Annotated in this window: 53 protein-coding genes, 1 rRNA gene and 1 pseudogene (1 of these 55 cut by a window edge); 31 read left to right on the forward strand and 24 right to left on the reverse strand. The window is 66.5% G+C overall.

Translation table 11 applies throughout. From position 1 onward, the window contains the following. Positions 1–6: 6 nt before the first annotated feature. Positions 7–119, forward strand: a 5S ribosomal RNA gene (gene rrf, locus LE190_RS20465). Between the two features lie 130 nt (positions 120–249). On the opposite strand, the gene LE190_RS20470 is transcribed toward rrf, so the two are convergent. The 8 genes from LE190_RS20470 to LE190_RS20505 form a co-directional block, all read right to left on the reverse strand. Further along, on the reverse strand, positions 250–591 hold the full coding sequence (locus LE190_RS20470; RefSeq protein ID WP_225240441.1) for a DUF1840 domain-containing protein: 342 nt from the start codon (positions 589–591) through the stop codon (positions 250–252). Positions 592–663: 72 nt separating this feature from the next. Beyond that, on the reverse strand, positions 664–2,223 hold the full coding sequence (locus LE190_RS20475; RefSeq protein ID WP_225240442.1) for a hypothetical protein: 1,560 nt from the start codon (positions 2,221–2,223) through the stop codon (positions 664–666). After that, on the reverse strand, positions 2,220–2,957 hold the full coding sequence (locus LE190_RS20480) for an ABC transporter ATP-binding protein (protein WP_225240443.1): 738 nt from the start codon (positions 2,955–2,957) through the stop codon (positions 2,220–2,222). Before LE190_RS20480 ends, LE190_RS20475 begins: the two co-directional genes overlap by 4 nt. After that, entirely contained in the window at positions 2,954–3,451 is a 498-nt protein-coding gene (locus LE190_RS20485; RefSeq protein WP_225240444.1) for a hypothetical protein, read from the reverse strand. The genes LE190_RS20480 and LE190_RS20485 overlap by 4 nt, the downstream gene beginning before the upstream one ends. A 65-nt stretch (positions 3,452–3,516) precedes the next feature. Then, positions 3,517–5,049: a YifB family Mg chelatase-like AAA ATPase gene (locus LE190_RS20490; RefSeq protein WP_225240445.1), complete on the reverse strand. Its 1,533-nt coding sequence runs from the start codon at positions 5,047–5,049 to the stop codon at positions 3,517–3,519. A 156-nt stretch (positions 5,050–5,205) separates the two neighbouring features. Next, positions 5,206–5,520, reverse strand: a complete 315-nt coding sequence (locus tag LE190_RS22050) for an antibiotic biosynthesis monooxygenase family protein (RefSeq protein WP_225240446.1) — start codon at positions 5,518–5,520, stop codon at positions 5,206–5,208. 93 nt (positions 5,521–5,613) lie between these two features. Continuing rightward, positions 5,614–6,147 carry a GNAT family N-acetyltransferase gene (locus tag LE190_RS20500; protein ID WP_225240447.1) on the reverse strand — a complete coding sequence of 178 codons (534 nt, stop codon included), beginning with the start codon at positions 6,145–6,147 and terminating at the stop codon, positions 5,614–5,616. A gap of 117 nt (positions 6,148–6,264) precedes the next feature. Further along, entirely contained in the window at positions 6,265–6,867 is a 603-nt protein-coding gene (locus LE190_RS20505; RefSeq protein ID WP_225240448.1) for an adenine phosphoribosyltransferase, read from the reverse strand. A gap of 188 nt (positions 6,868–7,055) precedes the next feature. On the opposite strand from LE190_RS20505, the gene LE190_RS20510 reads away from it, so the two are divergent. Beyond that, positions 7,056–7,988 carry an ABC transporter ATP-binding protein gene (locus tag LE190_RS20510; protein ID WP_225240449.1) on the forward strand — a complete coding sequence of 311 codons (933 nt, stop codon included), beginning with the start codon at positions 7,056–7,058 and terminating at the stop codon, positions 7,986–7,988. Between the two features lie 9 nt (positions 7,989–7,997). Continuing rightward, a complete protein-coding gene (locus tag LE190_RS20515; RefSeq protein WP_225240450.1) occupies positions 7,998–11,579 on the forward strand; it encodes a M1 family aminopeptidase in 3,582 nt (1,193 codons plus the stop codon). A gap of 34 nt (positions 11,580–11,613) precedes the next feature. Here LE190_RS20515 and LE190_RS20520 read toward each other — a convergent pair whose 3' ends face one another. From LE190_RS20520 to LE190_RS20530, 3 genes and pseudogenes are all read right to left on the reverse strand, one after another. Beyond that, entirely contained in the window at positions 11,614–11,994 is a 381-nt protein-coding gene (locus LE190_RS20520) for a SirB2 family protein (RefSeq protein ID WP_225240451.1), read from the reverse strand. A 37-nt stretch (positions 11,995–12,031) separates the two neighbouring features. Then, complete coding sequence (locus LE190_RS20525; protein WP_225240452.1) at positions 12,032–14,515, reverse strand: adenosylcobalamin-dependent ribonucleoside-diphosphate reductase; 2,484 nt, start codon at positions 14,513–14,515, stop codon at positions 12,032–12,034. Between the two features lie 123 nt (positions 14,516–14,638). Further along, positions 14,639–14,872: pseudogene (locus LE190_RS20530) on the reverse strand (accessory factor UbiK family protein); the annotation flags it as partial. Positions 14,873–15,133: 261 nt separating this feature from the next. Here LE190_RS20530 and LE190_RS20535 point away from each other — a divergent pair. Genes LE190_RS20535 through amt form a run of 3 tightly spaced genes read left to right on the forward strand, consistent with a single transcriptional unit; the run spans position 15,134 to position 17,645 of the window. Beyond that, on the forward strand, positions 15,134–15,874 hold the full coding sequence (locus LE190_RS20535; RefSeq protein ID WP_225240454.1) for a TorF family putative porin: 741 nt from the start codon (positions 15,134–15,136) through the stop codon (positions 15,872–15,874). 21 nt (positions 15,875–15,895) lie between these two features. Further along, the gene (gene glnK, locus LE190_RS20540; protein WP_225240455.1) at positions 15,896–16,234 is read left to right on the forward strand and encodes a P-II family nitrogen regulator; all 339 of its coding nucleotides are present in this window, start codon (positions 15,896–15,898) and stop codon (positions 16,232–16,234) included. A 10-nt stretch (positions 16,235–16,244) separates the two neighbouring features. Beyond that, complete coding sequence (amt, locus tag LE190_RS20545) at positions 16,245–17,645, forward strand: ammonium transporter (protein WP_225240456.1); 1,401 nt, start codon at positions 16,245–16,247, stop codon at positions 17,643–17,645. On the opposite strand, the gene LE190_RS20550 is transcribed toward amt, so the two are convergent. Further along, on the reverse strand, positions 17,611–18,537 hold the full coding sequence (locus LE190_RS20550; RefSeq protein ID WP_225240457.1) for a LysR family transcriptional regulator: 927 nt from the start codon (positions 18,535–18,537) through the stop codon (positions 17,611–17,613). The two genes, amt and LE190_RS20550, sit on opposite strands and share 35 nt — an antisense overlap. A 94-nt stretch (positions 18,538–18,631) precedes the next feature. Between LE190_RS20550 and LE190_RS20555 the strand changes: the two genes are divergently transcribed. The 10 genes from LE190_RS20555 to LE190_RS20600 all read left to right on the forward strand — a co-directional run bounded on the left by LE190_RS20555 (position 18,632) and on the right by LE190_RS20600 (position 28,464). After that, positions 18,632–19,633, forward strand: a complete 1,002-nt coding sequence (locus tag LE190_RS20555; protein ID WP_225240458.1) for a sodium-dependent bicarbonate transport family permease — start codon at positions 18,632–18,634, stop codon at positions 19,631–19,633. A gap of 97 nt (positions 19,634–19,730) precedes the next feature. After that, positions 19,731–21,032 carry a glutamate--cysteine ligase gene (gene gshA / locus LE190_RS20560; protein ID WP_224946305.1) on the forward strand — a complete coding sequence of 434 codons (1,302 nt, stop codon included), beginning with the start codon at positions 19,731–19,733 and terminating at the stop codon, positions 21,030–21,032. Positions 21,033–21,127: 95 nt separating this feature from the next. Beyond that, on the forward strand, positions 21,128–22,078 hold the full coding sequence (gene gshB, locus LE190_RS20565; RefSeq protein WP_225240459.1) for a glutathione synthase: 951 nt from the start codon (positions 21,128–21,130) through the stop codon (positions 22,076–22,078). 1 nt (position 22,079) lies between these two features. After that, positions 22,080–22,487, forward strand: coding sequence for a PTS sugar transporter subunit IIA (locus LE190_RS20570; protein WP_225240460.1), 408 nt, complete (start codon positions 22,080–22,082; stop codon positions 22,485–22,487). A gap of 59 nt (positions 22,488–22,546) precedes the next feature. After that, positions 22,547–22,816 (forward strand): HPr family phosphocarrier protein, encoded by a 270-nt coding sequence (locus tag LE190_RS20575; protein WP_224946302.1) that lies wholly within the window; start codon positions 22,547–22,549, stop codon positions 22,814–22,816. A gap of 41 nt (positions 22,817–22,857) precedes the next feature. After that, a complete protein-coding gene (ptsP, locus tag LE190_RS20580; RefSeq protein WP_225240461.1) occupies positions 22,858–24,630 on the forward strand; it encodes a phosphoenolpyruvate--protein phosphotransferase in 1,773 nt (590 codons plus the stop codon). A 25-nt stretch (positions 24,631–24,655) separates the two neighbouring features. Further along, entirely contained in the window at positions 24,656–25,825 is a 1,170-nt protein-coding gene (gene metX, locus LE190_RS20585; RefSeq protein ID WP_225240462.1) for a homoserine O-succinyltransferase MetX, read from the forward strand. Continuing rightward, entirely contained in the window at positions 25,822–26,445 is a 624-nt protein-coding gene (gene metW, locus LE190_RS20590; RefSeq protein WP_225240463.1) for a methionine biosynthesis protein MetW, read from the forward strand. Before metX ends, metW begins: the two co-directional genes overlap by 4 nt. Positions 26,446–26,586: 141 nt before the next feature. Continuing rightward, entirely contained in the window at positions 26,587–27,486 is a 900-nt protein-coding gene (locus tag LE190_RS20595; RefSeq protein WP_225240464.1) for a M48 family metallopeptidase, read from the forward strand. A gap of 3 nt (positions 27,487–27,489) precedes the next feature. Further along, positions 27,490–28,464, forward strand: coding sequence for a pseudouridine synthase (locus LE190_RS20600; protein ID WP_225240465.1), 975 nt, complete (start codon positions 27,490–27,492; stop codon positions 28,462–28,464). Positions 28,465–28,467: 3 nt separating this feature from the next. Here LE190_RS20600 and LE190_RS20605 read toward each other — a convergent pair whose 3' ends face one another. Beyond that, positions 28,468–29,238: an exodeoxyribonuclease III gene (locus LE190_RS20605; protein ID WP_225240466.1), complete on the reverse strand. Its 771-nt coding sequence runs from the start codon at positions 29,236–29,238 to the stop codon at positions 28,468–28,470. 158 nt (positions 29,239–29,396) lie between these two features. Here LE190_RS20605 and pyrE point away from each other — a divergent pair, with 158 nt between their 5' ends. After that, positions 29,397–30,056, forward strand: a complete 660-nt coding sequence (gene pyrE, locus LE190_RS20610) for an orotate phosphoribosyltransferase (RefSeq protein ID WP_225240467.1) — start codon at positions 29,397–29,399, stop codon at positions 30,054–30,056. 214 nt (positions 30,057–30,270) lie between these two features. Here pyrE and gatB read toward each other — a convergent pair whose 3' ends face one another. From gatB to gatC, 3 genes are all read right to left on the reverse strand, one after another. Further along, positions 30,271–31,731, reverse strand: a complete 1,461-nt coding sequence (gatB, locus tag LE190_RS20615) for an Asp-tRNA(Asn)/Glu-tRNA(Gln) amidotransferase subunit GatB (RefSeq protein WP_225240468.1) — start codon at positions 31,729–31,731, stop codon at positions 30,271–30,273. Positions 31,732–31,832: 101 nt separating this feature from the next. Next, the gene (gene gatA / locus LE190_RS20620) at positions 31,833–33,308 is read right to left on the reverse strand and encodes an Asp-tRNA(Asn)/Glu-tRNA(Gln) amidotransferase subunit GatA (RefSeq protein ID WP_225240469.1); all 1,476 of its coding nucleotides are present in this window, start codon (positions 33,306–33,308) and stop codon (positions 31,833–31,835) included. Positions 33,309–33,350: 42 nt separating this feature from the next. Continuing rightward, entirely contained in the window at positions 33,351–33,650 is a 300-nt protein-coding gene (gatC, locus tag LE190_RS20625; protein WP_224946291.1) for an Asp-tRNA(Asn)/Glu-tRNA(Gln) amidotransferase subunit GatC, read from the reverse strand. A gap of 311 nt (positions 33,651–33,961) precedes the next feature. Between gatC and LE190_RS20630 the strand changes: the two genes are divergently transcribed. The 6 genes from LE190_RS20630 to LE190_RS20655 all read left to right on the forward strand — a co-directional run bounded on the left by LE190_RS20630 (position 33,962) and on the right by LE190_RS20655 (position 40,994). After that, the gene (locus LE190_RS20630; RefSeq protein ID WP_027865858.1) at positions 33,962–35,005 is read left to right on the forward strand and encodes a rod shape-determining protein; all 1,044 of its coding nucleotides are present in this window, start codon (positions 33,962–33,964) and stop codon (positions 35,003–35,005) included. A gap of 120 nt (positions 35,006–35,125) precedes the next feature. Further along, positions 35,126–36,316, forward strand: a complete 1,191-nt coding sequence (gene mreC / locus LE190_RS20635) for a rod shape-determining protein MreC (RefSeq protein WP_225240470.1) — start codon at positions 35,126–35,128, stop codon at positions 36,314–36,316. Continuing rightward, entirely contained in the window at positions 36,306–36,824 is a 519-nt protein-coding gene (gene mreD, locus LE190_RS20640) for a rod shape-determining protein MreD (protein ID WP_224946289.1), read from the forward strand. The genes mreC and mreD overlap by 11 nt, the downstream gene beginning before the upstream one ends. Before the next feature lie 16 nt (positions 36,825–36,840). Continuing rightward, on the forward strand, positions 36,841–38,847 hold the full coding sequence (gene mrdA / locus LE190_RS20645) for a penicillin-binding protein 2 (protein ID WP_225240471.1): 2,007 nt from the start codon (positions 36,841–36,843) through the stop codon (positions 38,845–38,847). Between the two features lie 3 nt (positions 38,848–38,850). Continuing rightward, positions 38,851–39,966, forward strand: coding sequence for a rod shape-determining protein RodA (gene rodA, locus LE190_RS20650; RefSeq protein WP_225240472.1), 1,116 nt, complete (start codon positions 38,851–38,853; stop codon positions 39,964–39,966). 17 nt (positions 39,967–39,983) lie between these two features. Continuing rightward, positions 39,984–40,994, forward strand: coding sequence for a septal ring lytic transglycosylase RlpA family protein (locus tag LE190_RS20655; protein ID WP_225240473.1), 1,011 nt, complete (start codon positions 39,984–39,986; stop codon positions 40,992–40,994). A 39-nt stretch (positions 40,995–41,033) separates the two neighbouring features. On the opposite strand, the gene LE190_RS20660 is transcribed toward LE190_RS20655, so the two are convergent. Beyond that, entirely contained in the window at positions 41,034–41,444 is a 411-nt protein-coding gene (locus LE190_RS20660) for an excalibur calcium-binding domain-containing protein (RefSeq protein ID WP_225240474.1), read from the reverse strand. A gap of 189 nt (positions 41,445–41,633) precedes the next feature. On the opposite strand from LE190_RS20660, the gene LE190_RS20665 reads away from it, so the two are divergent. Together LE190_RS20665 and LE190_RS20670 are read left to right on the forward strand one after the other, a co-directional pair. Then, positions 41,634–42,065: a PH domain-containing protein gene (locus LE190_RS20665; RefSeq protein ID WP_225240475.1), complete on the forward strand. Its 432-nt coding sequence runs from the start codon at positions 41,634–41,636 to the stop codon at positions 42,063–42,065. Then, the gene (locus LE190_RS20670) at positions 42,062–43,081 is read left to right on the forward strand and encodes a hypothetical protein (protein WP_225240476.1); all 1,020 of its coding nucleotides are present in this window, start codon (positions 42,062–42,064) and stop codon (positions 43,079–43,081) included. Before LE190_RS20665 ends, LE190_RS20670 begins: the two co-directional genes overlap by 4 nt. A 61-nt stretch (positions 43,082–43,142) precedes the next feature. Here the strand turns inward: LE190_RS20670 and LE190_RS20675 are convergent, their stop codons facing one another. The 7 genes from LE190_RS20675 to argS are packed head-to-tail and all read right to left on the reverse strand — an operon-like array spanning position 43,143 to position 49,312. Further along, complete coding sequence (locus LE190_RS20675; RefSeq protein WP_225240477.1) at positions 43,143–43,859, reverse strand: SPOR domain-containing protein; 717 nt, start codon at positions 43,857–43,859, stop codon at positions 43,143–43,145. A 13-nt stretch (positions 43,860–43,872) separates the two neighbouring features. Beyond that, a complete protein-coding gene (locus LE190_RS20680) occupies positions 43,873–44,598 on the reverse strand; it encodes a type III pantothenate kinase (RefSeq protein ID WP_225240478.1) in 726 nt (241 codons plus the stop codon). Between the two features lie 3 nt (positions 44,599–44,601). After that, complete coding sequence (locus LE190_RS20685; RefSeq protein WP_225240479.1) at positions 44,602–45,375, reverse strand: biotin--[acetyl-CoA-carboxylase] ligase; 774 nt, start codon at positions 45,373–45,375, stop codon at positions 44,602–44,604. After that, positions 45,372–46,178, reverse strand: a complete 807-nt coding sequence (locus tag LE190_RS20690; protein ID WP_225240480.1) for an SDR family oxidoreductase — start codon at positions 46,176–46,178, stop codon at positions 45,372–45,374. Before LE190_RS20690 ends, LE190_RS20685 begins: the two co-directional genes overlap by 4 nt. Then, entirely contained in the window at positions 46,175–46,840 is a 666-nt protein-coding gene (locus LE190_RS20695; RefSeq protein ID WP_225240481.1) for a thiol:disulfide interchange protein DsbA/DsbL, read from the reverse strand. The genes LE190_RS20690 and LE190_RS20695 overlap by 4 nt, the downstream gene beginning before the upstream one ends. Before the next feature lie 25 nt (positions 46,841–46,865). After that, positions 46,866–47,552: an SPOR domain-containing protein gene (locus tag LE190_RS20700; protein ID WP_225240482.1), complete on the reverse strand. Its 687-nt coding sequence runs from the start codon at positions 47,550–47,552 to the stop codon at positions 46,866–46,868. An 8-nt stretch (positions 47,553–47,560) separates the two neighbouring features. Next, complete coding sequence (gene argS / locus LE190_RS20705; protein WP_225240483.1) at positions 47,561–49,312, reverse strand: arginine--tRNA ligase; 1,752 nt, start codon at positions 49,310–49,312, stop codon at positions 47,561–47,563. A 176-nt stretch (positions 49,313–49,488) separates the two neighbouring features. Between argS and rsmB the strand changes: the two genes are divergently transcribed. The 6 genes from rsmB to LE190_RS20740 all read left to right on the forward strand — a co-directional run. Beyond that, positions 49,489–51,057 carry a 16S rRNA (cytosine(967)-C(5))-methyltransferase RsmB gene (gene rsmB, locus LE190_RS20710; RefSeq protein WP_225240484.1) on the forward strand — a complete coding sequence of 523 codons (1,569 nt, stop codon included), beginning with the start codon at positions 49,489–49,491 and terminating at the stop codon, positions 51,055–51,057. 52 nt (positions 51,058–51,109) lie between these two features. Beyond that, a complete protein-coding gene (locus tag LE190_RS20715; RefSeq protein ID WP_225240485.1) occupies positions 51,110–51,670 on the forward strand; it encodes a DUF4390 domain-containing protein in 561 nt (186 codons plus the stop codon). Between the two features lie 5 nt (positions 51,671–51,675). Continuing rightward, positions 51,676–53,997 (forward strand): sensor histidine kinase, encoded by a 2,322-nt coding sequence (locus LE190_RS20720; RefSeq protein ID WP_225240486.1) that lies wholly within the window; start codon positions 51,676–51,678, stop codon positions 53,995–53,997. Positions 53,998–54,060: 63 nt separating this feature from the next. Continuing rightward, entirely contained in the window at positions 54,061–54,795 is a 735-nt protein-coding gene (locus LE190_RS20725) for a response regulator (protein ID WP_225240487.1), read from the forward strand. A 512-nt stretch (positions 54,796–55,307) separates the two neighbouring features. Then, positions 55,308–55,565: a BTH_I0359 family protein gene (locus LE190_RS20735; RefSeq protein WP_225240489.1), complete on the forward strand. Its 258-nt coding sequence runs from the start codon at positions 55,308–55,310 to the stop codon at positions 55,563–55,565. A gap of 93 nt (positions 55,566–55,658) precedes the next feature. Next, positions 55,659–55,777 carry the 5' portion of a class II glutamine amidotransferase gene (locus tag LE190_RS20740; protein ID WP_225240490.1) on the forward strand. 649 nt of this gene lie beyond the right edge of the window, so 119 of the gene's 768 nt are visible here — the first part of the coding sequence; its start codon is at positions 55,659–55,661; its stop codon lies beyond the right edge, outside the window.

Below are 55,777 nucleotides of genomic sequence, written 5' to 3' on the forward strand. Positions count from 1 at the left end.
TCAAAGCCTGATGACCATAGCAAGTCGGTCCCACCCCTTCCCATCCCGAACAGGACCGTGAAACGACTTTGCGCCGATGATAGTGCTGCAACCAGTGTGAAAGTAGGTTATCGTCAGGCTAGTTATAAAGCAAAGCCCGCTCAGTTGATACTGAGCGGGCTTTTTGCGTTGCACTTGCCTTTCTTCACCTGACTTGCAACGGGGCGGGAGCGGCCCAGGCCGATGCTCCGTCGCTACCATATCCCTGCTTTACACCCCCCAAAGCACATCGGTATGGTTATCACGCGCAGCGCGCAGCATTTCCAGCAGTGGATACGCGCGCGTCGAGAAGCTGACGACCTCGATCGGCTCATGCTCGTTGTCTTCGGTTTCACCATGATGGGCGTGCACGTCGCGTTCGACCTGTTCCGACACCTGGTGCTTGCGGCTTTCCTCGATCTCGCCTTCGAGAAGCGCCACTGCGCGGGCCGCTTCTTCCGCAGTAATGACACCGCGTTCCATATCCTTGTGCAGCAAGTCCAGGATGCGCTTCGCATGCTCCTGGTACATCAGCACCTCAGGATAGGACTTTGATTTAAATTTAATCAGCATAGCTGTGCCCATTGATCTGTTAGTGACTAAACGATAACACGACTTCGAATAGCGGTCATCCCGCGCACGCACTCAGGCCTGTGGACGCCGCAGGCACCACGAAAACACCAGTGTGACCAGCGGAGCGAGGGCGGAAAAAGAAACGGCGACGACGAACCTGTCTGACCGTTCCCCCGTCAGCGAAGCCAGGCTCCATGCCAGCGCACCCCAGGACAGGCTGTTGAACATTTCCAGGATCGAGGTCAGGAAATCACTCTTCCCGCGTGCCAGATAATCGCTGCGCAAGCCGGGGCGTCCGCACCAGTGCACGATCAGGGCGGCGCTGCAGACGGCGCCGATGATGGTGAACGCCACCAGCAGCCCCGCGCCGGGAGCTCGCTGCACCAGCCAAACCAGAGGCAGCGCGACGATCGCCAGCGAGGGCAGGACCGCCGACGCCAGCTTGGCCAGGCGTACCGTGGAGGCGGGCGCTGGCGCCAGGCGTAGCAGGTCGGGTGCGTCTTCCGCCGACACCACGATCCAGGCCAGCGAAGCCGTGATGGAACTGCACAGCAGGGTGAGTCCCGCGGCGATGGCCGGCATCTGGAAGTCGCCGCGCCGGAAGATGATGAAGAACAGCGGCAGCAGGTAAACCAGCTGCAGCGCAACCTGCGAAATCAGGTGCGGGTCGCGCACGATCAAGCGCCATTCCTTGATCAGCACGCTCGTAAACAGGCTGTGTCCGAACTGGAAACGCAATCCGCCGGCAGGCTTGCGCGCAGCCCGGCCGCTCGATGCCGCCTGCTGCAGCCCGTGGACGAAGAAGCGGTGGGTACACCTCGCCGTGAAAACAAAGGCAGCCGCGGCCAGCAGGGTCGTGCCGAGTACCGGGAGCGGCTCGCCCAGCAGAGCGCGCCCTGGCAGCCATAGCGGACTGCCCGACCCGAGCACGCCGTTCGCGCCAAAGGCTTGCGTGAAAGCCTGCATCGCGCGCGTTTCCATCGACGAGGAAAAATGCGCGAACAACTGCGACAGGAGGAAGATCGAGGCACCGGCAAATGCACCGATCACCTGGGCCACGATGCGGGTGCGGCGTGCCCCGATGAGCCGCACCAGGCCCAGCGTCATCAGCATGGCGGCGCAGGCCACGACCGTGCCCATGCCGAGCATGACGGGATAGACCGCCAGCCATCCCGCATGGCCCAGCAGCGCACCTGCATGGGCGAACGGCGTCAGGAAGAACAAGTAGAGCGCTGCCGTTCCTACCGCCACGGTGCCGAGGCGTACCGCAAAGATGCTGTGCGAGGACAGGGGAGAGGACAGCAGCAGGTCGAGGTCGCCGCGCTCGAACAGCACCAGCACGCAGGACTTGAGCGCGCTGGAAAGCATGAAGCTCATGCAGCCGAACAGCAGCGCGCTCACTGCCACCAGCACCCGCGGATCGCCCTCGACGGCGCCCCCCAGCCCGTCGAGCCGCCTGAGCGCGACATAGGCGACACCGTGCAGCGCCAGCCAGGCCACGGCAATCGTCGCGAGTCCGGCCAGGCCGGGACGGCGCCTGGCCTTGCCCGGCTTGCCGGAGCCCATGGCGAACCACAGCAGGCGCAGCTCGTGCCACCACAGCCAGCCGACGCTGCCGGGGCGGACCCTCATGGCTGCGCGGTCAGCTGCAGGAACACGTCTTCCAGGCTGGCCCCGCTCGTGCGTTCGCGCAGTTCCGCTAGCGTGCCTTCCGCGATCAGCCGTCCGGCGCGGATAATGCCGATGCGCTGGGCCAGGCGCTCGGCCACTTCCAGAATGTGCGTGGTGAGGATCACCGTGCCGCCCTTGGCCACGTGCGACAGCAGCAAATCCTTGACCTGGCGCGCCGCGGCCGCATCGAGCCCGGTCAGCGGCTCGTCGAGGATCAGGAGTTGCGGTTCGTGGATCAGGGCGCCGGCCAGGGCCAGCTTCTGCTTCATCCCCCGCGAAAAGCCTTCGGTGAGTTCATGCGCGTGCGGCGTCAGGTCGAGCCAGTCCAGCAGTTCGCGCGCGCGCGGTTCGGCCTCGCGCGCGCCAACGCCCCACAGGCCGGCCACGAACGCAAGGTATTCGGTCGGTTTGAGCTTCCCATACAGCATAGGGTCGTCGGGCAGATAGGCCATCTTGCGCTTGGCGTCCTGCGGTGCACGCGCCAGGTCGATCCCGAGCACGTCAATGCGTCCGGTGTCCGGCGTCACGAGGCCGGTCACCATCCGCAGCGTGGTGGTCTTGCCGGCGCCGTTCGGCCCCAGCAGGGCATACAGCTCGCCACGGCGTACCACCAGGTCGAGGCCGTCGACGGCTGGCCGCCCGAAGGACTTGGACAGGCCAGCGGTGCGCAGCGCAGGAATGCCGAGATCGCTCATTGCGGCGCGAACGACGACAGGAACTGCGCGGTCTGTTCCGGCGGCATGGCATCCGGCTTGCCCACCACGATGACCTGGTACATGCGCGTGTCCCTGGCCAGGAAGCGTCCGACCAGCCGCACCGGCCCTCCCTGGCCCTTGCCAAGCGCATCGATGGTGAGCGCGGCGGTCTCGGGCATGGCCTTGTCAACGGCGCCAATGTTGCGCAACAGCGCCTGGCGCATCGCCGGCAAGGTGGCATGGGCCAGCGCCGCATCAGGCGCCACTGCCGTGCCGATCGCGAAGGTCGTGCCTTCCACCTCTGCCGCCGTCATCGTCATCTCGACGCGGATGCCGCCCAGGTCGACCGTTCGGGTGTGCGTTGCGGGCTTGGCCGGGAACAGGGCCTTGAAGCTGCCGTCGGGGCTGATGTAGTCGCGCCAGTTGTAGGTGGGCGAGCAGCCGGCGAGCAGGACCGCCACCGCACCGGTTAACATGAATTGTTTGATGTGCATGTAACGATGGTAACAGGAGGCGCTTCGAATGGCAGCCCCCGGCAGATGCGGGCACCGGCCAGCGTTCACTGCTCGCGCAGCGCGCGCCTGTACTGGATCGCTTCGGCGATATGCGTGGCGGCCACCTCTTGCGCGCCGGCCAGGTCGGCCACCGTGCGCGCCACTTTCAGTACGCGGTGGTAGGCGCGCGCCGACCAGTGCAGCTGCTCCATGGCGGTGCGCAGCAGGCGTTCGCCGGCTGCGTCCGGACGGCAGTGGCGCTCGATCTCGCGCGGTCCCAGGCGCTGGTTCGGCTTGCCCTGGCGCGCCAGCTGCAGCGCATGGGCGGCGACGACGCGTGCGGCAATCGCCGCGCTCGGCTCGCCGTCTGCCGCGGCGCCGATGCGCTCGGCGGGCATGGCGGCCACCGCCAGCTGGATGTCGATACGGTCGAGCAGCGGGCCGGAGACGCGGTCCTGGTAGCGCTGCGCCGCCTCGGGCGTGCAGCGGCATTTGCCGGAGGGGTGTCCGAGCCAGCCACATGGACAGGGATTCATCGCCGCCACCAGCTGGAAGCGTGCCGGAAAGTCCGCCTGGTGCGCCGCGCGCGAGATGGTGATGTGGCCGGACTCCAGCGGCTCGCGCAGCACTTCGAGCACACGGCGGTCGAACTCGGGCAGCTCGTCGAGGAACAGCACGCCATGGTGGGCCAGCGAGACTTCGCCGGGACGCGGCAGGTTACCGCCGCCGACCAGGGCCACCCCGGAACTCGTGTGGTGTGGATTGCGAAACGGGCGCTGGCGCCAGCGTTGCGGCGAAAAACTGCCGGCGATCGACTGCACCGCCGCCGCTTCCAGTGCCTCCTCGTCGCTCATCGGGGGCAGCAGGCCGGGAAAGCGCGCCGCCAGCATGCTCTTGCCCGCGCCCGGAGGACCGATCAGCAGCACCGAATGGTTGCCGGCCGCCGCCACCTCGAGTGCGCGCTTGGCCGTATGCTGGCCCTTTACCTCGGCGAAGTCCGGATACTCGGGCGCCGCGGCGCCGGGCAGGGCGGCATGACGCGCCAGGCGCGGCTGCCCGGCGCCCTGCGCGAAGTGGGCGCAGACTTCGAGCAGGGTGCGCGCCGGATAGACCGCAGCATCGCTCACCAGCGCCGCTTCGTCGGCATTCTGGTGCGGCAGGATAAAGGCGCGAGGGCCCCCTTCGCCGTCATTGCCGGCCTGCTGGCGCCGCATCGCAAAGCTCATCGCCAGCGCGCCGCGCACCGGTCGCAGCTCGCCCGACAGCGACAGTTCACCCGCGAATTCGTAGCGCGCCAGGGTATCGGTGCGGATCTGCTGCGAGGCGGCCAGGATGCCGAGCGCGATCGCCAGGTCGAAGCGGCCGGACTCTTTCGGCAGGTCGGCCGGCGCCAGGTTGACGGTGATGCGGCGCGGGGGAATCGTGAAGCCGGAGTTCTGCAACGCCGCGCGCACGCGGTCCTTGGCTTCACGCACTTCCGCATCGGGCAGGCCGACGATGGTGAAGCCTGGCAGGCCATTGGCGAGGTGGACTTCGACATTGACCGCTGGCGCGTCCATGCCGGCGAGGGCGCGGCTTCGTAACACGGCGAGACTCATGGGCATCCTGACGAGGTGGGACTCGCAGGATGGTCGCATCGCCTGGCGGCAGGCTCGTTGAGCGCACCCAAGCATGTGCTCTTTCAGTTCGCGTTCGTGTGCCAGGTACTCCTACGGTTCTCCAGTCTTGAGGACAAGCGCGTATTCAATGGCCGGTTACTCGTCGGGAGTCGCCGCTATCAGGAGGTCGGCAACGACGTCACCCTGAAGTGGGCCATCTACAAGTTCAGCGAATTCACGCATCTGGTTTCGTAGTTCGGCCATGCGTGCAGTAGGTTCGGGTTGTGTGGCCCAGAGGAGTTTGGATGGCCATTGGGCATACGCGAAATAATGGCCGTCGGTACACCGATGCAAACGCGACCCGAGACCGCCTCGTTCATCGCGGACAAGTTCGGTGAGTTCGAGCCAGGCGCGCTCGAAGTCTCGCTCATGACCAGAGGCTACTTTCCATCTAAAGTAAATCGCGTGCATCGCATCCTGTCGGGTTGTCGCCAATCTCGCCGTTCGAGTCCATATAGCCTGCCCAGGGGAAAAATTCACCGACTGTCGCCGCGGAACAGGCCGTCAGCGATGTCTTTCAGCGTTATGTAACAGGTCCAGAGCCGCCGGAATGGCAGTGCCAGGTAAAACGTAACGCGAATACGGAACCCCTTTAATGGGAGGCAGGTCACAGTCGCGCTTGAAGCCAAGAGCGAGGTACAAAGATAGCGCGTTCGCCATGATTGGGCTCGTATGGAGTCCAACCACTGGGGCGCCAATATCGTGTGCACGCGCAAGGGAGGCGGCAACCAGTTGTTTGCCTATCCCTTGACCGCGATGTTGGGGAGCGACCACGAGCATGCGAATAATCGACCAATCGTCGGGAAAAATTCGATTCCGGAGTCTGCCTGGACCGACATGCACTACCGCCCCCACGATCGTTTCGCGCTCGGCAATGATCAAGTCGGCGTCACCTGCAAGGTCCGCCATACACCCAATTCCGTCGCGAAAGCTTGTCCAGTCGTCGTACTCATGCTCGTACTGAGCAAATGCCGCCAGCGCGACCGCATTGACACTGTCGCGGTCTGAAGGGGTGTATTCCCGCAATACTATATTCATTGTGCCTCCACTTATCGATGATGTCGGTCCACGCGTTTCAATGTGCGCTCCTGGCAGAACCGGCCGCTTATAGCGTCACCGCATGTTCCAGATAACATCCCGTCGACCAGGCCAACTTCAGATGTCGCGCAGGGTCACGACAGGCATGCTCAACGCGCGCTTGTCCCTGAAGAAAACAATATCGAACAGGGCCGCCGCGCCGACCACTTCCTTTCCGATCTGCCGCAGGAGGGCGGCCGCCGCTTCGATGGTGCCGCCGGTGGCCAGCACGTCGTCGACGATCAGCACGCGCTGGCCTTTGATGCGCTCCGGCTGGATCTCGATGGTCGCGCTGCCGTATTCGCGCTGGTAATCGATGCTGATCGATTCGCCGGGTAATTTACCGGCCTTGCGCGCCATGGCGAAGCCGACTTTGTGTTCCAGTGCAAGCGCGCCGGCAATCATGAAGCCGCGCGCGTCCATGGCCAGGATGAAGTCGAAGTGCAGGTTATCGGTCCTTGCGTGCAGGGTCTCAATCGCAAGGCGCCAGTGTTCAGGGTGGTCGAAGATGCAGCCAACGTCGATGAAATTGACGCCCGGTTCCGGGTAGTCCTGGAAAAATTCCAGAGGAACGCTGTTGAAATCGTTCATGTGCGTGTATGCCTTGCGGGCCAGCGAATGGTGAATGAACCAATTATCGCTGGTTCGGGCGCAGGCTGCTCTCCGGTGACTGTTCGCCACATATCAACCCCGTGCTTCCTGCAAGTTTGGCAAAAAAACGTCGTTCATTCCCGAATTCCCGCTTCTGGTCGCAAAAAATCTGGCATTACCCTGGGTTATCGGTACATTATCTGCACGCAATATTTGCCTGCATTCGCTCATGCAGTGACCAGGCAGCGAATCATTCAATAGAATATGGAGAACAGTAGATGCTATCGATCAAGCAGCTCAACAAGACCTACGCGAATGGCGTGAAGGCCATTAACGATGTCAGCCTCGAGATCCCGAACGGGATGTTCGGCCTGCTGGGCCCGAATGGCGCCGGCAAGTCCTCGCTGATGCGCACCATCGCCACGCTGCAGGATCCCGATAGCGGCAGCATCCATTTCCATGGCCTCGACGTCCTGCGCGACAAGGAGGCGCTGCGGCGCCAGCTCGGCTACCTGCCGCAGGATTTCGGCGTGTACCCGAAGGTGAGCGCGGAGCGTCTGCTGAACCACTTCGCCATCCTGAAGGGCCTGACCGGCAAGGGCGAGCGCAAGGAAGCCGTGGAGGCCCTGCTGCAGCAAACCAACCTCTGGGAAGCGCGCAAGCGCGCGCTCGGTACCTATTCGGGCGGCATGCGCCAGCGCTTCGGCATCGCCCAGGCCCTGCTCGGCGCGCCGCGCCTGGTGATCGTCGACGAACCTACCGCCGGCCTCGATCCGGACGAGCGCAACCGCTTCCTGAACCTGCTGGCCAAGATCGGCGAGCAGGTGGTGGTGATCCTGTCGACCCACATCGTCGAGGACGTGACCGACCTGTGCCCGCGCATGGCGATGATCGCGCGCGGCACCGTGCTGCTGCAGGGCGAGCCACAGGCCGCGATCGACACGCTGAAGAACCGCGTCTGGCGCCGCACGGTCGGCCAGGACGAGCTGGCGGACTACCAGGCGCGCTTCAATGTGCTGTCCACCCGCCTGGTGGCGGGCCGGCCGCAGATCAACGTGTATGCCGAGTCCCAGCCCGACGGCGGCTTCGTCAGCGTCGAGCCGGACCTGGAAGACGTCTACTTCCTGCAGGTGCGCAATGCCGGCCGCGCCACGGCAGCGCCGGCCGCGGCCTCCGCCGCCAGCGCCGCAGCGTCCACGGTCGCAGCGTAAGGAGCGGACATGTTGAGGGAATTCTTCAAGTTCGAACTGGCGACGCAGCTGCGCCAGCCATTGCTCTGGGTGTGCGCGCTGATCTTCGGCGCGCTGGCCTTTGGCGCTTCCACCACCGACGCGGTGCAGGTCGGGGGCAGCATCGGCAACGTCAACCGCAACGCGCCAGTAGTGGTCGCCCAGATGCTCGGCGTGTTCAGCCTGATGTCGATGTTCGTGGTAACCATCTTCATCGCCGGTACCGTGCTGCGCGATAGCGAAGTCGGCATCTCCGACATGCTGTTCGCCACCCCGATGAAGAAGCGCGACTACCTGGTCGGGCGCTTCGCGGCCGGCCTGCTGGCCTGCCTGGTGATCTTCGGCGCCGTCATCGTCGGCTTGATGCTGGGGCCCCTGATGCCCTGGGTCGACGCCCAGCGCGTCGGTCCGTTCGCGGGCGCCGCCTATGCCTGGGGGATGGCCGTGCTGGTGCTGCCGAACCTGCTGCTGATCGGCGCGCTGCTGATGCTGCTGGCCGCGACCACCCGCTCGATCATGTTGGTGTATGTCGGCGTGCTGGCCTTCTTCATCCTGTGGATCGTGGCCGGCACCTTCACCTCGGACATCGACAACGAGTGGATCGCCGTGCTGTCCGATCCCTTCGGCATGCGTGCGCTGGGACGCGCCACGCGCTACTTCTCCGCCGCCGAATCGAACGCCGGCCTGCCGGACGTCCAGGGCTACCTGCTGGCCAACCGCCTGCTGTGGTCGGCCGTCGCGCTGGTGCTGTTCGGCCTGACGCTGGTCCTGTTCAAGCCGCAGCGCGCCGGTACCGGCAAGCGCCTGTTCGGCAAGGCCAAGGCGCCGGTCGCGGCCGCGGCCGCGCCGGCCCAGCTCAAGCTGCCGCGCATCGAGCCGCGCTTCCCGGCCTCCACCCGCTGGATCCAGTGCTGGCATATCCTCGCCTTCGACGCCACCGCCGTGTTCAAGAGCGTGCCCTTCCTCGTGATGCTGCTGTTCAGCGTGCTGAACCTGGTCGGCAGCTCGGTGCAGATGGGCGAGATCTTCGGTACCACGGTCTATCCGCGCACCCACCTGATGGTCGAACTGCTCAATGGCAGCTTCACCTTCATGCTGCTCATCATCGTCACCTTCTATGCCGGTGAACTGATCTTCAAGGAACGCCAGGCCCGCATCGCCGACGTCACCGACGCCATGCCGATGCCGAACTGGGCGCCTTTGGTGGCCAAGAGCCTGGCCCTGGTGGGCGTGATCGTGGCCTTCCTGTTCACCGGCGTACTGGCGGCGATCGTCATCCAGCTGGTCAAGGGTGGCGCGGCGCCCGAGCCGATGGTCTATCTCTCCAGCATGCTGGTCAGCGCCGCTCCCTTCATCCTGATGGGACTGTTCGCCGTGGTACTGCAGGTCGTCACCAACAACAAGTTCATCGGCTACCTGCTGATGATCCTGTTCATGGTGTCGCAGATCGTTGCCGGCATCCTGCACTTCGACCACAACCTGTACAACATCGCCGGCCTGCCGCGCACGCCGTACTCCGACATGAACGGCTTCGGCCACTTCCTGCAAGGGTGGGGCTGGTTCGTGGCCTACTGGAGCCTGTTCATGCTGGGCGCGCTGATCGTGGCCCAGGCCTTCTGGGTGCGCGGCCTGTCCTTCGCCTGGCGTGAACGGGTACGCGAAGCGGGTCGGCGCCTGAAGGGCGCGCCGGGTGTGGCGCTGGCTGTGTGCGGCATCGCCTTCGCCGCCACCGGCGCCTGGATCTTCCACAACACGAACACGCTGGCCGGCTACGAGCCGGGCAACGTCGCCATGGACAAGCAGGCGCAGTACGAGAAGGCCTACCGCAAGTACAAGGACATGCCGCATGCGAAGGTCACCGACGTGCGCGCCGCGGTGGACATCTATCCGGAAGAGCGCCGGCTGCTGATCCGCGGCAGCTACGTGCTGGAGAACAAGACCGGCAAGCCGCTCGACATGCTGCCGCTGCAGGTCAACGCCGATGTCCAGACCACCTGGAAGGGACTACCCGCGCACCAGGTCGTCGTGGCGGACAAGGAGTCTGGCTTCAGCGTCCTGAAGCTGGCGCAGCCGATGGCGCCAGGCGCGCGCCTGCCGCTGGAATTCGTGGTCGACGTGCGCCGTCCGGGCTTTTCGAACGGGGGCCGGGCCGACACGATCAACCTGAACGGCACCTTCTTCAACAACCGCGAGTTCTTCCCGCAGCTGGGCTACCAGCCGGGCTTCGAACTGCAGGACCGCAACGAGCGCCGCAAGCGCGGCCTGGGCGAGCCGCAGCGCATGGCCAGGCTGGAAGACACGGCCGCGCGCCAGCACTCGATGTTCGGGCCGGAAGCGGACTGGATCAGCTTCGAGACCACGGTCTCGACCAGCGGCGACCAGGTCGCGCTGGCGCCGGGCTACCTGCAGAAGTCGTGGAAGGAAAACGGCCGCAACTACTTCCAGTACAAGATGGACCAGAAGATGATGCCGTTCTTCGCCTACCTGTCGGCCGACTGGCAGGTGAAGAAAGGCGCGTGGCGCGGCATCCCGATCGAGGTCTACCACGATCCGAAGCACGCCTACAACGTGGACCGGATGATCGCGGGCACCCAGAAGGCGCTCGACTATTTCAGCGCCAACTTCACGCCCTACCAGCACAAGCAGGTGCGGATCCTGGAGTTCCCGAACTACCAGTCCTTCGCCCAGTCCTTCGCCAACACGATCCCGTTCTCGGAATCGATCGGCTTCATCGCCGACCTGCGCGACAAGGAAGCCATCGATTACGTGTTCTACGTAACGGCGCACGAAATGGCGCACCAGTGGTGGGGCCACCAGGTGACCGCCGCCAACGTGCAGGGCGCAAGCATGCTGATCGAATCGCTGTCGCAGTACTCGGCGCTGATGGTGATGGAAAAGGAATACGGCCGCCACCAGATGCGCCGCTTCCTGCGCTACGAGCTTGACCGCTACCTGCGCTCGCGCGGCAGCGAACGGATCGAGGAGCTGCCGCTGGTCCGCGTGGAGAACCAGGACTATATCCACTACCGCAAGGGCAGCCTGGTGTTCTACCGCCTGCGCGACGAGATCGGCGAGGCGCCGCTCAACCGCGCCCTGAAACGCTTCCTGCAGGACAAGGGCTACCAGGAGTCGCCATTCACGACCTCCAGCGAGCTGCTCGACTACATCCGCGCCGAGGCGCCGGCCGACAAGCACGCCCTGATCGCCGACCTGTTCGAGAAGATCGTCTTCTACGATAACCGCGTGACCGAGGCGAAGGCCAGCAAGCGCAGCGACGGCCAGTGGGACGTGACGATGAAGCTGCACCTGGCCAAGATGGAGGCCGATGGCCATGGCAAGGAGTCGGCCCGCATCTACGACGAGCCGGTGGAAATCGGCATCTTCGCGCGCGCCGACGGCGCCAAGGAGAAGGACGAGCGCGTGCTGTTCCTCGAGAAGCGCGTGCTCACCGGCGACAAGCCGGTCCTGACCATCACGGTCAAGGACAAGCCTTTCGAAGTGGGCGTCGATCCCTACAACAAGATGATCGACCGCGTCTCGCGCGACAACCGCAAGAACATCACCATCGAGTGATGGGGATGGGCCGGGAAGCGCAAGGCTTCCCGGCCTAGAACAGCACCAGCGGATTCTTGGTCAGCGCCACCGCCACGATGTAGGCGAAGCAGGCCAGCGCTGCGGCGAACGCGGCGCCGCGCACGCCGCGCGTGCGGCCGCGCTTGAGCGCGATGCTGCCGAGGACAATGTAGGCCAGCAGCGCCGCCACCTTGGCCGTCAGCCAGGGAAACTGCCCCGGATACTGCCGGCTCCAGACCGCCAGGCCGATGGCGCTGGCCAGCAGTAGCGTGTCGACCAGGTGGGGGGCGATCTTCACCCAGCGCGCCTGCAGGCGGCTGGAGTCGGACAGCATCCAGATGCCGCGGACCAGGAACAGCAGGCCGCTCAGCGCGGCAAGGTTCATGTGCAGGTGCTTGAGAGCGATGTAGGACATGACGGGGCAGGGTAGTGGAAGACCCGCTCAGTATGCCTCAGCTGCACTCCCCGACATAGTGGCATTCGTCGCAGCGGGTGCAGCCGTCCACCTTGCGCAGCGCGCGGGCGCCGCATTCGGGACACTTCGCTCCGCTGGCGGTGGGCAGGGCGCCGGCGCTGGTGGGCGCCTGCGGCCCGGCGTCCGGCGCCGTGCCGTGGCTGCGTTCGGCCAGGCGGCGCGCCAGTTCCGGCACCCCTACCTGGTTGCCCCAGGCGTCGAGGAAGCCGCGCCGGATCAGCACGCGCTGCAGCATGAAAGCGATCGCCGCCACTTCCGAGTCGTGGTAGACCGGCACCTGGGTGCCGTCCTCGCGGGTGAGCGTGCCGCAGCGTACCGGGCCTTTTTCCCACACCACGTCGCGCATGTCGGCCAGCGCCCGCGCAATCGGGCCACCGGCGCGCGCCACCATCGACAGCAGGCGCATCGACGCGGTGATCCACTGCTGTCCGCCGGTGCGCTGGCTGGATGGCATGAAGAACTCGAAAGGCCGCTCGATCGTCACCGGACGGCCCTCATGCACGCCCTCGGTACGGATGAAGCTCACGGTAATGTAGGCCGTCTTGCGCCCTTCCTGGGTCGAGTACTCGATCTTCGAAGTCACCGATTCCAGTTCGCCCAGCGGCCGGCGGTCGAAGCGCTTGCGCAGCGGGTCCTCGTCGGGCAGGTCCGCCGCCGGCTGCGGTTCGCCGGTGGACAACACGCTGCCCAGCACCGTGTTGGGACGGTAGGTGGACAGTCCCTTCAGGCCGGCCTGCCAGGCCTGGGTATACAGGGCGCGGAAGTCCTCGTAGGGATAGTCCTCGGGCACGTTGACGGTCTTCGAGATCGCCGTGTCGATATAGGGCTGCACCGCCTGCACCATGCGCAGGTGGTCGAGCGCGCGCATCTCGAGCGCGGTGACGAAAGCGGGTGGCAGCACGGCGCTGTCGTGTCCGAGCTGGCGGTACAGGCGCCAGGCGTGGTCCTCGACGGCGTAGCTGCGCCAGCCGCCGTCGGCCGTGCGCTTGCGGCGCTGGTAGCTCCAGGCATAGGGCGGCTCGATGCCGTTGGAGGCATTGTCGGCGAAGGCCAGCGAGATGGTGCCGGTGGGCGCGATCGACAGCAGGTGCGAGTTGCGGATGCCGTAGCGGCGGATCGCCTCGCGCAGCCAGTCCGGCAGGCGCGCCGTGAAGCGGCCTTCCAGGTAACGCTCGGCATCGAACAGCGGGAAAGCGCCGTACTCGCGCGCCAGCGCGACCGAGGTGGCGTAGGCGGCGTCGCGCAGCGTCTCGGCGATGCGCGCCGCCATCGCGCGGCCGGCGTCGGAATCGTAGCGCAGGCCCAGCATCGCCAGGGCGCTGCCCAGGCCCAGGAAGCCAAGTCCGATACGGCGCTTGGCGCGCGCCTCGAGCGCCTGCTGCGGCAGCGGCCATTCGGTGGCGTCCAGCACCAGGTCGAGCATTTCCACCGCCACCGCCGCCACTTCGCAGAAGCGTTCGAAGTCGAACTGCGGATCGGCGCCGAACGGGTCGCGCACGAAGGCGGTGAGGTTGAGCGAACCGAGGTCGCAGCAGCCGTAGTCGGGCAGGGGCTGCTCGCCGCAGGGGTTGGTGGCGCGCAGGCGCTCGGCGTACCACAGGTTGTTCTCGGCGTTCATCCGGTCCACGAACAGCACGCCCGGTTCGGCGTGGTCGTAGGTGGAGGCGATGATGCGGTCCCAGAGTGCGCGCGCGCGCACGTCGCGGTAAACCCAGCGGCCATCGTCCAGGCGGCGCGCCGTGGCCATGTCTTCCTCGCCCGGTTCGGCACGATGCACCAGCGCGAACATCTCATCGGCTTCGACCGCGTGCATGAAGGCGTCGGTGACCCCGACCGAGATGTTGAAGTTGGTCAGGCCTCCTGCGTCCTTGGCGGCGATGAAGCGCTCGATGTCCGGGTGGTCGATGCGCAGCACGCCCATCTGGGCGCCGCGCCGGGCGCCGGCCGATTCCACCGTGCGGCACGAGGCGTCGAACACTTCCATGTACGAGACCGGGCCTGACGCGCGCGAGCGGGTGCCGTGGACCTTGCTGCCCAGCGGGCGGATGGCACTGAAGTCGTAGCCGACACCGCCGCCCCGGCGCATGGTCTCGGCCGCTTCGGCCAGGGCGGTGTAGATGCCGGGCAGGCCGTCCTCGCTGCCGGAGATGGAGTCGCCTACCGGCTGGACGAAGCAGTTGATGAGGGTAGCTTGCGAGTCCAGGCCGGCTGCCGAGTTGATGCGTCCGGCCGGAACGAAGCCTTGTTCCTGCGCCCAGAGGAAGCGTGCTTCCAGTTCCGCGCGCCGGGCGTCGGGTTCGTCCGCTTCGTCAGGATAGGCGACTGCAGCGAGGGCGCGCGCCACGCGCCGGCGCACATCGCCGATGCCGCTCTCATCGCCCCTGGCGTATTTTTCGCGCAGGACGTCGAGCGAGACTTCCTGCGGTGCGAGCAGCCCGTGGGCCAGGTCGCTTGCCTGCATGTCAGGCAGTCAAGACTTGTCGATGATGATGTGCGGCGCGGCCGGGTCGGTGGCGCCGTCCAGCGGGCCGGACGCCGCAGCCGAGGCCGCAGGAGTGGCGGTGCCCGATCCGCCAGGCTGGCCGGACAGGCGCGCTTCCAGCTCCACCACGCGCAGTTCCAGCGCTTCCAGCTTGGCGCGGGTCTTGGCCAGCACCTGGGCCTGGATGTCGAACTCTTCGCGGGTGACGAGATCGAGCTTCGAGAAGCCCTGGGTCATGATGGCCTTGACGTTGCGCTCGATGTCCTTGGCCGGCGAACTCTCCAGCGCCTGGTTGATCTTGCCCTGCAAGTCGTTGAAGAAAGTATTCATATCCATTTCCTAGTTTTGCGAAACGATGCACCGCCATGGTGCGTCGGCTTCCGCTTTGGTGCGCCGTTCGTTGCCGGATGGCCGGCGCAGGGGTTGCCCGGGTTGTTCGAATCGCAAATGGGGCGGATGGCTGAGAAAACAAGCGCCGCATTGCGGTTTTTCGGCTGGCACGCATCCTGCTAAAGAGTTGTCAGGCGTGTAGCAAACAGGATTGTAAACCGCAACGCCCCCCGTCACGGCAGGGCTGTTGAATATAAGGGGAATGTCATGAAGTGCAACACAAGTGCAGCAATCTGGGCCGTGCTGGCCCTGTCGGGAGCGCCAGCGTTCGCACAGGAGTCCGCACCGGCAGGCGCACCGGAGCACGCAGTCAGCTACAACGCCGCCATCACCAGCGACTACCGTTACCGCGGCCTGTCGCAAACCCGGTTCGACCCGGCGCTGCAGGGCGGCGCCGACTACGTGCACGGCCCGACCGGCCTGTACGTGGGCACCTGGCTGTCCACCATCAAATGGACCAAGGATCTCGGCGGCGACGGCAACATCGAATGGGACCTGTACGCAGGCAAGCGCGGCAGCCTGGGCGAGTCCGCCACCTACGACATCGGCGGCCTGTACTACTGGTATCCGTCGAACGGCCTGCAGCCGCGCGCCAACACCTTCGAGCTGTATGCGCGCCTGGGCTTCGGGCCGGCCTACGTCAAGTACTCGCATGCGACCACCAACCTGTTCGGCACCGCCGACAGCAAGGGCAGCGGCTATGTGGACGTCGGCGCCGACCTCGATGTCGGCAACGGCTTCGTGCTGAACCTGCATGCCGGGCACCAAAGGGTCGCCCACAACAGCGCCTACTCGTATGCCGATTACAAGGTCGGCCTGAGCAAGGAGATCGGCGGGGCGACCCTCTCGCTGGCCTGGGTCAAGGCGAATACCGAGGCCTACCTGAGTCCGCAGGGCAAGAACCTCGGCAAGTCGGGCGCGGTCCTGAGCCTGTCGAAGATTTTCTAGAAGCAAATAAAGAGGCAAGACATGAAAATGATTACCGCCATCATCAAACCCTTCAAGCTCGACGAGGTGCGCGAAGCGCTGTCCGAGATCAGTGTGCAGGGCATGACCGTGACCGAAGTAAAAGGCTTTGGCCGCCAGAAGGGCCACACCGAACTCTACCGAGGCGCCGAGTACGTGGTCGATTTTCTTCCGAAGATCAAGATCGAGGCCGCGGTGGACGATGCCGTGGTCGACCAGGTCATCGACGCTATCTCGGGCGCGGCCCGCACCGGCAAGATCGGCGACGGCAAGATCTTCGTGGCCGACCTCAACCAGGTCATCCGTATCCGTACCGGCGAGACCGGCAACGACGCACTGTAAGGGGAATGCGATGAAGCTCACCATTGGCAAGATCCTGGGCGGCCTGGCCGCCGCCGGCCTGGCGCTGCCGGCCCTGGCCGCGCCCACCATCAACAAGGGCGACACCGCCTGGATGTTCGTGGCCACGCTGCTGGTCATCATGATGTCGATTCCCGGCCTGGCCCTGTTCTACGGCGGCCTGGTGCGCGCCAAGAACATGCTGTCGGTGCTGATGCAGGTGTTCATGGTGTTCTGCCTGATCATCGTGCTGTGGTGCCTGTACGGCTACTCGCTGGCCTTCACCGAGAACAACGCCTTCATCGGCGGCTTCGACCGTGCCTTCCTGAGCGGCATCTTCGACGCCAGCACCGGCAGCTTCAGCCAGGCCGCCACCTTCAGCAAGGAGACCATGATCCCCGAGTTCATCTTTGTTGCCTTCCAGGGGACTTTCGCCGCCATCACCTGCGGCCTGATCGTGGGTGCTTTCGCCGAGCGCGTGCGCTTCGGCGCGGTACTGCTGTTCATGGTGCTGTGGTTCACCTTCGGTTACCTGCCGGTGGCCCACATGGTCTGGTTCTGGGCCGGTCCGGATGCCATTTCGGACGCCGCCACGCTGGCCACCGTCACCGGGAACGCGGGCTTCCTGTGGCAGCACGGCGCCCTCGACTTCGCGGGCGGCACCGTGGTCCACATCAACGCGGCGGTGGCCGGCCTGGTCGGCGCCTATGTGATCGGCAAGCGCATCGGCCTGGGCCGCGAGGCGATGGCCCCGCACTCGCTGACCATGACCATGATCGGCGCCTCGCTGCTGTGGGTGGGCTGGTTCGGCTTTAATGCCGGCTCGGCGCTGGAAGCGGGCGACGTGGCCGCGCTGGCCTTCATCAACACCCTGCTGGCCACCGCGGCCGCGGCCGTGGCCTGGATGTTCGGCGAGTGGGCTTTCAAGCGCCAGCCCTCGCTGCTGGGCGCGGTGTCGGGCGCGGTCTCGGGCCTGGTGGCGATCACCCCGGGCGCAGGCTTTGTCGGCCCGATGGGTGCGCTGGTGATGGGGCTGCTGGCGGGCGTAGTGTGCCTGTGGGGCGTGACCGGCCTGAAGCGCCTGCTGGGCGCCGACGACTCGCTCGACGTGTTCGGCGTGCACGGCGTGGGCGGCATCCTGGGCGCGCTGCTGACCGGCGTGTTCGCCGCACCCTCCCTGGGCGGGCAGGGCGTGTGGGACTACGTCGCCAACAAGGCTTCGCCGGACTATTCGATCGCGGGACAATTACTGGTGCAGGCCGAAGCGGTGGGCATCACCATCGTGTGGTCGGCAGTGGTCGCCTTCGCCGCCTTCAAGCTGGTGGATGTGCTGGTGGGCCTGCGCGTGCCGGCGGACCAGGAGCGCGAGGGGCTGGACATCACCAGCCACGGGGAGTCGGCGTATCACTTGTGACAGCCCGTTCGCCGGTACGCTCGAGATGCTGCAGGAAGGCCGTTGCGACCGGCGACAGTTTCTTCCCTTTCCGGTACAGGGTCCACCAGTTCGACTGCACCGGGAACCCTGCGACCGGGAGCACGGCCAAGTGCTCGTCTTCCGGGTGCTCGCCCAGTGCATGGCGTGAGATGACACCGAGGCCCAGGCTGGCCGCCACCGCCTGCTTGATCGCTTCGTTGCTGCCCAGCTCCATCCGCACATCGGGCCGGAAGCCGAGCGCCTTGAAATGGTTGTCGCAGGCGAGCCGGGTGCCGGACCCTTTTTCGCGCAGGATGAAGCGCAGCGGCGCCAGTTCGGCCAGGGCGATGCGCTCGCGCCCGACCAGCGGGTGCGCGGCCGAGGCCACCACGTCGAGCGGATTGCCCAGGAAGGCATGGCGCTCGAGTTCCAGGTCCTCGGGCGGCATCGACATGATGTAGAGGTCGTCGAGGTTGTCGCGCAAGCGCCTCAGCACGCCATCGCGGTTGAGCACTTCGAGCGCGATGTCGATGTCCGGGAAGGCGGCGCAGAAGCTGCCGAGCAAACGCGGCACGAAGTACTTCGCGGTACTGACCACCGACAGCCGCAGCCGGCCGCGGGTCATGCCCCGGATGCCGTCCACCTGCTGTTCGAACGCCGACCACTCGTCCATCATGGCGCGCGCCGTGTGCGCCAGCGCCTCGCCCGCCGCCGTCAGGTACAGGCGCTTGCCGACTTGTTCGTACAAGGGCAGGCCCACGCCCTCGGCCAGTTCGCGCAACTGCATCGAGGCGGTCGGCTGGGTCACATGGCAGGCGCGCGCCGCTGCCGTTACGCTCAGGTGCTCGGCAAAGGCAAGGAACAGGCGCAATTGACGGAAGGTGGCATTCATAGAGTTTTCCCTATTTTTCTCATCAGAATAATCGATTTTTCTTTATTGTTGCAGGCGGCTAGGATGCAGGACTTTCGTTCCTATTCCTGCCAGCATGCATAGCTTCCTCGACCCGGCCATCCTGTTTTTTGCCTTCGGTATCCTTGCCGGCTGCCTGAAGTCGAACCTGGAAATTCCCCAGCCGATTTCCCGCTTCCTCTCGCTCTACCTCCTGATGGCGCTCGGCCTGAAGGGCGGTTTCGCGCTTGCGCAATCCGGCCTCACGGCCGACATCGCGGCCAGCCTGGGGGCTGCCGTCCTGCTGGCGATCGTCATTCCGCTGGCTGCCTACCAGCTGCTGAAGCGCTTCGTCTCCGGCTTCGATGCGGCGGCGGTGGCAGCCACCTATGGTTCGGTCAGCGCGGTCACCTTCATCACCGCGACCCAGTACCTGGATGTCCAGCAGATCGCCTACGGCGGGCACATGGCGGCCGCGATGGCCCTGATGGAATCGCCGGCCATCGTGATCGCCGTCGTGCTGGCGAACGCCTTGCGCCAGGCCGGCGCACCGGTGGTGGCGTGCGGCGGGAGTGCGGCCGCAACGCTGGGTGGGCCGGGTCCGCGCGTCGGATTGGGAAAGATCCTGCATGAATCTTTCACCGACGGTACCCAGTTGCTGCTGCTCGGCGCCATGCTGGTGGGCCTGCTCACCGGCGAAGCGGGGAAGGCGGCCATGGCGCCGTTCTCGATCGACTTGTTCAAGGGCATGCTGGCCTTCTTCCTGCTCGACATGGGCTTGCACACCGCGCGCAATCTCGGCAAGCTGCGCGGCCAGTCGGGCTGGCTGCTCGCCTACGCGGCGGGCGCGCCGGTCGTGCATGCCAGCCTTGCGCTGGGGCTGGCAGTGCTGCTCGGCCTGTCGGCGGGGAATGCGGCGCTGCTGATGGTGCTGGCGGGAAGCGCGTCCTACATCGCCGTCCCGGCCGCGCTGCGCTTGTCGATTCCGGAGGCCAGTCCGTCCCTGTACTTCAGCATGTCGCTGGGAGTGACCTTCCCCCTGAATATCCTGCTGGGGATTCCCGTCTATGCCTGGGCCGCTGTTACCGTGCTGGGATGATTGCTCGCCTGGCAATCGCGCCTTTAAATCGGCTTGTTCGTCCCTATATGATCGTACCGATATAATTCGAACAAGCCATCACTAGGACGTCCACACCATGGTTCCGCACCTCGCCACCGCACTGACCGGTCCTCTCCTGGACCTGGAAAAGAAAATCCTCGAAGCCACGCCCGCCATCGAGCGCTGGTTCCGCCTCGAGTGGCAGGAGCACACCCCGCCGTTCTACTGCTCGGTGGACCTGCGCAACGCCGGCTACAAGCTGGCGCCGGTCGATACCAACCTGTTCCCGGGCGGGTTCAACAACCTGTCCACCGAGATGCTGCCGCTGGCCGTGCAGGCGGCCATGGCCGCGATCGACAAGTACTGTCCGGATGCGCGCAACCTCCTGATGATCCCGGAAGTGCACACGCGCAACCCGATGTACCTGCAGAACGTGGCCCGCCTGATGCAGATCTTCCGCCAGACCGGCCTGCACGTGCGCCTCGGCTCGCTGTCGCCGGAAGTCACCCAGCCGACCCCGCTGGCGCTGCCGGACGGGAACATGCTGGTGGTCGAACCCCTGGTGCGCTCGCCCAACGGGCGCCGGGTCGGGCTGGCCGACTTCGACCCCTGCACCATCCTGCTCAACAACGACTTGTCGGCCGGCATCCCGTCCATCCTGGAAAACATCCACGAGCAGTCGCTGCTGCCGCCGCTGCATGCGGGCTGGGCTATGCGGCGCAAGAGCAACCACTTCAAGGCTTTCGACGAAGTGGCCAAGAAGTTCGGCAAGCTGATCGAGATCGATCCGTGGCTGGTCAACCCCTTGCACAGCAAGGTCGGCGAGATCGACCTGCAGGACGACGTCGGCACCGAGCAGCTGGCCGACGCCGTCTCGGCCCTGCTGTCCAAGATCAAGAAGAAATACAAGGAATACGGCATGAAGGAGCAGAAGCCCTTCGTGATCGTCAAGCCGGACGCCGGCACCTATGGCATGGGCGTCATGACCATCAAGGATGCGAGCGAGGTGCGCGACCTGAGCCGTGCCCAGCGCAACCGGATGACGGTCATCAAGGATGGGGTCGCCATCACCGACATGATCGTGCAGGAAGGCGTGCCGACCTTCGAGTCGATCAACGATGCCGTGGCCGAGCCGGTGGTGTACATGATCGACCGTTACGTGGTGGGCGGCTTCTACCGCGTGCATGCCGAGCGCGGCATCGACCAGAATTTGAACGCGCCGGGCTCGCAATACGTGCCGCTGGCGTTTGCCCAGCAGCACGCGGTGCCCGACCTCAAGGCCAAGCCGGGCACGGCGGCGCCGAACCGCTTCTACGTGTACGGCGTGGTCGCGCGCCTGGGGCTGCTGGCGGCCTCGCTGGAACTCGAGCGCACCGATCCGAATCCGGAAGTGTACTGAGTGGCGCCGGGGCAGGGAGTGGCTGGAAGCGGGTACTGCCCGCGAGAAATCGCATTTCCGGCTAAAATCAGGCATTCCCCTCCATTGCCCGCGCCATGAACATCGCCTTCCTTGCCGACCCGCTCTCTTCCTTCAAGATCTACAAGGATTCGACCTTTGCGATGATGCGCGAAGCGGCGCGCCGCGGCCACGCCGTGTACGCCTTCGAGCAGCGCGACATGGTGCTGGAAGAGGGCGCGGTCACGGCCGAGGTCAGGCGCATCCACCTGACCGGCGAGCCGGATGCCTGGTACCGCGCCGATGCCCCGGAGATCGTGGCCCTGTCGGTGTTCGACGCCATCATCGAGCGCAAGGACCCGCCGTTCGACATGGAATACGTGTACGGCACCTACCTGCTGGAACTGGCCGAGCGCCAGGGCGCGCGCGTGTTCAACCGTCCCGGCGCGATCCGCGACCATAACGAAAAGCTCACCATCGGCCAGTTCAGCGGGTACACCTCGCCGACCCTGGTGAGCTCGAACCCGGCCCGCCTGCGCGCCTTCCACGACAAGCACGGCGACGTGATCTTCAAGCCGCTGGACGGCATGGGCGGCGCCGGCATCTTCCGCGTCAAGGCGGATGGCATGAACCTGGGCTCGGTGATCGAATCGCTCACCGACAACGGCCGGCATTCGATCATGGCCCAGAAATTCATCCCTGCCATCACACAGGGCGACAAGCGGGTGCTGGTCATCGGTGGCAAGCCGGTGCCGTTCACGCTGGCGCGCATCCCGCAGGGCAATGAAGTGCGCGGCAACCTGGCCGCTGGCGGCCTGGGCGTGGCCATGCCGATCACGGAGCGCGAGCGCGAGATCGCCGAGGCCATCGGCCCCATCCTGGCCGCGCGTGGTTTGTTGCTGGTAGGATTGGATGTCATTGGCGAGTACCTGACCGAAGTCAACGTTACCAGCCCGACCTGCTTCCAGGAAATCGCCGACCAGACCGGATTCGACGTGGCCGCGATGTTCATCGACGCGGTCGAACAACAAGTATCGAAAGCGAACTGACATGGTAGGCATCCTCCTGCTGACCCACGCGCCGCTGGGCCAGGCCTTCATCGCCGCGGTGGCGCACGTGTTCCGCGGCCCCACCGAGCGCTTCGAGGCGATCGACGTCAGCGCCGACCAGGACCTGCACCAGGTGAACTGCCTGGCCAAGGAGGCGATCGCGCGCCTCGACGATGGCGACGGCGTGCTGGTCATCACCGACATCAAGGGCGGGACGCCCTCGAACTGCTGCAATTCGCTGCAGGACGCCGGCCACGTGGAGGTCATCGCCGGCATCAGTTTGCCAATGCTGCTGCGCGCGATCACCTACCGCCGCGACAGCCTCGATGTGGTGGTCGAGATGGCCCTGGCCGGCGCCCAGAACGGCGCGGTGCGGGTCGACAACCGGATCCGCGTCGGATCGAGCTGATCGGACGAGCTGAACTTTCACCCCTTCATACCATTTGGCCACGGGCACATAACGAGAACATGATTCAACAGGAACTGGAAATCATCAACAAGCTGGGCCTGCACGCCCGCGCCTCCGCCAAGTTCACCCAGCTGGCCGCCAAGTTCAAGAGCGACGTCTGGCTTACCCGCAACGGCCGCCGCATCAACGCCAAGTCGATCATGGGCGTCATGATGCTGGCCGCCGGCAAGGGCGCAAAAGTGCTGCTCGAGGCGGACGGCCCGGACGAGGAAGCTTGCGTCGCGGCGCTGGCAGGCCTGGTCAACGACAAGTTCGGCGAAGGCGAGTAATGCCGCGCGAAGTGGCTCCTACCCGCCACACGGGACCATCGATGGCATCGTTCACCCTCCACGGCATTCCCGTATCGCGCGGCATCTCGATCGGCCGGGCGCACCTGCTCACGCCGGCCGCGCTCGACGTCAAGCACTACCTGGTGCCGGAAGAGCAGGTCGAGGCCGAGGTCGCGCGCCTGCAGGACGCGATCGCCGAGGTGCACCGTGGGCTGCAGGCCCTGTGGACCGAACTGCCGAAGGACGCCCCGACCGAACTGGGCGCCTTCATCGACGTGCATGCCCTGATCCTGTCCGACCCGATGATCTCGGAAGCGCCGCTCGACATCATCCGTACCCGCCACTACAACGCCGAATGGGCGCTGGTGACCCAGATCGATGAGCTGTCGAGCCAGTTCGACGAGATCGAGGACGAGTACCTGCGCGAGCGCAAGCACGACATCCAGCAGGTGGCCGAGCGCGTGCTGAAAGTCCTGATGGGCAGCGCCAGCGCGATGCCGCCGCCGTTCCCGGCGGGCGAGGACCATGCGCCGCCTTCGATGATCGTGGTGGCGCACGACATCTCGCCGGCCGACATGCTGGCCTTCCGCGACCGCGATGGCGAGAACCGTTCCTTCATCGGCTTCGTCACCGACGTCGGCGGCCAGAACTCGCACACCGCGATCGTCGCGCGCTCGCTCGACATCCCGGCCGTGGTCGGCCTGAGCCAGGCCTCGCGCCTGATCGAGCAGGACGACTGGGTGATCATCGACGGCGACGCCGGCGTGGTGATCTGCAACCCGAGCCAGCTGGTGCTGGAACAGTACCGTGCGCGCCAGGCCGCGCTCATCAAGGCGCGCAAGCGCCTGCTCAAGCTCAAGAAGACACCGGCGGTGACGAAGGACGGCACCGCGGTCACGCTGCTGGCCAACATCGAGCTGCCGGAGGACTGCCCGGGCGCGCTGGAGGCGGGCGCGATGGGCGTCGGCCTGTTCCGCTCCGAATTCCTGTTCATGGGCCGCGGCCCCAACGGCCTGAAGGTGCCGGGCGAGGACGAGCAGTTCGAGCAGTACCGCAAGGCGGTGGTCGCGATGAAGGGCCGCTTGGTGACGATCCGCACGCTCGACGTCGGCGCCGACAAGCCGCTCGACCCCACCGAGCACACCGCCCTGAACCCGGCCCTGGGCCTGCGCGCGATCCGCTACTGCCTGGCCGAACCGCAGCTGTTCCTGACCCAGCTGCGCGCCATCCTGCGCGCCTCCGCCTATGGAAAAGTACGGATCCTGATCCCGATGCTGGCGCATGCCTTCGAGATCGACCAGACGCTTGCCATGATCGAGCAGGCCAAGACCCAGCTGCGCGAAGAGGGCGTCAAGTACGACCCGGGCGTGGAAGTGGGCGCCATGATCGAGATTCCCGCGGCCGCGCTGGCGCTGCCGATGTTCGTCAAGCGCATGCAGTTCCTGTCGATCGGGACCAATGACCTGATCCAGTACCTGCTGGCGATCGACCGCGTCGACTACGAAGTGGCGCACCTGTACAACCCGCTGCATCCGGCGGTCCTGAACCTGATCGCCCAGACCATCGCCACCGGCCACAAGGCCGGGCTGGACGTGGCCGTATGCGGCGAGATGGCGGGCGACCCCAAGCTCACCCGCCTGCTGCTCGGCATGGGCCTGCGCGAATTCTCGATGCATCCGGCCCAGCTGCTGGCGGTGAAGCAGGAAATCCTGAACAGCGACCTGGCCGCGATCACCACCCGCACCCGGCGCATCCTGCGCGCGGTCGAGCCGAACGAGATCGCCGCCGCCGTCGAACAGCTGCAGACCCTCTGATGATGAAGAAGCACACGCAACCCCCATGGCATCGATAGGAAACGTCACACCGCAGGCGATGCATTTCGCCGAACCCCTGCCGCTGCAAAGCGGCGCCCAGCTGGGCGACTACACGCTGATGTATGAGACCTATGGCACGCTGAACGCCGAGCGCTCGAACGCGGTGCTGGTCTGCCACGCGCTGAACGCCTCGCACCACGTGGCCGGCACCTACGCCGGCAAGCCCAAGAGCCAGGGCTGGTGGGACAACATGGTGGGGCCGGGCAAGCCGGTCGACACCGACCGCTTCTTCGTCATCGGCGTCAACAACCTCGGCTCCTGCTTCGGCTCGACCGGCCCGATGCACACCAACCCCGCCACCGGCAAGCCCTATGGCGCGGCCTTTCCGCTCTTGACGGTGGAAGACTGGGTGGCGGCCCAGGCGCGCCTGGCCGACCGCCTCGGCATCGACTGCTTCGCCGCCGTGATGGGAGGTTCGCTGGGCGGCATGCAGGCCCTGTCCTGGAGCATCCTGTACCCGGACCGCCTGCGCCACTGCATCGTGATCGCCTCCACCCCCAAGCTGTCGGCCCAGAACATCGCCTTCAACGACGTGGCGCGCCAGGCCATCCTCACCGATCCCGACTACCACGGCGGCGACTTCTACGAGCACGGCGTGGTGCCCAGGAACGGCCTGAAGGTGGCGCGCATGGTCGGCCACATCACCTACCTGTCGAACGACGACATGGCGGAAAAATTCGGCCGCAAGCTGCGCAACGCCGCCGAGAGCGACGACTACGCTTTCGATTTCGGCATCGACTTCGAGATCGAGTCCTACCTGCGCTACCAGGGCGACAAGTTCTCGGAATACTTCGACGCCAACACCTACCTGATCATCACCAAGGCGCTCGACTACTTCGACCCGGCGCGCGCCCATGGCGGCGACCTGGCCAAGGCGCTGGCGGCCACCAAGGCGCAGTTCCTGATCGCCTCCTTCACCACCGACTGGCGCTTTTCGCCGGAACGCAGCCGCGAGATCGTCGAAGCCCTGCTGTCGAACCGGCGCAAGGTGAGCTATGCCGAGATCGACGCGCCGCACGGCCACGACGCCTTCCTGCTGGAAGATCCGCGCTACATGGCGGTGGTGCGCGCCTACTACGACCGCATCGCCGCCGAACCCGGCGAACACCGCGCCGCGGCAAGGGAGGCGGCATGAACGCCCGCGAACTGGACGCGCTGCGTCCCGACCTGGCCTTCATCGCCGACTGGGTGCGCGAGGGATCGCACGTGCTCGACGTCGGCTGCGGCGACGGCGCCATGCTGCGCTACCTGGAACTGGGCAAGCGCTGCACCGGCTACGGCGTCGAGATCGCCGACGACAAGGTGCTGGAGAGCACCCAGCGCGGCATCAGCGTGATCCAGCACGACATGGAAGAGGGCCTCGACCTGTTCCGCGACAACAGCTTCGACATGGTGCTGTGCCTGTCCTCGCTGCAGATGATGCAGCATGTCGAGGCGCGCCTGCGCGACATCGTGCGGGTCGGCCAGGAAGCGATCGTATCCTTCCCCAACTTCGCCTACTGGCCGCATCGCGTGGCCCTGTTCAAGGGCCGCATGCCGGTCTCGCGCACCTTGCCTTACCAGTGGTTCGACACGCCCAACGTGCGCTACGCAACCATCCACGACTTCCAGGACCTGGCCGAGAAGTGCGGGCTGGAAGTGCTGGAGTACGTGGCGCTGGCCGAAGGGAAGGTAGTGCGCTTCCTGCCAAACCTGCGCGGCAGCCTGGCGGTGTTTCGCCTGCGCAAACGCTCCGGCGTCAGCGGGCCGGCGTGAGCGATCGACGGGGCAACCCGGCGCTTATGTGCGGTGGCGGCTTGTCGGGCCGGCCGTGATCCGCGATGATCGGCGCTGGTGGATCCATTCAGCTTATTTCTTGGGAGATAGTGCTGCTAAGAACAGCCTATCGCTGACGACATGAAAAAATTCAAGCATCTGGCGGGCTGCCTTGCGCTGTGCGCCGCCTTCGGCGTGGCCGGCGGCGCCGTGGCGCAGGACGACCGCCATACCACGGTCCAGGACGGCATCGAGGTACGGCCCCTGTCGCGGCTGACCAAGGTAGTCCCGGCGGAAACGGTGAACCAGGCGGCGGCGCAGCAGTACACGCAGATGATGAGCCAGGCCCAGCAGAAAGGCGTGCTGTTGCCGCCCTCGCATCCGCAAGTGCAGCGCCTGCGCGCCATCGCCCAGCGCATCATTCCGCACAGCGCGCGCTGGAACCAGGAAGCAAGCCGCTGGCAGTGGCAGGTCAATGTCATCGATTCGAAGGACGTGAACGCCTTCTGCATGCCGGGCGGCCGGATCGGCTTCTTCACCGGCATCCTCACCTCGCTGAAGCTGACCGACGACGAGGTAGCGGCCGTGATGGGACACGAGATCGCCCACGCGCTGCGCGAGCACAGCCGCGAAAAGATGGCCAAGCAGGGCCTGACCAACATCGGCGCACGCCTGACCGGCCTGGCGGCATCGGCGATCTTCGGCGTCGATCCGAGCTTCACCGGTTCGCTCGCGAATGCCGGCGCCCAGCTGGTCGGACTGAAGTTCTCGCGCAACGACGAGCGCGAGGCTGACCTGGTCGGCCTCGACATCGCCGCCCGCGCCGGCTACGACCCGCGAGCCGGCATCGCCCTGTGGCGCAAGATGGCGGCCCTGAGCCAGCGTGCGCCGATCGAGCTGCTCTCGACCCACCCGGGCGGGGAAAGCCGCATCAACGACATGCAGGCGCACATGAACGTGCTGCTGCCGGTGTATGCGCGCACCAAGGGGACCACCGCCGCGAAGCTGCCGCCCTACCGCAGCAACGTCGCCCTGCGCTAAGCGATGGGCAGCAGCCGCAAGGGCCACCAGGCCGAAGCCAATGCCTACGTGCCGCTGCCCGTCCGCGACGGCGTCGCGCCCAGCTACCTGTGGCTGACCGAGACGCGCGCCGGTGGCATGCTGCGCTTCTTGGCCGAACGCTTTCCCGACGTGTCCGAAGGCGCGTGGGGGCGCCGCCTGGCGCGCGGCGGGATCGTCGATGCGAAGGGGACCCCGCTGCGCGCCGACAGCCCGGTGCGCGCGGGCATGCGCATCTGGTACTACCGCGAGCTGGAATCGCCGGAAACCCCGATTCCCTTCCAGGAAACGGTGCTCCACCAGGACCAGCACCTGCTGGTGGCCGACAAGCCGCACTTCCTGCCCACCATCCCGACCGGGCGCTTCCTGCACGAAACCCTGCTGGTGCGCCTGAAAAAGCGCTACGGCCTGCCGCACCTGACGCCGATCCACCGGCTTGACCGCGAGACCGCGGGCGTGGTGATCTTCTCGCACAATCCGGACTCGCGCGGGGCCTACCAGTCGATGTTCCAGAAGCGGGTGGTGCGCAAGGTATACGAGGCCCTGGCGGGGCCGATCGAAGGGCGCAGCTTCCCGTTCACCTACCGCAGCCGGATGCAGGATGCGGAACAGTTCTTCGTCAGCGAAGAGGTGCCGGGCGAGCCGAATTCCGAGACCGTAATCGAGCTGATCGAGCGGCGCGGCGCGCTGGCGCACTACCGGCTGCATCCGCACACCGGACGCAAGCACCAGCTGCGCCTGCACCTGGCGGCGCTGGGCGCGCCGATCCTGAACGACGCTTTCTACCCGGTCGCGCTGCCTTGCAAGGGGGATGATTTCAACGCGCCGCTGCAGCTGCTGGCGCGCGCGATCAGCTTCGACGATCCGCTGACGGGGGAGACACGGCGTTTCGAGAGCCGCTTCCGGCTGGCATGGCCGGCGGACGCGTATTCAGAAGACAAGCTTCTGAGTACGGCCTAATTATTAGAGATCGTAATCAATGATGAGCGGGGCGTGGTCGCTGAAGCGCTCGTCCTTGTAGACCGATACCGACTTCGCGCACGCCGCGATGCCCGGGGTGGCCACGTGGTAGTCGATGCGCCAGCCCACGTTCTTGGCATAGGCCTGGCCGCGGTTGCTCCACCAGGTGTAGTCGGCGGCGTCCGGCGCCACCTTGCGATGCACGTCCACCAGGCCGATCTCGTCGAAGATGCGGCTCATCCAGGCCCGTTCTTCCGGCAGGAAGCCCGAATTCTTCTGGTTACTCTTCCAGTTCTTCAGGTCGATTTCCTTGTGAGCGATGTTCCAGTCGCCGCAGATCACCACTTCGCGGCCCTCGGCCTTCAGTTCCTGCAGGTGCGGCAGGAAGACTTCCATGAAACGGAACTTGGCCAGCTGGCGCTCCGGAGACGAGGAGCCGGACGGGCAGTACACCGAAATCACCGTCAGGTTGCCGAAGTCGCAGCGGGTGTAGCGGCCTTCGGCGTCGAATTCGGTACAACCGAAGCCGATGCGCCTGTTGTCCGGCGCGCTGCGGCTGTACACGCCGGTGCCCGAATAGCCCTTCTTCTCGGCGTAGTGGAAATGGCCATGGTAGCCGTGCGGCGCGAGGAATTCCTCGGTCATGTCGGCCTGCTGCGCCTTCAGTTCCTGCACGCAGATGAAATCGGCGGACTGGGTGGCGAGCCAGTTGAAGAAACCTTTTTTGTGGGCGGAACGGATGCCGTTCAGGTTCGCGGAAATAATTCGTGGCATGGGATTCGAGGTGAAGAAAAGCAGGGTCCGGCACGGGGTACCGGGCCGATAGTGTAGCCTGTTTCGATACTCTTCGGAACGGTCCCGGCCGGGCGCGGCTTCGCTCCCGCGAAGTGGGCGGTTTACAATACGCGCTTTCGACCATTCAGGAGAAGCACGTGAGCGACTTGCGCCAGGAATTTATTGCATTTTCGGTGGGGGCCGAGGTATTGAAGTTCGGTAACTTCACGACCAAGGCGGGGCGCCAGTCGCCGTACTTCTTCAACGCCGGCCTGTTCCACGACGGCGCGACGCTGGGCCGGCTGGCGCAGTTCTACGCCCAGACGCTGCTCGATTCGGGCGTCGCATTCGACATGCTGTTCGGACCCGCGTACAAGGGCATCACGCTGGCCAGCGCAACCGCGGTGGCGCTGGCCGCCAAGGGCCGCAACACCTCGTTTGCCTACAACCGCAAGGAAGCCAAGGACCACGGCGAAGGCGGCACCATCGTCGGCGCCAAACTGGCGGGCAAGGTCGTGATCATCGACGACGTGATCTCGGCCGGCACCTCGGTGCGCGAATCGGTCGACATGATCCGCGCCGCCGGTGCCGAACCGGCCGCCGTGCTGATCGCGCTCGACCGCATGGAGCGTTCGGGCAAGGACGATGCGCTGTCGGCGCACTCGGCGGTGCAGCAGGTGTCGCAGGAATTCGGCATCCCGGTGATTTCGATCGCCAACCTGGACGACCTGTTCACCTACCTGTCGAACGAAGCCGGTGCCGAGCTGGGCACCCACAAGGAGGCGGTGGCCGCCTACCGCAGCCGCTACGGCGTCTAAAACATCGGGGTCAGAGTCGAATTGTTGGGAAACTTTTTGAAGTTGCCAAACAATTTGACTCCGACCCCATTTGTTTTTGCGTTGTTGCTCAGTTAACAAATGAGGGTCAGAGTCGAATAGCAGGAAACTTTTGAAAATTTCCCGATAATTCGACTCTGACCCTCAAGCCCAAGGCCCGGGGCTGATCCGCCCCGGGTGAGCCGCCCACCCTGCATCAGCCCGCCAGCTTCTGCTTCAGCAGTTCGGTCACCTGGGCCGGATTGGCCTTGCCCTTCGAGGCCTTCATGGTCTGGCCGATCAGAGCGTTGATCGCGGCTTCCTTGCCGGCGCGGTACTGTTCCACCGACTTGGCATTGGCGGCCAGCACCTCGTCAACGATCGCCGCCAAGGCGCCCGTGTCCGAGATCTGCTTCAGGCCCTTTTGTTCGATCACGGTGTCGGCCAGGTTCTCGTCCTGCGACCCGGCTTCCCACATGGCCGCAAACACTTCCTTGCCGGCCTTGTTCGAGATGGTGCCGTCGGCGATGCGCTTGAGCAGCAGGGCCAGCTGGGCGGCGGACACCGGCGATTGCTCGAGCTCCACGCCTTCACGGTTCAGGGTCGAGGAAACGTCGCCCATCATCCAGTTGGCGGCGGCCTTCGCGTTTTCCTTGCCGGCCGCAGCCACCACGGCCTCGAAGAAGGTCGCCATCGCCTTGGAGGAGGTCAGCACCAGGCTGTCGTATTCCGGCAGGCCGTAGTCGCCGGTGAAGCGTGCCCGCAGGGCGCCCGGCAGCTCGGGCATGTCGGCCTTCACGCGCTCGATCCAGTCCTGGCCGATGACGAGCGGCGGCAGGTCCGGGTCGGGGAAGTAGCGGTAGTCCTGCGCGTCTTCCTTGGTGCGCATGGAGCGGGTTTCCTTCTTGTCCGGATCCCACAGGCGGGTGGCCTGGATCACCTTGCCGCCGTCCTCAATCAGCTCGATCTGGCGCCGCACTTCGTAATGGATCGCTTCTTCCATGAAGCGGAAGGAGTTCAGGTTCTTGATCTCGCAGCGGGTGCCGAATTCCTTCTGGCCGACCGGGCGCACCGAGACGTTGACGTCGCAGCGGAAGGATCCTTCCTGCATGTTGCCGTCGCAGACGCCCAGCCACACGACCAGCGAGTGCAGGGCTTTCGCGTAGGCCACGGCCTCGGCGGCGCTGCGCATTTCCGGCTCGGACACGATCTCGAGCAGCGGCGTGCCGGCGCGGTTCAGGTCGATGCCGCTCATGCCGGCGTAGTCTTCGTGCAGCGACTTGCCGGCGTCTTCTTCCAGGTGCGCGCGGGTCAGGTTGACGGTCTTCGTTTCCAGCTTGCCGTCCTTTTCAAAGGCGAAGCTGATGGTGCCGCCCTGGACCACCGGGTCCTCGAACTGGCTGATCTGGTAGCCCTTGGGCAGGTCCGGATAAAAGTAGTTCTTGCGCGCGAAAACTGACTGCGGCGCGATTCTAGCGCCCACGGCCAGGCCGAAGCGGATCGCGCGCTCGACGGCGCCGCGGTTCAGGACCGGCAATACGCCCGGCAGCGCCAGGTCGACCGGGCTGGCCTGGGTGTTCGGCTCGGCGCCGAAGCGGATCGAGCTGCCGCTGAAGATTTTGGAGTTGGTCGTGAGCTGCACGTGGTTCTCAAGACCGATGACGACTTCCCATTGCATAGTTGTTCTCTCTTTGTTCTGTGGCTGCGCTGGCGTAATTTGAACGCGTGGGCGTTTGTAAATCAGGCCACTGGCCTGATTTACCCCGCCGACCCTGCGGCTTAAACGCCCTCTGGAGCGCGCTGGTGCCAGTCGGTCACCTGCTGGTACTGGTGCGCGATGTTCAACAGCTTCGCTTCGGCGAAATAATTGCCGATGATTTGCAGGCCGACCGGGCGCTTGGCATTCTTTTCGCCCTGGCCGAAACCGACCGGGATCGACATGCCCGGCAGGCCTGCCAGGCTGGTCGACAGCGTGAAGATGTCGGCCAGGTAGTTCGCCACCGGATCGTTGGCTTTCGAACCCAGGTCCCAGGCCACGGTCGGGGCCACCGGGCCCATGATCACGTCGCACTTGTCCTTGAAGGCGGCCTGGAAGTCGTCCGCGATCAGGCGGCGGATCTTCTGCGCCTGCACGTAATAGGCGTCGTAGTAGCCATGGCACAGCACATAGGTGCCGACCATGATGCGGCGCTGGACCTCGCGGCCGAAGCCTTCCGCGCGGGTTTTGCGGTACATGTCCTGCAGGTCCTTGTACTCGCTGGCGCGGTGGCCGTAGCGCACGCCGTCGAAGCGCGACAGGTTCGACGAGGCCTCGGCCGGGGCGATGATGTAGTAGGTCGGGATCGACAGCGCGGTCTTCGGCAGCGAGATCTCGACCAGGGTCGCGCCCAGTTTCACGAATTCGTCCAGCGCGGCGCGCACGGCGCTTTCCACGTCGCTTGCCAGGCCTTCGCCGAAGTATTCCTTCGGTACGCCGATGCGCAGGCCGCCCAAGGGCTGGTTCAGGTCGCGGGTGTAGTCCTCAAGCACGTTGCCCTGTTCGACCGTCAGGCTGGTCGAATCGCGTTCATCAAAACCGATCATTTCGTTGAGCAGCAACGCGCAGTCCTCGGCGGTCTGGGCGATCGGGCCGCCCTGGTCGAGCGAGGAGGCGAAGGCGATCATGCCGAAGCGCGACACGCGGCCGTAGGTCGGCTTGATGCCGGTGACGCCGCAGAAGGCGGCCGGCTGGCGGATCGAGCCGCCGGTGTCGGTGGCGGTGGCGGCCGGCGCCAGGCGCGCGGCGATCGCGGCGGCCGAGCCGCCCGAGGAGCCGCCCGGCACCGCCAGCGGATCCCAGGGGTTCTTCACCGGGCCGAAGGCCGAATTCTCGTTGGCCGAGCCCATCGCGAATTCGTCGAGGTTGACCTTGCCCAGGGTGACCATGCCGGCGCGGCAGAAACGCTCGACCACGGTGGCGTCGAACGGGCTTTCGTAATTGGCCAGCATTTTCGAGCCGGCCGTGGTGCGCCAGCCGCGCGTCACGAAGATGTCCTTGTGCGCGATCGGCACGCCGGTCAGCGGACCGGCGGTGCCGGCGGCGATGCGGGCGTCGGCCGCGGCGGCCTGGGCCAGCGAACGTTCGCGGTCCAGGTGCAGGAAGGCGTTGTGGGTGCTCGCTTCGATGCGGTCGAGGTAGTGGCTGGCCAGTTCGACGCTCGATACCTGCTTCGATTGCAGGAGCGCGGACAGCTCTTTGATGGTCTTGTTATGCATGTGCGTGTCGGTTCGTGAAGACGGAGGCGGGAGCGGAGGCGATTATTCGATCACTTTCGGGACCAGGTACAGGCCGTCCTGGGCCTTCGGCGCCGGGGCCTGGTAGTCCTCGCGGCGGTTCTCCTCGGTGACCACGTCGTCGCGCAGGCGCAGCGGCAGCGCCATGATGGCGGAGAGCGGCTGTGACAGCGGCGCGACGCCGCTGGTGTCCACCGCCTGCATCTGCTCGGCCAGGGCGAAGATGCCGTTCAACTCGGCCAGCGCGGTTTCCGCATGGGCCTCATCCATTTCGAGCTGGGCCAGGTTGGCGATGCGTTTTACGTCTGAAAGTGTCAGGGACATGGCAAAAGGGCGCGGCGCGGGCCGCGCGCAAAAATGTGAGTGGGCTAGTAATGAATGTTGGCAGACGGTCAGCAAACGGCGCGCTACGTCCGATAAAACCTTGGAAACACCGTCGATCTCGCCTTGGAAATGGGGCCGAAAACGCCCCCTTTTCAGCATGTAATCGACAAATTATAAGGTAGAATGGCGGGCTAATGCGCTGTCGGGCTGCGAGACCGCCCGCCGCAGGAAAAGACCGCGCTGCCCGGATGCGCGCGGCAAGGACAACCCGACCAATATTCACGCGCGCCCAGTCGCGCATCAGGACACACATGTTTGGTTCTTTACGCAGCTACTTCTCGAATGACCTGGCGATCGACCTCGGCACCGCCAACACCCTGATCTACGTGCGCGGCCTGGGCATCGTGCTGGACGAACCATCGGTCGTCGCCATCCGCCAGGAAGGTGGCCCGAACGGCAAGAAAACCATCCAGGCGGTGGGCAAGGAAGCCAAGCAGATGCTGGGCAAGGTGCCGGGCAACATCGAGGCCATCCGCCCGATGAAGGACGGCGTGATCGCCGACTTCACCGTCACCGAGCAGATGCTCAAGCAGTTCATCCGCATGGTGCACGACTCGAAATTCTTCCGCCCCTCGCCGCGCATCATCATCTGCGTGCCCTGCGGCTCGACCCAGGTCGAGCGCCGCGCGATCCGCGAATCGGCGCTCGGCGCCGGCGCCTCGCAGGTCTACCTGATCGAAGAGCCGATGGCGGCCGCGATCGGCGCCGGCCTGCCGGTGTCGGACGCCACCGGTTCGATGGTGGTCGACATCGGCGGCGGCACCACCGAGGTCGGCATCATCTCGCTGGGCGGCATGGTCTACAAGGGTTCGGTGCGCGTGGGCGGCGACAAGTTCGACGAAGCCATCGTCAACTACATCCGCCGCAACTACGGCATGCTGATCGGCGAACAGACCGCCGAAGCGATCAAGAAGGCAATAGGGTCGGCCTTCCCCGGTTCCGAAGTCAAGGAAATGGAAGTCAAGGGTCGCAACCTGTCGGAAGGCATCCCGCGCTCGTTCACGATCTCGTCGAACGAGATCCTGGAAGCCCTGACCGACCCGCTCAACAACATCGTCTCTGCCGTCAAGAACGGCCTGGAACAGGCCCCGCCCGAACTGGGCGCCGACATCGCCGAGAAGGGCATGATGCTGACCGGCGGCGGCGCGCTGCTGCGCGACCTCGATCGCCTGCTGATGGAAGAAACCGGCCTGCCGGTGCTGGTGGCCGAGGATCCGCTGACCTGCGTGGTGCGCGGTTCGGGCATGGCGCTCGAGCGCATGGACAAGCTGGGCTCGATCTTCTCCTACGAATAAGAAAGCAGGACTGGCGGCGCGATGAGCGTGCTGGCGGGCAGGGCGTGCGGCGGTACCGCGCGCGTCTGCCCGCCTTGACCTTGGCCGGCCGCACGGTCCAGACAGGACGCCAACCAGGACATGGAATACAGTCCGCCGCCGCTTTTCAAACAGGGTGCCCCGGCCCGGGTCAAGGCGATCGTGTTCGCCCTGATTTCGGTGATGCTGCTGGTCGTCGATGCGCGCTACCACACCCTCGGCGCGGTGCGCCAGGTGGCCGCCACCGTCCTCTATCCGCTGCAGATGGCCGCCCTGATGCCGCGTGAAGCGCTCGGCAACATGGCCGGCTATTTTTCCTCGATCTCCACGCTGCAAAGGGAAGTGCGCGAGCTCAAGACCCAGCAGCTGGCGCAGGCGCGCGTGCTGCAGCAGGCCCAGCTCCAGATGGCGGAGAACGCCCAGCTGCGGCGCCTGATGGATGCCAGGCAGCACCTGCCGGTACAGGCCCAGATGACCGAGATCCTGTACGACGCGCGCGATCCGTCCACGCGCCGCATCGTGGTCGACCGCGGCGCGCGCGACAATGTCGTGGCCGGGCTGCCGGTGATCGACCATGCCGGCGTGGTGGGCCAGGTCACGCGCGTGTTCCCGTTTACCTCCGAAGTCACGCTGCTCACCGACCGCGACCAGGCGATTCCGGTACAGGTGCTGCGCAGCGGCCTGCGCAGCATCGCCTACGGCCGCGGCCAGTCCGGCCTGCTCGACCTGCGCTTCGTGGTGGCCAATGCCGACATCCAGGTGGGCGACGTACTGGTGACCTCGGGCCTGGACGGCATGTACCCGGCCGGCCTGGCGGTGGCCAAGGTGGTGCAGGTCGAGAACGTCGCGGCCGGCGCCTTCGGCCGCGTGGTGTGCCAGCCGCTGGCCGGCATCGACCGCAACCGCCAGCTCCTGATCATCATGTCGCAGTCGAACCTGCCGCCACGCCCGCAGGCGCAGACCAAGCCGGCGGCGACCACCGCGCGCCGCAAGCTGCCCGACATGGCGCCGGTGCCGCAGCCGCCGCTGGCGCCGTCGCCGCTGCCGCCGCAGGGCGTCCCGGCCGGTGCGCCCGGTGCGGCACAGGGCCAGGGCGCCGCGCCGGTGAATGGCGTCGGCGGCGTCGGCGGCCTGCCGCCCCGGCCGGTGCCGCAGCCGGCCGCGCCCGCGCCTGCGCCAGCGCCGGCGACCGCCGCCGCAAGACCAGGGACGCAGCAGCAGGCGCCGCAAGCGCAGCCGCCGCAACGCGCCACGACCACCGTCCCACAGGGAAGCACGCCGAATGCCAGGTAACCGTCCGCACTACATCCTGCTGCCCGTCAGCCCGCTGTTCATCACCTTCAGCCTGGTCTGCGCCTTCATGCTCAACCTGCTGCCACTGGGCCGCTGGGTGGGCGCGCCCGACTTCGTCGCGCTGGTGCTGGTGTTCTGGGGCATCCACCAGCCGCGCAAGGTCGGCATCGGCGTCGCCTTCGTCATGGGCCTCCTGATGGATGTCCATGACGCCAGCCTGCTGGGCGAGAACGCGCTCGCCTACACGCTGCTGTCCTATCTCGCCATCATGATCCACCGCCGCGTGCTCTGGTTCCGCCTGATGACCCAGGCCATGCACGTGTTCCCGCTGCTGCTGCTGGCGCAGACGGTGCAGGCCTTCGTCCACTTCACGGCCTCCGGGCGCTTCCCGGGGCTGCTGCACTTCGCCGAGAGCGTGGTCGCGGTCGCGCTGTGGCCGGTGATCACCTGGCTGCTGCTGGCGCCCCAGCGCCGCGCCGTCGACCGCGACCATACCCGCCCGATCTGATACCGACACACCTGCCGTGACCGAGTTCAAGGACAACGACCGCGAGATCCACCAGTTCCGCCTGCGCCTCACCGCCATGGTGGGCCTGGTCTTCATCTGCTTCGGCCTGCTGGTGGCGCGCTTCGTCTGGCTGCAGGTACTGCGCCACGACCAGTTCGCGCTGCAGGCGGAAGACAACCGCATCGCGCTGGTACCGATCGTGCCCAACCGCGGCCTGATCGTGGACCGCAACGGCGTGGTCCTGGCGCGCAACTATTCGGCATATACGCTCGAGATCACGCCCTCCAAGCTGCAGGCCAACCTGGAGTCCGTGATCGACGAGCTGTCCAAGCTGGTGGCGATCGATGCGCGCGACCGGCGCCGCTTCAAGCGCCTGCTGGAAGAGTCGCGCAGCTTCGCCAGCGTGCCGCTGCGCACCCGCCTCACCGACGACGAAGTGGCGCGCTTCACCGCCCAGCGCTTCCGCTTCCCCGGCGTGGAGGTGCAGGCGCGCCTGTTCCGCCAGTATCCGCTGGGCGATACCGCTTCGCACGTGATCGGCTACATCGGCCGCATCAACCAGAGGGAAGCGGCCCAGCTCGAGGATGACGGGCTCGATGCCAACTACAAGGGCACCGAACATATCGGCAAGGAAGGCGTCGAGAAGAAGTACGAGAGTTACCTGCACGGCACCACCGGCTACGAGCAGGTCGAGCGCACCGCCGGCGGGCGCGCGATCCGCACCCTGTCGCGCACGGCGCCGGTCCCGGGCAGCAACCTGATCCTGTCGATCGACATCGAGCTGCAGAAGGTGGTCGAGGAAGCCTTCGGCGAGAACCGCGGCGCGCTGGTGGCGATCGAGCCGTCCACCGGCGACGTGCTGGCCTATGTGTCGCGCCCCGGCTACGATCCGAACCTGTTCGTGGACGGGATCGATACCCAGAGCTGGAACGAGCTCAATACCTCGCTCGACCGGCCGCTGATGAACCGTCCCTTGTCCGGCACCTATCCGCCCGGCTCGACCTTCAAGCCCTTCATGGCGCTGGCCGCCCTCGAGATGGGCTTTCGCAAGCCCTCCGACGGCATCCGCGACCCCGGCTTCTTCATGCTGGGCGGGCACCGCTTCAACGACGACAAGCCGGGCGGCCACGGCTACGTCGACATGTACAAGTCGGTGGTCGAGTCCTGCGACACCTATTACTACCAGCTCGGCAACGAGATGGGCATCGACAATATTTCGAGGTTCATGGGCGAGTTCGGCTTCGGCCACCCGACCGGCATCGACCTCGAGCACGAGAAGACCGGGGTGCTGCCGTCCAAGGAGTGGAAGGCGCGCCGCTTCAAGACCCGCGCCACCCAGAAGTGGCTGGGCGGCGACACCATCTCGATCTCGATCGGGCAGGGCTTCAACAACTACAGCATGATCCAGCTGGCGCACGCGGTCTCGACCCTGGCCAACAACGGCGTCGTGATGAAACCGCACCTGGTCAAGATGATCGAGGACGGCGCTACCCGGCAGCGTACGCTCACCGTGCCCAAGGAAACGCGGCGCATCGCGCTCAAGCAGGAAAACATCGACTTCATCAAGCACACCATGGTGGGCGTGACCCAGGAAGCCTCCGGCACCGGCCGGCGTGCCTTCGCGGGCGCCGGCTACATCTCGGCCGGCAAGACCGGCACCGCGCAGGTGATCGGGCTGAAAGGCCAGAAGTACAACGCCAACGCGATCGACGAGCGCCACCGCGACAACGCGTTGTACGTCGCCTTTGCCCCGGCCGACAACCCGAAGATCGCGCTCGCGCTGATCGTCGAGAACGTGGGCTTCGGCGCCTCGTTCGCGGCGCCGATCGCGCGCAAGGCGATGGATTACTACCTGCTGGGCAAGCGTCCGGCGCCGCCCAAGCCGAAGGACGGGCAAGCCGTGCCCGCCCCACGCGCCGTCACGCCGGCGCCCGGCGCACCGGTTGCCGTCCCGGCTGCGGCCCCGGCCCCGATCGTGCAGGCCGCCGCGCCCGCAGCCGCCCCCGCCCCCCGAAAGGAATAAGCCATGGCGCACATCCCAGAACGCCGTTCGCTGCGGCGCCGCCTGCGTCCGTATTTTGCCGTGTTCGACTGGCCGCTCGCCACCGTGCTGTTCGTGCTGATGATGACCAGCGTGATCACCATGACTTCGGCCGGCGCCGATTTCCCCGACCGCGTCGAGCACCAGATCCGCAACTTCCTGCTGGCCTTCGGCATCATGTGGGTCGCCGCCAACGTGCCGCCCCAGACCCTGATGCGCCTGGCCGTGCCGATCTATACCTTTGGCGTCGCGCTGCTGATCGCAGTGGCGATGTTCGGCATCATCAAGAAGGGGGCGCGGCGCTGGCTGCACGTGGGCGTGGACATCCAGCCCTCCGAAATCCTGAAGATCGCCACGCCGCTGATGCTGGCCTGGTACTTCCAGCAGCGCGCGAACGCCGCCAACTGGAAGAACTTCCTGGTCGCGGCGGCGCTGCTGCTGGTGCCCTTCATCCTGATCGCCAAGCAGCCCGACCTCGGCACCGCGCTGATGGTGGGGGCCTCGGGCTTCTACGTGATCTTCCTGGCCGGCCTGCCGTGGAAGGCGCTGCTCGGCCTCGGCCTGGCCGGCGGCGCCGCGCTGCCGATCGCCTGGTCGATGCTGCACGACTACCAGCGCGAGCGCGTGATGACGCTGATCGATCCCACCTCCGATCCGCTCGGCAAGGGCTTCCACATCATCCAGTCCGAGATCGCCATCGGTTCCGGCGGCCTGCTGGGCAAGGGCTACGCCAAGGGGACACAGGGCGCGCTGGAATTCGTGCCGGAACAGACCACCGACTTCGTGTTCGCGGTGTTCTCGGAAGAGTTCGGACTGGTCGGCAACTGCTTCCTGCTGGTCGTCTACCTGATGCTGATCGGCCGCGGCCTGATGATCGCGGCGAACGCGCCGAACACGTTTACCCGCCTGCTGGCCGGCGCGATCACGATGATTTTCTTCACGTATGCGTTCGTCAACATGGGCATGGTGAGCGGCATCCTGCCGGTGGTCGGCGTGCCCTTGCCCTTCATGAGCTACGGGGGCACCGCATTTATTACGCTAGGTCTTGGCGCAGGTATATTGATGAGTATTCAAAGACATCGTAAACTAGTGCAGACGTAATTTAACAAGGACCGCGCATGGCCGTTCCAAGAAAACAACTTGCTACGACCATCGGCACGGTCATCACCCTGGCAATCCTGGCAACGGGGTGCAGCAGCACGTCCACCGGCGAACATAAGCCCCTGATTCCGCTGCCCTGGAAGCATCCGGCCGCCAAGCATGGCGATGCGCCGAAGCTGCCGCCGCCCAATTCGGGCCGCGGCGGCTACTACAAGGACGACGGGCCCGGCGCCAATCCGCCCCCCGGCCTGATGGACCTGCCCGATGCGGTGGTCAAGGCCGAGCCCTATGCCAAGTGGGCCAACCGTCCGTACGCGGTGTTCGGCCAGACCTATACCCCGATGCTGCACGACGACCCCTTCGTGCAGCGTGGCGTGGCCAGCTGGTATGGCGTGAAGTTCCACGGCCAGAAGACCTCGTCCGGCGAGCTGTACGACATGTACAAGATGACCGCGGCCCATCCGACGCTGCCGATTCCCTCCTATGCGCGCATCACCAGCGTCGAAACCGGCAAGTCGGTGGTGGTGCGCATCAATGACCGCGGCCCTTTCCACGCCAGCCGCATCGTGGACGTCTCCTATACGGCGGCCCTCAAGCTCGGCCTGCTGGGCAAGGGCAGTCACCAGGTCGAGCTCGAGCGCCTGTTCCCGGACGACCCGATCCGCCTTGCCTCGGAGCGCCGCAGTGCCGCCTCCGAAGCGCAGTCGGCGCCGCCCGAGATCGTCGCCCTGATGCTGGAAGACCGGGTGCGCACCGACAGCGCGGCGCTGGCCCAGGTCGTGCCCAAGCTGGTCCCGCGCGGCAGCTACTACGTGCAGCTCGGCGCCTATGGCCGCGCCGGCACCGCCGAAGCCATGGGCGCGCGCCTGCAGCAGGCCGGCGTCGAAGTCGGCAAGCTGGAAGTGGTCAAGGCGGGATCGGTGAACCGCCTGTTCGGCGGCCCCTTCGAGCGCCGCGAGGATGCGGCCGAGGCGGCGCGCGCGGTGCCGGATTCGTTCGGGCTGAAGCCGATCGTCGTCAAGCGCTGAGGCGGCAGGCCGCTGCGGCGGTCCAGTCCATATCAGGTATCAGCGCCGGCCGCGATAGGGTTCGCAGCCAATGCCGTCTCCATCCCGATCGAGGTGCGGGCCGTAGCCCGGGTCGCCACGCCTGACAGGCGCGGCGCCGGCCGCGCGCGCCTGGACGCAGTTGGCATAGCTGCCCGTGCGGCCTGTTTCACCGCCCGCGCCATTATCGCGCGGCGCCAGGCGGCGCACCGGGGCATATCCGCTCAGGGTATTTTGCGTGTTGGCAGGCGCGCGATGGCAATGGTAGTCGCCGGTCTTGCGGTTGACGTGGCAGCCGTCCGCGTTGAGGCCGCCGCCGTGCGCATGGGCGGCGGAAAAGGGCAGCAGCAATGCCAGCATCAGCGCCGGCGAGATTTGCCACCGGACGCGGGTAGCCTTCAGGTATGCAGGGAAAAGCCGGCTGCCAGACATGCTTTCGTGGGATAAATTGCCTAGAAGATGTTTGGCGAATTATACGCAGCTTGTTTTGGAAGTATCCATCACTCCAGCCTTATTCTGGCGACAAAATTCATGTGAGCAGCATAACATTCCATTATCGACTATTTCCTGATAGAAATATGTCTTATGATGGGCATCATTAAAATATTCACCATTTAAGGCATGGCCCGTATCCGTCCACCTGCTGAAGCCGAAGCAAACTTGTGGGCTGGCGCACCTTCCTTCGTGACCTTCCTGCCAGTGCTGGTGTTGTGCGTCCCGTTCGTCTGGCTCCTGTTTCCGATTCCCGTGCTGGTCTACTACTGGCTGCAATGGCGCACGACACGCTATGCACTTACTTCGCAGAGGATGCGCGTGACCTCGGGCGTGTTGAGCAGGCGGGTCGAGGAAGTAGAGCTGTTCAGGGTGCGCGATATCGAGCTGCACGCCTCGTTCGTCGAACGCCTGTGCGGCGTCGCCACCCTGCGCATCCATTCGAACGACCGGACTGCGCCAACGCTTGCCTTCGAGGGAATTGCCCGGGCAGCTTGGGTCAAGGAAGCGCTGCGGGAACGCGTGCTGGTGCTGCGAGAAACCAAGAGAAGAATTGTTTGATGAAGTTGATACAAAAATGCGCGCTACTGGCCTGCGTCCTGGCCAGCCCGATGACGTTTGCCCAAGCCGCGGACGATATGGATGCAGTCGAATCCGCCGCTTCTACTGGCGCTGATCCGGGCCGTTTCGACGTGTCCAACGACGCATGCTACTTTCGCATGAAGGAATTGGACACGATCGCGGCGAAGGGATTCAAGCCATGGGACGACCCGCGCAGTGCGCTGCGTGCGAAGCCGGGCGACGGCAAGATTCTCGGCGTGCCCGCTGGCGAGTGGGACCAGACCGTACTTGCCGAATTGGATGCTGCCTTGTCGGTCTGCACCGGGCCCTCCTCCATGGGTTCCGTGTGGGATTCCAGCTTCGCCGACCGCGTCCGCGAAGGCTTGCCCGGCTACCTGAACCTGGCGCGCGAACGGATCGCCCGGAATGCGCGTTTCCATGAAGGGTCGGCCAGCATTTCCGGAGCAAGTGCGTCGTGCGAAGCCCTGCTCGACTATGCCGACTCCGGCGTCAGTCCGGGGATGCCGGGTTATGGCAATGCGGTATTCGGCAAGCCGTTTACTGCTTACGAAGATGCCGACTACGGCTTCCTGCACGAAAAGATCGATGCCTGTATCGGACTGCTGGAAGAGGCGGGCGTGGGCGGCAAGGATGAACAGACCGCGGCCCTGACCAGGCTGCAGCAGCGTATCGCCAGCGAGTGGCCAGGAGAGCAGGAAGATCTGGCGCGCCAGCAGCAAGCCGCGGCGGAGGTGAGCGCGAAGGAAGATGCGCGCGTTGCGGAGGAGAAGCGCCGCACAAAGGACCCGACCACGCTGGAACGCATGGGGGACTACCTGCGCAACGTCGGCATCCTTGGCTTCCTGGGATGCATTGCGGCGATGCCCAAGAAGGATCGCAGGTTCAAAAGTGGCTACCAACGCGATGTGCTGCCGAAAAAACCGCTATTCATTGTCTTCGTCAGCTCGATTGGCCTGATAGTGCTGGGAGCGCTGATCGGCGGAACCTGGGTTTAAGGCCGAGACCGCCGCTTCAGGGGCAAAGTGCGCAGGCTGCCTGGGCGGGTGGCGTTCTGCGTTACTGGCAACTGCGCAGCTGGACCCCGGCGAAATCGTCCGCGATGCCGGCAAGCCGCTTGCGCTCGTCCTGCGTCAGGTCGCGGAATTGCCAGGCCGCGCGCGTGCCCTGCGGCCCACGCGGCAGCACGCGCGCACCGCGCACGCCTTGGCGTGCCAGCGAAGCGATCAGGCTCTGCGCCGCTGCCTCGCTCTTGAACACGCCCAGCGACACCGCCCACCTGAGCGGCGAATCGCTCTGCATCACGAAGAAGTTCTCGATCCCGCGTTCCTTCAGTTCGGCCACGCGCCGTTCGGCGCCTTCCTTGCCGCCGCCGGGCGGCAGGTAGACCAGGTGGCTGCTGACTTCCTGGAAAGGCACGCTGATGCGGCTGGCGCGCTGGCCAAGGCCGAGGCGTGCGACGCGGGTGTCGAAACGGCGCGCGTCGCCGGCGGCGAAGGCGCCGGCCTGGGTGCAGGCGATGGTTTCCACCGGCGCGGCGGCGGCCACAGGAAGGGGCTGCGCCGGCAGGGCCGCAGAGGAGGCTGAGGTTGAGGCCGCATCGGCTGCCGCGCGCGCCTCGCTTGCCGTCAGCATCACCATGCGCTCGGGCGCCAGCTGGTTCTTCAGGCGCTGCGGCTCGCGCTCGCCGTCCTCGAGCCGGCCAAGGTAGCCCTCGGCATGGGCGAACAGCGCGGCATTCGATGCCAGCAGCGCCCAGAATACGAATTTCAACAAGTGGCTTCTCCGTTCATGCGGCGGCTGCAGCGTGCAGGCCGACCAGCACGATGTTATCGACCACCCGGTGCCCGAACTTGAGGACGGGGGCAATGTAGGGCGCCGCACCGCCGGAGAGGATGCAGGTGCTGGCGCCGTGCGCCGCGCAGGCGCGCTCGATCGCGCCGGCCTGGGCCGAGAGCAGGCCCGACACGATGGCGTCGTCGGTGTTGTCGCCGAAGACCGGCGGCGGCGCGCCGCCCGGCACCACCTGCGGCAGCTGGGCCGTGTTGCGTGCCAGCGCGCTGGCCATCAAGGCCAGGCCGGGCAGGATCATGCCGCCGATGAAACGGCCGTCCGCGGTGATGGCATCGACCGTGGTCGCGGTACCGCAGGTAGCCACGACCAGGTCCTGGCCGGGCGCCAGCGCGCGCGCGCCGATCGCGGCGGCGAAGCGGTCGCAGCCAAGCTGGCCCGGGTTGCGGTAGCCGTTGAGCAGGCCCGCGCGTTGTTCCGTGGCGGCGAACCATTCGACCGGCACGCCCGCCGGCAGGGCGTGTGCGATACGCTCGCGCAGCGCCGCACCGGCCACGTTGGCCACGATCGCGCGCGTCACGCCGGCCGCGCGCCAGGCGCCGGCGGCATCGTCGAGGGCGGCGTGCGGGAGCGCCTCGAGGCGGGTCCAGGCGCCCAGCGCGGCGCCAGGCGCGGCCAGGGCCCACTTGATGCGCGTGTTGCCGGCGTCGATCAGCAGCAGCATGGCCTACTCCTTCACGCGCAGCGACACGTCGCCCGCGAGCACCGTGCTGCGGCCGTGGGCGGTATCGAGCAGCAGGCGGCCGCTATCGTCGACGCCGGCGGCCAGGCCCTCCTGCACTACCTGGCCATGGTCGAGGATGACCACGGTCTGGCCCTGCCAGGCGTGACGCAGGTTCCAGCGCGCGCAGAAAGGCGCGAAGCCCTGGCGCGCGAACAGGCGCAGCGCCTCGGCCAGCGCGTCGAGCAGGGCGGCCATCAGGACGTCGCGTTCCATGCGCGCCAGCCAGGGCGCGCCGGCGGCGCTGCGGCCGAGGCGCGCTTCCACCTCGTCCGGCATCACCAGGTTCAGTCCGATGCCGATCACGGCCCAGGTGCCGCCGCCCTGCGCGGGTGGCGCGGACTGGGTCTCGATCAGGATCCCGGCCAGCTTGGCGCCGTCCTTGAGCACGTCGTTCGGCCATTTGAGCTGGACCTGCACGCCCAGTGCCGCCAGCGCCTCGCCCAGGGCCACGCCGACCGCGAGCGGCAGCCCGGCCAGCAACTGCGGGCCGCCGTCGAACTTCCAGGCCAGCGAGAAGGTCAGCGAATGTTCGCTGGAAGACAGCCAGCTGCGCCCGGCGCGGCCACGACCGGCGGTCTGGTGCTCGGCCACCAGCAGCAGGGCTTCGCTGAGCAGGGGCGCGCGCGCCAGCAGGTCGGCATTGGTGGAGCCGGTCTCCGGCACCACCTCCACGCGCACCCCGGCGCGCGACAGCGCGGCGATACGCTCGGCGTTCATGGCCGCCCCTGATCGTCTGTGGCGCGCTGCTTGGTCGGGGCGCGCGCGAACAGGCGGTCGAACAGGGCGTTCGGCAGCAGGCGCAGCAGCTTGGCGACGACGCCCATCTGCCAGGGCAGCACGCGGTAGCTGGCGCCGCGCGCGATCACGTTCACCGCCTGGGCGGCGAAGCGTTCGGCGGGCATCAGGAAGGGCATGGGGAAGCGGTTGTTGCGGGTCATGGGGGTGTCGATGTAGCCGGGAGCGATGGTCACCACCTCGATGCCGCTGCCGCGCAGCTCCACGCGCAGCGATTCGCAGTAGCTGTGCACGGCCGCTTTCGAGGCGCAGTAGGCGCCGGCGCCGCGCATGCCGCGGATGCCGGCCACGCTGCCGATGCCGACCAGGCGGCGCGCGCCGTCCTGCTGCTTCATCGCAGCGATGAAGGGGGCGAAGGTGGCGACCGTGGCATTCACGTTGGTGGCGAACACGGCGTCGAAGACCGCCAGGTCGGCGGGGCGCTCGGTGAGGGTGCCGTGCGAGATGCCGGCGCAGGCGATGACGATGTCGGTGCCGCCACTGGCGGACAGGAAGTCGGCGGCGGCCGCCGCCAGCGCCGCACGGTCGGTCACGTCCGCCGCGTACAGGCGGTGGCGTTCCGGATGGGGCAGGGAAGCGGCCAGTTCTTCCAGCAGTTCGCGGCGGCGCGCCAGCAGGCCGAGACGGGCGCCGCGCGCCGCGTATTCACGCGCCAGCGCGGCCCCGATGCCGCTCGAGGCGCCGGTGATGAAGACCCGCTCCGCGCGCACCGGCGCAACGTTCATTTGCGGGCCGCTTTCGCCCGCGCGACCAGTCCGTCCATCACCTGCAGCGTGCCGGCCAGCGCCGCATCGCCGGCAACGCCGGCTTCCGCCAGCATGCCGGGCGAGGTGAGGAAGCGGCCGTCGACCGCGATCATCGGCCAGTGGGTGATGCGGTAGGCTTCCATCATGGCCTGGGCGCGGCGCAGCTTGGCCTGCACGCCGAAGGAGCGGTAGGCGTCGACGAAGCGGGCGCGGTCGATGCCGGCCCGGCTGGCCCAGTCGAACACCTGCTCGTCCTCGGCAAACCTCTGGCGCTCGACGTGCATCGCGTTGAACACCTGGCCGTGGTACTGCTCGAGCAGGCCGAGCGACTCGAGGGTGAAGAACAGGCGCTGCTGCGGCATCACCGCGGCGCCGGCCGGCACGTGCACGCGGCGCAAGGCGATGTTCTCGCCCTGCCGCCTCACCCAGTCGGCCAGCTGCGGCTCGAAGGCGTAGCAGTGCGGGCAGTAATAGGCAAAGAACTCCAGCACCTCGATTCTGCGGCCGCTGTCGGTCGGCTGGGCTTCGGGCAGCGTCAGGTATTCGGTGCCATCCTTCGGCGAAGCGGGGGAGGCGGCGGCGATGCCCGGCACGGCGGCGGCCAGGGCGGAGCAGCAGATCAGGCGGCGAAGCGGGTTCATGCGGTTCCCTGGAAAGCGAAAAGGATCAGCGCTGGTTGCGGACGATGGCAACGTCGATGCCGCTATCGAGCAGCTTGGCGCGCGCCTTGTTCATGGCCTCCGGGCCGCCGTAGGGACCGACCCGCACGCGGTGCAGCACGCCGCTGTCGGTGCTGCGGTCGCTGATCGTCGCTTCGAAGCCGAGCAGGGCCAGCTTGGCGCGGGTGTTCTCGGCGTCCGACATCTCGCGGAAGGCACCGGCCTGCAGGTAGTAGATATAGCCGTCGCCGCCATTCGCGGGGACCGGGGCTGCAGGAGCCGCGGCTGCCGGGGCAGGCGCGGCGGGCGCTGCCGGCGCAGTGGCCGAAGAAGCGGCCGGCGCCGTTGCCTGCATGCCGGCGATGGCCTGGCCCAGCGGGTCGGCATCGGCCGGCGCCGCGGCCGGGGCGGCATCGGGAACCGGGCGGTTGGCGCGCTCGGTGAGCTCGCGGTTCGCCTCGCGCGCGGCGTCGCGCTTGCCGTACAGCGGCTTGTTCGGATCGTTCGCCTGGCTCGGCTCGAGATCGGCCGGGCGTCCCATCTTGGTGGAGCGGTCGGTGAAGGGCGATTGGCCCTTGGTGATCACGAGCGCGACCGCCACCGCGATCCCCAGGCCGATGATCAGGCCGATGATGATCCCGGTCAGGGTACTGCCGCGCTGGCGCAGCGGGGAGAGATGTCGGATGGCGGTCATGTTGCGATTTACTGTTGGGTTTCGGTCGGGGTGTCCGCCAGTGCGCGTTCCATCTTGGCCGGGGCCGATACGCCGATCAGGGCCAGGCCGTTGCGCAGCACCTGGCGGGTGGCCAGGGCCAGGGCCAGGCGCGCCAGCTTGAGCGCTTCGTTATCGTCCAGCAGCCACTTGTGGGCAAAGTAGTAGCTGTGCAGCTCGCCGGCCAGTTCGCGCAGGTAGAAGGCGACGTGGTGCGGGCTCAGCTCGAGTTTGGCGCGCTCCAGCATTTCCGGGTAGGCCGACAGCTTGGCCAGCAGGCTCGCTTCGTGCGATTCGGTAAGCAGCGACAGGTCGGCACCTGCCAGCTGCGCTTCATCGCCCCCCCAGTTGGCCAGCGCCGAGCAGATGCGCGCATGGGCGTACTGCACGTAGTACACCGGGTTCTCGTCCGAGGTCTTCAGCGCGACGTCGACGTCGAACACGAACTCGGTGTCGGCCTTGCGCGAAATGAGGAAGAAGCGCACCGCATCGCGGCCGCGCGTGATGTCGCCGTTGCCCGACCATTCGATCAGGTCGCGCACCGTCACGTAGGAACCGGCGCGCTTGGAGATCTTGACCTCTTCGCCGTTCTTCATGACGGTGACCATCTTGTGCAACACGTAGTCGGGGTAACCCTTCGGGATGCCGATGTTGACCGCCTGCAGACCGGCGCGCACGCGGGCGATGGTGCCGTGGTGGTCGCTGCCCTGCACATTGATGGCCTGGTCGAAGCCGCGGCGGAATTTCTGGATGTGATAGGCCACGTCCGGCACGAAATAGGTGTAGGTGCCGTCGGACTTGCGCATCACGCGGTCCTTGTCGTCGCCGTAGTCGGTGGTCTTGAGCCACAGCGCGCCTTCCTGCTCGTAGGTGACGCCGGCGTCGACCAGGGCCTGCACGGCCGCTTCCACCTTGCCGTCCGCGTACAGCGAGGACTCGAGGTAGTAGTTGTCGAACTTGACGCCGAAGGCCTGCAGGTCCTGGTCCTGCTCGTTGCGCAGGTAGGTCACGGCGAAACGGCGGATCGACTCGATGTCGTTGACGTCACCCGACGCGGTGGCGGGCTCGCCATCGCTGGCCGAGACGGTCTTCTTCGCCAGGAAATCGGCCGCGATTTCGGCGATGTAGTCGCCGTTGTAGGCCGCTTCCGGCCACTCGGCGTCGCCCGGCTTGAAGCCGCGCGCACGCGCCTGGACGGAGGTGGCGAGGGTGGCGATCTGCACGCCCGCGTCGTTGTAGTAGAACTCGCGGGTGACGTCGTGGCCCTGCGCTTCGAACAGCGAGGACAGGGCATCGCCCAGCGCGGCCTGGCGGCCGTGGCCGACGTGCAGCGGACCGGTCGGATTGGCCGAGACGAATTCGATGATCGCGTGGTGGCCCTGGCCGGACGTGCCGCGACCGAAGGCCGCGCCCTGCCCGAGCACGGTGCGCACGACCGACTGCTTGGCGCCAGCAGCCACGCGCAGGTTGATGAAGCCGGGACCGGCCACCTCGGCCGATTCGACCAGGCCGGCGGCACCAGGCTCGGCCAGCAGGGCGGCGACCAGGCGGGTGGCCAGTTCGCGCGGATTGGTCTTCAGCGGCTTGGCCAGCTGCATCGCGATGTTGCAGGCGATGTCGCCATGGCTCGGGTCGCGCGGACGTTCGAGCACCACGTTGGGGGTGAGGTCGGAGCCGGCGACGATCGGCGCGAGTGCGGCCTGGAACAGGGCGACGATTTGTTGTTTTTGTTGGACGAGCATGGGAGTGTTTCGGTCTGTATAGTGAGGCGGGCCTGCGGACAGGCAAACAGCGCCCATTATACTGGTTTGGCGCATGATGCAATACGATCAGGCTGGCATTTGCAATGCAGCAAACACTTAAGCGGCGCCAAAGCCTGACCCGTTACAATGAAGCCTTTTCACCGTATCGACCTGCCATGACCGACAAGCGCCCGACGCTCACCCTGAAACCGAAAGCCAAGCCGGCGCGTACCGCTGCGTCGCAGGGTGGGGGCAAGCCACGTCCGGCCGCTGCGCCGGCGCAGGCCGAGGCCAGCAAGCCGGCCCAGGCGACCGCGCCGAAACCGAGCTACCGCCCGTCCGCCGAGCGCGCAGCGGCCCGCTCCGCGCCGCCTGCGCCGCGTGACACTGCGCGCCTGCGGCCGAGCCATGAGGTCAAGGTGGCCCCCCAGCGCGACTACCGGCCCGACCTGAAGGCCGACTCGCTGGCGCTGAGCCTGCTGGGCGCGGCGAATGCCGTGGCCCGGGTGCGCGGCGGCAGCGCGCTGCCGCAGGCCTTGAGCGCCGTATTCGGCGCCTACGAAGTGACGCCACAGGCGCGCGGCGCGATCCAGGACATCGCCTACCGCACGATGCGCCAGCTGGGCCGCTGCGAGACCCTGCTCGGCCTGATGACCAGCAAGGCGCCCGAACCGCCGATGCTGGACGGCCTGCTGTGCGCCGCGCTGGCCCTGCTCGATCCACCGCAGGGCGGGCAGCCGCCCTACGAGGCCTTCACCGTGGTCGACCAGGCCGTCACCGCGGCCGCCAGCCATCCCGATTTTGCGCACGCCAAGGCCATGGTCAATGCCGTGCTGCGCCGCTTCCTGCGCGAGCGCGAAACCCTGGTCGAGCAAGCGCTGAAGCAGCCGCTGGCGCGCTGGAACTATCCGCAATGGTGGATCGACAGCACCCGCAGCGCCTATCCGCAGGACTGGGAAGCCATCCTCACCGCCGGCAACGCGCATCCGCCGCTGACCCTGCGCGTGAACCGGCGCCGGCTCGACGTCGCGGCTTACCTGGAGATGCTGCGCGCGGCCGGCTTCGATGCCACCCAGGTCGGCCCGAGCGCGGTGCGCCTGGCGCAGGCTGTCAACGTCAGCCAGATCCCCGGTTTCCATGAAGGCCTGGTGTCGGTGCAGGATGCCGGTGCCCAGCTGGCCGCGCCGCTGCTCGACCTGGCCGACGGCATGCGCGTGCTGGACGCCTGCGCGGCGCCGGGCGGCAAGAGCGGCCACATCCTGGAAACGGCCGAGGTCGAGCTGACCTCGGTGGATGCCGACCCGGCGCGCCTGGCGCGCGTCCGTGACAATCTCGGCCGTCTCGGCCTCGCGGCCACCCTGCTCGCCGCCGAGGCCCAGGAGGGCGGCTGGTGGGACGGCCGCGCCTTCGATCGCATCCTGGCCGACGTGCCGTGTACCGCGTCCGGCATCGTGCGCCGCCATCCGGATATCCGCTGGTTGCGCCGCAAGTCGGACACGCTCCAACTTGCAACACTTTCCAGCAAAATACTCGACAACCTTTGGCAGATGTTACTGCCCAATGGTAAATTGTTGTTTGTGACATGTTCGCTCTGGCCCCAGGAATCGGAGGCGCAGGCAGCCGCGTTCGCGGCGCGCCATGACGCCCTCCGCCTCGACGCGCCGGGCCAGCTGCTGCCAGCCAGCGGTGCCGGGCAGGATCATGACGGCTTGTTTTACGCCCTGTTCCAGAAAAAAGCGGCGTAATGCTCATCCCGACAGAATAGGCTTCGGCTTCAGATAAGGCTCCGGCGCACCCGTGACGTTACGATTTTTCTGCCTACTCGCTTGCCAGCTGCTGCTGGTCTTCGCGTGCACGCAGGCGCGGGCGGCCGATGTCGACATCACCAAGGCGGAAATCCAGGCCACCGAGGAAGGCTACCGTCTCAATACGGCCTTCGCCTTCGACCTGAACCACGAGCTGCAGGACGCGGTGCAGAACGGCGTCAAGCTGCACTTCACCACCGAGATCGAGATGACGCGTCCGCGCTGGTGGTGGCGCGACGAGAAGGCGGTGCTGGCGCGGCGTACCATCGGCATCTCCTACGACGTGCTCACGCGCCAGTACATCGTGGCCATCAACGGCAGCGTGCCGCAACCCTTCAATACCCTCGACGATGCGCTGTCGCTGATCCGGCGCCCGGCGCGCTGGCTGATCGCGCCGCGCGACGCGCTCAAGCGCGGTGAAACCTACAACGTCTCGCTGCGCATGTTCATGGACCGCGACTTCCTGTCCAAGCCGCTGCAGGTCAACGCCATCAACGATTCGAGCTGGCGCCTGGCTTCCAACCGCAAGACCTTCACCTACCGTGCGGAGTAGCAGGCATGCGCGGTAAGTCGGTGAACCAGGCGCTGCGCTACGCGCTGGTGGTGGGCGGCGCCATTGTCTCGATCCTGCTGTTCCTGCTTGCCTCGGCATCCGACAATTCCGGCTTCTTCGACCGCTACTACACCTGGCTGCTGGGCCTGAACGCCGGCATGGCGGCGCTGCTGCTGGTGCTGGTGATCGTGGCGCTGGCGCGCCTGTACGCGCGCTACAAGGCCGGCAAGTTCGGCTCGCGCCTGGTGGCGAGGCTGGTGCTGCTGTTCGCCGGCATCGGCATCCTGCCCGGCCTGGTCATCTTCATGGTCTCGGTGCAGTTCGTGTCGCACTCGATCGAAAGCTGGTTCGACGTCAAGATCGAGGCTGCGATCGAGTCCGGCATCAACCTCGGCCGCGCCGCGCTGGACGAAGCCGTGGCCGAACTCGGTGCCACCGGACAGACCGCGGCCGCCACCCTGGCCGGCCAGGACGCGGTCGCGGTGCAGGGCATCCTCACGCGCCTGGTGGACGACGTCAGCGGCCTGCAAAGCGCGATGCTGCTGGCGGCTGACGGCACCGTGCTGGCCTCCAGTTCGCAGGACCGCATGCTCGACCTGGAGCGCGACCGCCCGACGCCGGTGATGCTCAAGTCGGCGGCGCTGCCGGGCGGCTATGCCAGCCCCGAGGGCACCGGCGCCGGGGGCGAGGCCGGGGAAGAGCCGAACGCGCTCGACGCCGCCACCGGCCTGCGCCTGCGCGTGGTGCTGGCGGTGCCGGAGGCGCTCGGGATGGAGCCGCGCTACCTGCAGCTGCTGCAGTCGGTGCCGGTGAACCTGGCCTCGAACGCGGTGGTGCTGCGCAGCGCGCGCGACGAATACCAGTCGCGCTTCCAGGAGCGCACCGGCCTGCGCAAGATGTACATCGAGACCCTCACCTTGACCCTGCTGCTGGCGATCTTCGGCGCCATCGGCAGCGCGGTGCTCATCGCCGGCAACCTGGCGCAGCCGCTGCTGGTGCTGGCCGAGGGTACGCAGGCGGTGGCCGAGGGCGACCTGTCGCCGCGCCCGACGGTCGAGACCAACGACGAACTGGGCACCCTGACGCGCTCCTTCAACGCGATGACCGGCCAGCTGTTCGAGGCCCGCAGCGCCGTCGAGCGCAACCGCATGGCGCTGCAGAACGCCAAGGCCCACCTGGAGTCGGTGCTGGCGAATATGTCAGCCGGCGTGATCGTGCTCGACGCCGAAGGGCGGGTAGTGAACTCGAACGACGCCGCCTACCGCATCCTGCAGGTGGAACCGGGCGCGCTGAGCGGCCCGCTGGGCAGCATCGCGGGCCTGGAGACCTTCTACAACTGCGTCACGCGCGCGATCTCGGCGCAGAGCGCGCAGAGCGCGGCCGGCGCGCCTGCCGGCGGCGACCGGCGCCGGCGCGCCCACTGGCAGCAGCAGATCGAGATCCCGCGCCGCGGCAGCCAGGATGGACAAGACCACGAGCAGGACCATGACATCACCCTGCTGGCGCGCGGTTCGCGCCTGCCGGTCGGTACCGGCAGCGGCTTCATCGTGGTGTTCGACGATATCTCGGACGTGATCTCGGCCCAGCGCTCGGTGGCCTGGGGCGAGGTGGCGCGCCGCCTGGCGCACGAGATCAAGAACCCGCTGACCCCGATCCAGCTGTCGGCCGAGCGCCTGCAGATGAAGCTGGAAGCGAGCCTGCCGCCGCCGGAAGCGGAACTGCTCAAGAAGAGCACCACCACCATCGTCAACCAGGTCGACGCCATGAAGCGCATGGTGGACGACTTCCGCGACTACGCGCGCACGCCTCCGGCGGTGCTCGAACCGCTCGACCTGAACGGCCTGATCGACGAGATCCTGCAGCTGTACCTGACAGGGGACGGCTCCGACATCATCCACGCCGACCTGGCGCCCGGCCTGCCGCAGGTGATGGGCGACCCGACCCAGCTGCGCCAGGTGATCCACAACCTGGTGCAGAACGCGCAGGACGCGCTGGTCGACCGCAGCCCCGGCGCGCCGCCTCCACGGGTGGAAGTCACCACCGAGGCGATCCACTACGAGGGCGCGGACGGCGCCGACGGTACCGCGGTGCGCCTGGCGATCACGGACAACGGCCCCGGCTTCTCGCCGCGCATCCTGGCGCGCGCCTTCGAGCCCTACGTCACCTCCAAGGCGCGCGGTACCGGCCTCGGGCTGCCGATGGTCAAGAAGATCATCGATGAACATGGCGGCCGTATCGACATCGGGAACCGTCCCGATGGATCTGGCGCGTCGGTATTCATTTTGCTGTTAAAGTTAGCCCCCGAGGCGAACTTGGCCGAAACTTAAAAGACGCTTAAAATCTCACTGGGTAGTTGGCGATAGCGGGCAAGAGATCAGGAAGGCGGACAGATGGCGAACATACTCGTAGTTGATGATGAAATGGGCATCCGGGAGTTACTTTCGGAAATCCTGGGCGATGAAGGCCATGCCATCACACTGGCGGAAAATGCGCAGCAGGCGCGCGAGGCGCGTGCCGCCGGCGCTCCCGACCTGGTGCTGCTGGACATCTGGATGCCGGACACCGACGGCGTCACCCTGCTCAAGGAGTGGCAGCGCGACGGCCTGCTCACGATGCCGGTCATCATGATGTCCGGCCACGCCACCATCGACACCGCGGTCGAAGCCACCCGCATCGGCGCCCTGAATTTCCTCGAAAAACCGATCGCCCTGCAGAAGCTGCTGAAAGCCGTGCAGCAGGGCCTGAGCCGCGCCCAGGAAGTGGCGCGCGCGCCGCTGGTGCCGCCGCGCCCGGTGCCCGCCGCGATCCCGGTGCCGGATGCCGGCGTCCCGAGCGCGGCCGCCGCGCCGATGTTCGCGCCGCCAGCCCCGCCGGCGGCCAACGGCTCGCGCATGGTGCATGCGATCTCGCAGGGCGAGGGTACCGGCTATACGCTGTCCTTCGACCTGCCGCTGCGCGAGGCGCGCGATGCCTTCGAGCGCATGTACTTCGAACACCACCTGGGCCGCGAAGGCGGCAGCATGACACGCGTGGCCGAGAAGACCGGCCTCGAACGCACCCACCTGTACCGCAAGCTCAAGCAGCTCGGCGTCGAGCCGGGCAAGCTCGCCAAGAAAGGCGTCTGATTGCGCGGACGCGTCGCGACCACCCTGGTCACGGGTGCTTCCGCGGCGGCGCGCGAAGCGGCCATCGCGGCGCGGCTCGCGGCGCTGCTGCCGGATCCGGCTACAGCGCCGGAAGGCAGGATCGCCGTCATCCTGGAAGGGCTCGCCTCAGGCAGCAGCCCGATCCCCGCACTCCCTCCTGTCAGACTTGTCCGACTCGCACCCGGGTGCATGTGCTGTGCCGGGAACCTGGTTTTGCGTGTAACATTAAATCGACTGTTACGCCAAGGCCCTGAACGCCTGTTCATCGGTGTGGCGAACAGCGAACACCTTGATCAGTTGCGATCGTGGCTGCAGCAAGCGCCATACGATCAGCTGTTGGCACTGGAGCCGGTCCTACACACCTGACGCTGTGTCGTGACGTACTTGAAATCGGTCCAGCGAGCCCCACCTCTTAAGCGAAGTGATCAGTCAAGCGTCCGCCGCCAGGCGCCTGACCTGCACAATTACTCTGATCGAGAGAAGGAGTCATCATGAACATGATCTATAACAGCGAACAGTACAGCGTCCTGGAGTTCGGCGTTGATCGCGACCTCGAAGCGCTGCGCTTCGGCGGGTACGAGATCGTCGACAAAGCCGGCCGGCGCGAAGCGTTCATCGGCGGCAAACTGGCTCAGTCTTTCCGCCGCGATGTGAACAACCTCATCGCCAGCGAGCCGACCATGGAAGAAATCGACGACTTCCTGGGTTCCTACGATACCCTGATGAGCCAGCCGGTCGTGCTGCACTGAGCGTCACATCCACCACTGCGGTTTCAAGGCGCGGTGGTGGCGGCACGGTGCTAGCCCGTGCCACCGGCACCTCTGGCGTGGTAAGCTGCGCGCATGTGCCAACTCCTCGGAATGAACTGCAACGTCCCCACGGACATCGTCTTTTCCTTCACCGGCTTCGCCCATCGCGGCGGACGCACCGACACCCATCACGACGGCTGGGGCATCGCCTT

It is taken from the genome of Massilia hydrophila, assembly GCF_020208145.1.
Classification (GTDB): domain Bacteria; phylum Pseudomonadota; class Gammaproteobacteria; order Burkholderiales; family Burkholderiaceae_D; genus Telluria; species Telluria hydrophila.

Excerpts from the sequence above, each read along its gene's own strand:
- LE190_RS20520 (WP_225240451.1), bottom strand. The coding sequence starts at position 11,994 with ATGTCCTACATCGCTCTCAAGCACCTGCACATGAACCTTGCCGCGCTG.
- gatC (WP_224946291.1), bottom strand. The coding sequence starts at position 33,650 with ATGTCCCTGACACTTTCAGACGTAAAACGCATCGCCAACCTGGCCCAG.
- metX (WP_225240462.1), top strand. The coding sequence starts at position 24,656 with ATGGCATCGATAGGAAACGTCACACCGCAGGCGATGCATTTCGCCGAA.
- LE190_RS20510 (WP_225240449.1), top strand. The coding sequence starts at position 7,056 with ATGCTATCGATCAAGCAGCTCAACAAGACCTACGCGAATGGCGTGAAG.
- gatA (WP_225240469.1), bottom strand. The coding sequence starts at position 33,308 with ATGCATAACAAGACCATCAAAGAGCTGTCCGCGCTCCTGCAATCGAAG.
- LE190_RS20660 (WP_225240474.1), bottom strand. The coding sequence starts at position 41,444 with ATGTCTGGCAGCCGGCTTTTCCCTGCATACCTGAAGGCTACCCGCGTC.
- metW (WP_225240463.1), top strand. The coding sequence starts at position 25,822 with ATGAACGCCCGCGAACTGGACGCGCTGCGTCCCGACCTGGCCTTCATC.
- LE190_RS20490 (WP_225240445.1), bottom strand. The coding sequence starts at position 5,049 with ATGAGTCTCGCCGTGTTACGAAGCCGCGCCCTCGCCGGCATGGACGCG.
- LE190_RS20500 (WP_225240447.1), bottom strand. The coding sequence starts at position 6,147 with ATGAATATAGTATTGCGGGAATACACCCCTTCAGACCGCGACAGTGTC.
- LE190_RS20475 (WP_225240442.1), bottom strand. The coding sequence starts at position 2,223 with ATGAGGGTCCGCCCCGGCAGCGTCGGCTGGCTGTGGTGGCACGAGCTG.
- mreC (WP_225240470.1), top strand. The coding sequence starts at position 35,126 with ATGGAATACAGTCCGCCGCCGCTTTTCAAACAGGGTGCCCCGGCCCGG.
- gshA (WP_224946305.1), top strand. The coding sequence starts at position 19,731 with ATGGTTCCGCACCTCGCCACCGCACTGACCGGTCCTCTCCTGGACCTG.
- LE190_RS20665 (WP_225240475.1), top strand. The coding sequence starts at position 41,634 with ATGGCCCGTATCCGTCCACCTGCTGAAGCCGAAGCAAACTTGTGGGCT.
- LE190_RS20570 (WP_225240460.1), top strand. The coding sequence starts at position 22,080 with ATGGTAGGCATCCTCCTGCTGACCCACGCGCCGCTGGGCCAGGCCTTC.
- LE190_RS20535 (WP_225240454.1), top strand. The coding sequence starts at position 15,134 with ATGAAGTGCAACACAAGTGCAGCAATCTGGGCCGTGCTGGCCCTGTCG.
- LE190_RS20690 (WP_225240480.1), bottom strand. The coding sequence starts at position 46,178 with ATGAACGTTGCGCCGGTGCGCGCGGAGCGGGTCTTCATCACCGGCGCC.
- LE190_RS20595 (WP_225240464.1), top strand. The coding sequence starts at position 26,587 with ATGAAAAAATTCAAGCATCTGGCGGGCTGCCTTGCGCTGTGCGCCGCC.
- LE190_RS20600 (WP_225240465.1), top strand. The coding sequence starts at position 27,490 with ATGGGCAGCAGCCGCAAGGGCCACCAGGCCGAAGCCAATGCCTACGTG.
- glnK (WP_225240455.1), top strand. The coding sequence starts at position 15,896 with ATGAAAATGATTACCGCCATCATCAAACCCTTCAAGCTCGACGAGGTG.
- LE190_RS20700 (WP_225240482.1), bottom strand. The coding sequence starts at position 47,552 with ATGACCGCCATCCGACATCTCTCCCCGCTGCGCCAGCGCGGCAGTACC.
- gatB (WP_225240468.1), bottom strand. The coding sequence starts at position 31,731 with ATGCAATGGGAAGTCGTCATCGGTCTTGAGAACCACGTGCAGCTCACG.
- LE190_RS20725 (WP_225240487.1), top strand. The coding sequence starts at position 54,061 with ATGGCGAACATACTCGTAGTTGATGATGAAATGGGCATCCGGGAGTTA.
- gshB (WP_225240459.1), top strand. The coding sequence starts at position 21,128 with ATGAACATCGCCTTCCTTGCCGACCCGCTCTCTTCCTTCAAGATCTAC.
- LE190_RS20550 (WP_225240457.1), bottom strand. The coding sequence starts at position 18,537 with ATGAATGCCACCTTCCGTCAATTGCGCCTGTTCCTTGCCTTTGCCGAG.
- LE190_RS20735 (WP_225240489.1), top strand. The coding sequence starts at position 55,308 with ATGAACATGATCTATAACAGCGAACAGTACAGCGTCCTGGAGTTCGGC.
- LE190_RS20680 (WP_225240478.1), bottom strand. The coding sequence starts at position 44,598 with ATGCTGCTGCTGATCGACGCCGGCAACACGCGCATCAAGTGGGCCCTG.
- rsmB (WP_225240484.1), top strand. The coding sequence starts at position 49,489 with ATGACCGACAAGCGCCCGACGCTCACCCTGAAACCGAAAGCCAAGCCG.
- LE190_RS20485 (WP_225240444.1), bottom strand. The coding sequence starts at position 3,451 with ATGCACATCAAACAATTCATGTTAACCGGTGCGGTGGCGGTCCTGCTC.
- argS (WP_225240483.1), bottom strand. The coding sequence starts at position 49,312 with ATGCTCGTCCAACAAAAACAACAAATCGTCGCCCTGTTCCAGGCCGCA.
- LE190_RS20720 (WP_225240486.1), top strand. The coding sequence starts at position 51,676 with ATGCGCGGTAAGTCGGTGAACCAGGCGCTGCGCTACGCGCTGGTGGTG.
- LE190_RS22050 (WP_225240446.1), bottom strand. The coding sequence starts at position 5,520 with ATGCACGCGATTTACTTTAGATGGAAAGTAGCCTCTGGTCATGAGCGA.
- LE190_RS20480 (WP_225240443.1), bottom strand. The coding sequence starts at position 2,957 with ATGAGCGATCTCGGCATTCCTGCGCTGCGCACCGCTGGCCTGTCCAAG.
- LE190_RS20695 (WP_225240481.1), bottom strand. The coding sequence starts at position 46,840 with ATGAACCCGCTTCGCCGCCTGATCTGCTGCTCCGCCCTGGCCGCCGCC.
- LE190_RS20525 (WP_225240452.1), bottom strand. The coding sequence starts at position 14,515 with ATGCAGGCAAGCGACCTGGCCCACGGGCTGCTCGCACCGCAGGAAGTC.
- LE190_RS20685 (WP_225240479.1), bottom strand. The coding sequence starts at position 45,375 with ATGAACGCCGAGCGTATCGCCGCGCTGTCGCGCGCCGGGGTGCGCGTG.
- LE190_RS20605 (WP_225240466.1), bottom strand. The coding sequence starts at position 29,238 with ATGCCACGAATTATTTCCGCGAACCTGAACGGCATCCGTTCCGCCCAC.
- amt (WP_225240456.1), top strand. The coding sequence starts at position 16,245 with ATGAAGCTCACCATTGGCAAGATCCTGGGCGGCCTGGCCGCCGCCGGC.
- LE190_RS20515 (WP_225240450.1), top strand. The coding sequence starts at position 7,998 with ATGTTGAGGGAATTCTTCAAGTTCGAACTGGCGACGCAGCTGCGCCAG.
- LE190_RS20470 (WP_225240441.1), bottom strand. The coding sequence starts at position 591 with ATGCTGATTAAATTTAAATCAAAGTCCTATCCTGAGGTGCTGATGTAC.
- rodA (WP_225240472.1), top strand. The coding sequence starts at position 38,851 with ATGGCGCACATCCCAGAACGCCGTTCGCTGCGGCGCCGCCTGCGTCCG.
- LE190_RS20630 (WP_027865858.1), top strand. The coding sequence starts at position 33,962 with ATGTTTGGTTCTTTACGCAGCTACTTCTCGAATGACCTGGCGATCGAC.
- LE190_RS20655 (WP_225240473.1), top strand. The coding sequence starts at position 39,984 with ATGGCCGTTCCAAGAAAACAACTTGCTACGACCATCGGCACGGTCATC.
- ptsP (WP_225240461.1), top strand. The coding sequence starts at position 22,858 with ATGGCATCGTTCACCCTCCACGGCATTCCCGTATCGCGCGGCATCTCG.
- mreD (WP_224946289.1), top strand. The coding sequence starts at position 36,306 with ATGCCAGGTAACCGTCCGCACTACATCCTGCTGCCCGTCAGCCCGCTG.
- LE190_RS20555 (WP_225240458.1), top strand. The coding sequence starts at position 18,632 with ATGCATAGCTTCCTCGACCCGGCCATCCTGTTTTTTGCCTTCGGTATC.
- LE190_RS20575 (WP_224946302.1), top strand. The coding sequence starts at position 22,547 with ATGATTCAACAGGAACTGGAAATCATCAACAAGCTGGGCCTGCACGCC.